Source organism: Streptomyces sp. NPDC005408, from assembly GCF_040606445.1.
Lineage (GTDB): Bacteria > Actinomycetota > Actinomycetes > Streptomycetales > Streptomycetaceae > Streptomyces.
Window position 1 is genome coordinate 1 of the sequence record NZ_JBEXEX010000050.1, and the last position, 54,457, is coordinate 54,457.

Annotated in this window: 47 protein-coding genes and 5 pseudogenes; 19 read left to right on the plus strand and 33 right to left on the minus strand. The window is 67.8% G+C overall.

Translation table 11 applies throughout. From position 1 onward, the window contains the following. Positions 1-228 precede the first annotated feature (228 nt). The 14 genes from ABZS64_RS31630 to ABZS64_RS31695 all read right to left on the minus strand — a co-directional run bounded on the left by ABZS64_RS31630 (position 229) and on the right by ABZS64_RS31695 (position 10,484). A complete protein-coding gene (locus ABZS64_RS31630) occupies positions 229-570 on the minus strand; it encodes a hypothetical protein (protein ID WP_355837151.1) in 342 nt (113 codons plus the stop codon). A 172-nt stretch (positions 571-742) separates the two neighbouring features. Next, a complete protein-coding gene (locus tag ABZS64_RS31635; protein ID WP_355837153.1) occupies positions 743-1,945 on the minus strand; it encodes a site-specific integrase in 1,203 nt (400 codons plus the stop codon). A gap of 73 nt (positions 1,946-2,018) precedes the next feature. Next, on the minus strand, positions 2,019-2,228 hold the full coding sequence (locus ABZS64_RS31640; RefSeq protein ID WP_355837155.1) for a helix-turn-helix domain-containing protein: 210 nt from the start codon (positions 2,226-2,228) through the stop codon (positions 2,019-2,021). Positions 2,229-2,453: 225 nt separating this feature from the next. Then, on the minus strand, positions 2,454-3,629 hold the full coding sequence (locus ABZS64_RS31645; protein ID WP_355837157.1) for a DUF3631 domain-containing protein: 1,176 nt from the start codon (positions 3,627-3,629) through the stop codon (positions 2,454-2,456). Then, positions 3,626-3,979, minus strand: a complete 354-nt coding sequence (locus tag ABZS64_RS31650; RefSeq protein WP_355837158.1) for a hypothetical protein — start codon at positions 3,977-3,979, stop codon at positions 3,626-3,628. The genes ABZS64_RS31645 and ABZS64_RS31650 overlap by 4 nt, the downstream gene beginning before the upstream one ends. After that, positions 3,976-4,890, minus strand: a complete 915-nt coding sequence (locus ABZS64_RS31655; protein ID WP_355837160.1) for a bifunctional DNA primase/polymerase — start codon at positions 4,888-4,890, stop codon at positions 3,976-3,978. Before ABZS64_RS31655 ends, ABZS64_RS31650 begins: the two co-directional genes overlap by 4 nt. 89 nt (positions 4,891-4,979) lie before the next feature. Beyond that, entirely contained in the window at positions 4,980-5,579 is a 600-nt protein-coding gene (locus tag ABZS64_RS31660; RefSeq protein WP_355837161.1) for a hypothetical protein, read from the minus strand. A gap of 12 nt (positions 5,580-5,591) precedes the next feature. Continuing rightward, a complete protein-coding gene (locus ABZS64_RS31665) occupies positions 5,592-5,780 on the minus strand; it encodes a hypothetical protein (RefSeq protein WP_355837163.1) in 189 nt (62 codons plus the stop codon). A 15-nt stretch (positions 5,781-5,795) separates the two neighbouring features. Beyond that, a complete protein-coding gene (locus ABZS64_RS31670) occupies positions 5,796-6,047 on the minus strand; it encodes a hypothetical protein (RefSeq protein ID WP_355837165.1) in 252 nt (83 codons plus the stop codon). 140 nt (positions 6,048-6,187) lie between these two features. Further along, positions 6,188-8,473 carry a cell division protein FtsK gene (locus tag ABZS64_RS31675; protein ID WP_355837167.1) on the minus strand — a complete coding sequence of 762 codons (2,286 nt, stop codon included), beginning with the start codon at positions 8,471-8,473 and terminating at the stop codon, positions 6,188-6,190. Positions 8,474-8,567: 94 nt separating this feature from the next. Then, positions 8,568-8,801 carry a hypothetical protein gene (locus tag ABZS64_RS31680; RefSeq protein ID WP_355837169.1) on the minus strand — a complete coding sequence of 78 codons (234 nt, stop codon included), beginning with the start codon at positions 8,799-8,801 and terminating at the stop codon, positions 8,568-8,570. Between the two features lie 29 nt (positions 8,802-8,830). Then, complete coding sequence (locus ABZS64_RS31685) at positions 8,831-9,214, minus strand: RRQRL motif-containing zinc-binding protein (RefSeq protein ID WP_355837170.1); 384 nt, start codon at positions 9,212-9,214, stop codon at positions 8,831-8,833. Continuing rightward, a complete protein-coding gene (locus ABZS64_RS31690; RefSeq protein WP_355837172.1) occupies positions 9,214-10,194 on the minus strand; it encodes a DUF2637 domain-containing protein in 981 nt (326 codons plus the stop codon). Before ABZS64_RS31690 ends, ABZS64_RS31685 begins: the two co-directional genes overlap by 1 nt. Beyond that, positions 10,191-10,484, minus strand: coding sequence for a hypothetical protein (locus ABZS64_RS31695; protein WP_355837174.1), 294 nt, complete (start codon positions 10,482-10,484; stop codon positions 10,191-10,193). Before ABZS64_RS31695 ends, ABZS64_RS31690 begins: the two co-directional genes overlap by 4 nt. 411 nt (positions 10,485-10,895) lie before the next feature. On the opposite strand from ABZS64_RS31695, the gene ABZS64_RS31700 reads away from it, so the two are divergent. Both ABZS64_RS31700 and ABZS64_RS31705 read left to right on the plus strand, forming a co-directional pair. Beyond that, complete coding sequence (locus tag ABZS64_RS31700; protein WP_355837176.1) at positions 10,896-11,231, plus strand: winged helix-turn-helix domain-containing protein; 336 nt, start codon at positions 10,896-10,898, stop codon at positions 11,229-11,231. 158 nt (positions 11,232-11,389) lie between these two features. Beyond that, positions 11,390-12,637, plus strand: a complete 1,248-nt coding sequence (locus ABZS64_RS31705; RefSeq protein ID WP_355837178.1) for a tetratricopeptide repeat protein — start codon at positions 11,390-11,392, stop codon at positions 12,635-12,637. A 69-nt stretch (positions 12,638-12,706) separates the two neighbouring features. Here ABZS64_RS31705 and ABZS64_RS31710 read toward each other — a convergent pair whose 3' ends face one another. The 3 genes from ABZS64_RS31710 to ABZS64_RS31720 form a co-directional block, all read right to left on the minus strand. Beyond that, positions 12,707-13,207: a DUF4411 family protein gene (locus ABZS64_RS31710; protein ID WP_355837180.1), complete on the minus strand. Its 501-nt coding sequence runs from the start codon at positions 13,205-13,207 to the stop codon at positions 12,707-12,709. After that, positions 13,207-14,361, minus strand: a complete 1,155-nt coding sequence (locus tag ABZS64_RS31715; protein ID WP_355837182.1) for an ImmA/IrrE family metallo-endopeptidase — start codon at positions 14,359-14,361, stop codon at positions 13,207-13,209. The genes ABZS64_RS31710 and ABZS64_RS31715 overlap by 1 nt, the downstream gene beginning before the upstream one ends. 1,203 nt (positions 14,362-15,564) lie before the next feature. Then, on the minus strand, positions 15,565-15,813 hold the full coding sequence (locus ABZS64_RS31720) for an SCO4226 family nickel-binding protein (protein WP_355837184.1): 249 nt from the start codon (positions 15,811-15,813) through the stop codon (positions 15,565-15,567). Positions 15,814-16,458: 645 nt separating this feature from the next. On the opposite strand from ABZS64_RS31720, the gene ABZS64_RS31725 reads away from it, so the two are divergent. Further along, entirely contained in the window at positions 16,459-17,061 is a 603-nt protein-coding gene (locus tag ABZS64_RS31725) for a GNAT family N-acetyltransferase (protein WP_355837186.1), read from the plus strand. A gap of 430 nt (positions 17,062-17,491) precedes the next feature. Here the strand turns inward: ABZS64_RS31725 and ABZS64_RS31730 are convergent. From ABZS64_RS31730 to ABZS64_RS31740, 3 genes and pseudogenes are all read right to left on the minus strand, one after another. Further along, positions 17,492-18,683 (minus strand): annotated as a pseudogene (locus ABZS64_RS31730) (LacI family DNA-binding transcriptional regulator). Between the two features lie 108 nt (positions 18,684-18,791). Next, positions 18,792-19,391, minus strand: coding sequence for a hypothetical protein (locus ABZS64_RS31735; protein WP_355837188.1), 600 nt, complete (start codon positions 19,389-19,391; stop codon positions 18,792-18,794). Positions 19,392-19,402: 11 nt separating this feature from the next. Then, the gene (locus ABZS64_RS31740; protein ID WP_355837190.1) at positions 19,403-25,645 is read right to left on the minus strand and encodes a DNRLRE domain-containing protein; all 6,243 of its coding nucleotides are present in this window, start codon (positions 25,643-25,645) and stop codon (positions 19,403-19,405) included. 901 nt (positions 25,646-26,546) lie between these two features. On the opposite strand from ABZS64_RS31740, the pseudogene ABZS64_RS31745 reads away from it, so the two are divergent. After that, positions 26,547-27,014: pseudogene (locus tag ABZS64_RS31745) on the plus strand (IS3 family transposase); the annotation flags it as partial. An 86-nt stretch (positions 27,015-27,100) separates the two neighbouring features. Next, a complete protein-coding gene (locus ABZS64_RS31750) occupies positions 27,101-27,496 on the plus strand; it encodes a hypothetical protein (protein ID WP_355837192.1) in 396 nt (131 codons plus the stop codon). A 434-nt stretch (positions 27,497-27,930) separates the two neighbouring features. Here ABZS64_RS31750 and ABZS64_RS31755 read toward each other — a convergent pair whose 3' ends face one another. Then, complete coding sequence (locus ABZS64_RS31755) at positions 27,931-28,953, minus strand: serine hydrolase domain-containing protein (RefSeq protein WP_355837194.1); 1,023 nt, start codon at positions 28,951-28,953, stop codon at positions 27,931-27,933. A 1,056-nt stretch (positions 28,954-30,009) separates the two neighbouring features. Here ABZS64_RS31755 and ABZS64_RS31760 point away from each other — a divergent pair. The 8 genes and pseudogenes from ABZS64_RS31760 to ABZS64_RS31795 all read left to right on the plus strand — a co-directional run. After that, positions 30,010-30,149, plus strand: a pseudogene (locus ABZS64_RS31760) (FAD binding domain-containing protein); the annotation flags it as partial. Between the two features lie 34 nt (positions 30,150-30,183). Beyond that, positions 30,184-31,149, plus strand: a complete 966-nt coding sequence (locus ABZS64_RS31765; protein ID WP_355837196.1) for a hypothetical protein — start codon at positions 30,184-30,186, stop codon at positions 31,147-31,149. Continuing rightward, positions 31,146-32,192, plus strand: a complete 1,047-nt coding sequence (locus tag ABZS64_RS31770) for an FAD-dependent oxidoreductase (RefSeq protein WP_355837198.1) — start codon at positions 31,146-31,148, stop codon at positions 32,190-32,192. Before ABZS64_RS31765 ends, ABZS64_RS31770 begins: the two co-directional genes overlap by 4 nt. A gap of 107 nt (positions 32,193-32,299) precedes the next feature. Beyond that, positions 32,300-34,099 (plus strand): carbamoyltransferase C-terminal domain-containing protein, encoded by a 1,800-nt coding sequence (locus ABZS64_RS31775; protein ID WP_355837200.1) that lies wholly within the window; start codon positions 32,300-32,302, stop codon positions 34,097-34,099. Beyond that, positions 34,096-36,414: a xanthine dehydrogenase subunit D gene (pucD, locus tag ABZS64_RS31780; RefSeq protein ID WP_355837202.1), complete on the plus strand. Its 2,319-nt coding sequence runs from the start codon at positions 34,096-34,098 to the stop codon at positions 36,412-36,414. Before ABZS64_RS31775 ends, pucD begins: the two co-directional genes overlap by 4 nt. Before the next feature lie 318 nt (positions 36,415-36,732). Continuing rightward, positions 36,733-37,236 (plus strand): nucleoside deaminase, encoded by a 504-nt coding sequence (locus ABZS64_RS31785; RefSeq protein WP_355837204.1) that lies wholly within the window; start codon positions 36,733-36,735, stop codon positions 37,234-37,236. Between the two features lie 27 nt (positions 37,237-37,263). Beyond that, positions 37,264-37,734, plus strand: a complete 471-nt coding sequence (locus ABZS64_RS31790) for an SRPBCC family protein (RefSeq protein ID WP_355837206.1) — start codon at positions 37,264-37,266, stop codon at positions 37,732-37,734. Between the two features lie 178 nt (positions 37,735-37,912). Further along, positions 37,913-38,518, plus strand: a pseudogene (locus tag ABZS64_RS31795) (histidine phosphatase family protein); the annotation flags it as partial. Positions 38,519-38,694: 176 nt separating this feature from the next. Here the strand turns inward: ABZS64_RS31795 and ABZS64_RS31800 are convergent. Beyond that, positions 38,695-39,402: an RraA family protein gene (locus ABZS64_RS31800; RefSeq protein ID WP_355837207.1), complete on the minus strand. Its 708-nt coding sequence runs from the start codon at positions 39,400-39,402 to the stop codon at positions 38,695-38,697. A gap of 24 nt (positions 39,403-39,426) precedes the next feature. After that, complete coding sequence (locus tag ABZS64_RS31805; RefSeq protein WP_355837209.1) at positions 39,427-40,317, minus strand: sigma-70 family RNA polymerase sigma factor; 891 nt, start codon at positions 40,315-40,317, stop codon at positions 39,427-39,429. A 255-nt stretch (positions 40,318-40,572) separates the two neighbouring features. On the opposite strand from ABZS64_RS31805, the gene ABZS64_RS31810 reads away from it, so the two are divergent. After that, positions 40,573-41,859 carry a chloride channel protein gene (locus tag ABZS64_RS31810; protein WP_355837235.1) on the plus strand — a complete coding sequence of 429 codons (1,287 nt, stop codon included), beginning with the start codon at positions 40,573-40,575 and terminating at the stop codon, positions 41,857-41,859. A 38-nt stretch (positions 41,860-41,897) separates the two neighbouring features. Here the strand turns inward: ABZS64_RS31810 and ABZS64_RS31815 are convergent, their stop codons facing one another. Continuing rightward, a complete protein-coding gene (locus tag ABZS64_RS31815) occupies positions 41,898-42,350 on the minus strand; it encodes a hypothetical protein (protein ID WP_355837211.1) in 453 nt (150 codons plus the stop codon). A gap of 247 nt (positions 42,351-42,597) precedes the next feature. Here ABZS64_RS31815 and ABZS64_RS31820 point away from each other — a divergent pair, with 247 nt between their 5' ends. Both ABZS64_RS31820 and ABZS64_RS31825 read left to right on the plus strand, forming a co-directional pair. Beyond that, the gene (locus ABZS64_RS31820; RefSeq protein WP_355837213.1) at positions 42,598-43,173 is read left to right on the plus strand and encodes a TerD family protein; all 576 of its coding nucleotides are present in this window, start codon (positions 42,598-42,600) and stop codon (positions 43,171-43,173) included. A gap of 119 nt (positions 43,174-43,292) precedes the next feature. After that, positions 43,293-43,985, plus strand: a complete 693-nt coding sequence (locus ABZS64_RS31825; protein ID WP_355837214.1) for a 4'-phosphopantetheinyl transferase superfamily protein — start codon at positions 43,293-43,295, stop codon at positions 43,983-43,985. On the opposite strand, the gene ABZS64_RS31830 is transcribed toward ABZS64_RS31825, so the two are convergent. Both ABZS64_RS31830 and ABZS64_RS31835 read right to left on the minus strand, forming a co-directional pair. Further along, complete coding sequence (locus ABZS64_RS31830; RefSeq protein ID WP_355837216.1) at positions 43,979-44,371, minus strand: nuclear transport factor 2 family protein; 393 nt, start codon at positions 44,369-44,371, stop codon at positions 43,979-43,981. The two genes, ABZS64_RS31825 and ABZS64_RS31830, sit on opposite strands and share 7 nt — an antisense overlap. Before the next feature lie 71 nt (positions 44,372-44,442). Beyond that, complete coding sequence (locus tag ABZS64_RS31835) at positions 44,443-45,270, minus strand: class I SAM-dependent methyltransferase (protein WP_355837217.1); 828 nt, start codon at positions 45,268-45,270, stop codon at positions 44,443-44,445. Between the two features lie 70 nt (positions 45,271-45,340). On the opposite strand from ABZS64_RS31835, the gene ABZS64_RS31840 reads away from it, so the two are divergent. Beyond that, positions 45,341-47,164 carry a prolyl oligopeptidase family serine peptidase gene (locus ABZS64_RS31840; RefSeq protein ID WP_355837219.1) on the plus strand — a complete coding sequence of 608 codons (1,824 nt, stop codon included), beginning with the start codon at positions 45,341-45,343 and terminating at the stop codon, positions 47,162-47,164. A 72-nt stretch (positions 47,165-47,236) separates the two neighbouring features. Next, positions 47,237-47,992 (plus strand): SURF1 family protein, encoded by a 756-nt coding sequence (locus tag ABZS64_RS31845; RefSeq protein ID WP_355837221.1) that lies wholly within the window; start codon positions 47,237-47,239, stop codon positions 47,990-47,992. Positions 47,993-48,145: 153 nt separating this feature from the next. On the opposite strand, the gene ABZS64_RS31850 is transcribed toward ABZS64_RS31845, so the two are convergent. The 4 genes from ABZS64_RS31850 to ABZS64_RS31865 form a co-directional block, all read right to left on the minus strand. After that, positions 48,146-49,192, minus strand: coding sequence for a hypothetical protein (locus ABZS64_RS31850; protein WP_355837223.1), 1,047 nt, complete (start codon positions 49,190-49,192; stop codon positions 48,146-48,148). A 71-nt stretch (positions 49,193-49,263) separates the two neighbouring features. Further along, positions 49,264-49,839: a SigE family RNA polymerase sigma factor gene (locus ABZS64_RS31855; protein WP_355837237.1), complete on the minus strand. Its 576-nt coding sequence runs from the start codon at positions 49,837-49,839 to the stop codon at positions 49,264-49,266. 399 nt (positions 49,840-50,238) lie between these two features. Further along, positions 50,239-51,309, minus strand: a complete 1,071-nt coding sequence (locus ABZS64_RS31860; protein WP_355837225.1) for an aspartate-semialdehyde dehydrogenase — start codon at positions 51,307-51,309, stop codon at positions 50,239-50,241. Continuing rightward, positions 51,306-52,577: an aspartate kinase gene (locus ABZS64_RS31865; RefSeq protein ID WP_355837227.1), complete on the minus strand. Its 1,272-nt coding sequence runs from the start codon at positions 52,575-52,577 to the stop codon at positions 51,306-51,308. Before ABZS64_RS31865 ends, ABZS64_RS31860 begins: the two co-directional genes overlap by 4 nt. A gap of 248 nt (positions 52,578-52,825) precedes the next feature. Between ABZS64_RS31865 and ABZS64_RS31870 the strand changes: the two genes are divergently transcribed. Further along, positions 52,826-52,999 (plus strand): hypothetical protein, encoded by a 174-nt coding sequence (locus tag ABZS64_RS31870; RefSeq protein ID WP_355837229.1) that lies wholly within the window; start codon positions 52,826-52,828, stop codon positions 52,997-52,999. Positions 53,000-53,067: 68 nt separating this feature from the next. Here the strand turns inward: ABZS64_RS31870 and ABZS64_RS31875 are convergent, their stop codons facing one another. The 3 genes and pseudogenes from ABZS64_RS31875 to ABZS64_RS31885 form a co-directional block, all read right to left on the minus strand. Next, complete coding sequence (locus tag ABZS64_RS31875; protein ID WP_355837231.1) at positions 53,068-53,487, minus strand: PIN domain nuclease; 420 nt, start codon at positions 53,485-53,487, stop codon at positions 53,068-53,070. Beyond that, positions 53,484-53,699, minus strand: a complete 216-nt coding sequence (locus ABZS64_RS31880) for a type II toxin-antitoxin system VapB family antitoxin (RefSeq protein ID WP_355837233.1) — start codon at positions 53,697-53,699, stop codon at positions 53,484-53,486. The genes ABZS64_RS31875 and ABZS64_RS31880 overlap by 4 nt, the downstream gene beginning before the upstream one ends. A 79-nt stretch (positions 53,700-53,778) precedes the next feature. Beyond that, positions 53,779-54,457 (minus strand): annotated as a pseudogene (locus tag ABZS64_RS31885) (hypothetical protein); the annotation flags it as partial.

A 54,457-nucleotide genomic window follows, 5' to 3' on the forward strand; every position in this document is an offset into this window, starting at 1 on the left:
CCCGCGCCCACTGACAACGCCCGCAGTGACCCATTGGCACCCAGGACAGGAACGGCTTAGGGCCTGCGGCGACTTCAGTTACGGGACAACCCTTAAGTAGCACGTCAGAGGGCCAATCGCATGATCGCGATTGGCCCTCTGACGTGCTCGGGGGGCCAAACAGGGGGCCAAACGAATTTGGGTGTGGCTCTTCTTCAGGAAGCGCTGAGCTTGAACCCCACGCTGCAGCTACTTGATCACCTGCTTTCCGCTGAGAATCTTGGTGACGTAGCTGTTGGCCTCCGACTGTGCCAGCCGTACGGAGAACTGGTAGCCGCTCTTCTGAATCCGACCGGTGACGGTGTCCGTGATCGTGTACCGGTACTTGAGGGCGCGGGTGGTGCCGAAGCCAGCTGTGTCAATGTTCTCCGCGACGAGCACCTGAAAGCGCTCACGGGTGACCGGTGCGTCGGGTAGCTCAATGTCCAGACCCTCGCCCAGCCTGCGGGCTGCTGCGAGCCTCTCCCGGAAGGGGAGCTTCTTGAGCTGCTGACGCTGCTCCTTCTTCGCCTGCCGGGACTCCTTTGACATGGCAGACCTCCTGCCGCTCCGTGCAGTACCAGCCTACGACGCCACGGACGCCCCGCAGGCGCCTGCCCGGCACGGGTGCGGGCGCACACGGAGGTCATGGGAGCAGAGATGTGCCTCCTGACGAATCGCCGTCACTGTGTCCCTCCAGAAGAGCCGCACCCAACGATTTTGATCAGGCCACCGCGTCGCCCTCTCCGTCGTCCTCCGTGTCCTTGCCTTCCTGGTCTTCGGCGAAGATGACATCCATCGCTTCGGCACCCTGGGTGATCACAGGTCGGAGCTGCTTGCGGTAGACCGCCTCTGTGGTCGCCTGACTGCTGTGACCGACCAACAGTGCGATCCGCTCCAGAGGGATGCCATGGTCGGAGAGGAGTGACACGAAGCTGTGCCGGAGCTCCCGCGGCGTCCACTCAGGCTTCAGTCCCGCCTTCTTCACGATGGCTTTGAAGTCTCGCCGGACGTTGGCCGCGTCGAGCGGCTCGCCGCTCCGGGTGGTGAAGACGCGGCCGGTCGGGCTCCACTCCATCCCTCGCGATGCCCGCTCCTGCTTCTGCCATCGCATGTGCTCTTCGAGTACGTCGACCACCTGCTTTGGCAGAGCGATGGTCCGGCGGCTTCTTCTGGTCTTCGTCTCGCCGTGCTTGCGGACCGAGCGCCACACTGCGACGTGGGGCGGGATTCCGCCCTTCGTCTCCAGGAAGACGTGATCCCAGGTGAGGGGCCGTGCCTCTTCCGTGCGAACACCACTGAGCAGCGAGAGCACGAGGTAGGCGTATAGCCGCGACGGGCGTGCGGCGGTGAGCACGGCTTTCGCCTGCTCCAGGTTGAGCGCCTTGCTCGGACGGCCGGGGCGACCTTCCGGTGCAGTGACGAGTAGGGCGACGTTCCGCGCGGCCTTGTCTCGGCGCTGAGCGTGGGCGATGGAGCGGCGCAGGATGGCGAGCAGGTCGCGCAGACTTCGCGTCGCGAGAAATTCGGCCCTATCGTCCAACCAGTCGTCGACATCATCCGCGCTGAGTTCCTTCAGCTTTGCCTTGCCGACGAACGGGATCAGGTGCTTGTTCGCCATCGAGCGGTTCTTGCCTACGGTCTGGTCGTCACGTCCCTTCAGGCCGCGCTCCAAGAAGTCGTTCACCGCGTCGGCCACGGTGTAGTTGGCCGGCGCCTTGACGCCGGTCTGCACCTCTTTCTTCAAGTCACGGATCTTCTGGCGCACCTCGGTCTTCGTCTTGCCGTACACCTTCGGTCGACGGCGCTTGCCGTTCGGGCCGTGTCCCAGGGAGACGGCCCCCACGAAACTCTTCTTGGCCGGGTCCCAATAGATGGTGTCCGCACCATGGCCAGCCCTTTGGGCGCGCTTCGGGGTGTCGGTCATGCTCTGTCATGCCTCCATAGGACAGGGCCGCGCCCTGAAGGGCGCGGCCCTGTGGAACTTGGGTGATGGAAGTTCAGGCGGTGGCTTCTGCCTCGCGCTTGAGGAGTTCGACGTACCGCTCGATGTACTCCGGCGGCACGAGTCGGCGACGGCCGATGCGGACGGTCTGGAGTCGTCCGAGGCGTATCTCCTCGTAGACCATCGAACGTCCGATCCTGAGAGCCTTGGCCGCCTCTTCGGGGCGGTAGAGAAGCTGTTCGGCAGGTTCAGCAACGGCGGTCATACGGCGGTGCCTCCTCGGCAGGTCCCGGCGGCGGTGGCCCCCCTTCCTGTCAGGTCCGCTACTTCCGCTACCTCCGCTACCTGCCTGGTCAGGGGCATGATCGAGGTAGCAGATAGGCGCTGCGGTAGCGGATAAGTCCGCTACCGGCCCCCGGTTGGTGTCCGTGGGCCGGTAGCGGATAGGGCGGTGAGGTAGCGGATAGATTCCGGCTATCCGCTACCTTTTTCAGGCGTCTGACCTGCGCGGTAGCGGAGGTAGCGGAAGTAGCGGACTCTCAGGGGTAGGGGGGCAGTACCGCGCCCACGCATCGTGGAGATCCGCCGCGTAATAGCCCTTCATCACGCTGGTGCCGGTCTTGATGTTCCGGGCCGCGATGGGCTTGTTGTCCGCGGTCATGTACTCCCGCAGCATCCGCGACAACCCGCGCGCGTCCAGCGGCTTGCCGCTCATGTCCGCCCACGGTGCCTCATCGAGGCTGTGCAGCCGGTCCAGGACGGCGACGGTAGGCAGGCGGTCGATGCCGTTGAACACGTAGTCCCGCAGGTCAGTGAGCAGCCGGATACCGATGCTGCCCTTGTCCCCGACCTTGGCCGCGTTGACCAGCTCGACACACGCGGCACGAGCCCGGGTCGGCCACTCGCCCCCTGCCGCATCCGCAATCGCGATGAGCGGTTCCCACACATCTGCCGGCCGATCCGTCACCTCCGGCGGCAGGGCAGGAAACACCCCGTCCACCAGGTGACTGACGCTCTGGGCCCAGTTCGCGAGCCGGTCGCGCAGCTCGTTGCCTTCCTTCTCGTGGATGCGTTGCCGGTAGGGCTCGACGTGTTCGTTCCTGGCGCGGCGGCGCATGCGGATGATGACGGATCGGGTCAGGATCGTGTCGGGCAGCGAGCCGAGTCCGGCCATGGCCACGGCGCAGTAGGAGGGGAATTCCTGCACCTGCTGATTGGCTCCGTCGCCGACGCACCGCCACATGCCCACCCCGCGGCGGTGCCCGGCGTTCAGGAATCCTCGCAAGGGTTCGTTGTCTCCTGCCTTGGGGCCAAAGACGGTGTCAATTTCGTCGAACAGGACCGTCGGGCGCGTCTCCAGCGTGGACACGGCGCGGAAGAGCACCGAGGCGGACGCGTTCGCCGCAACGAGCGGCTTGGGCACGAGGGTTTCCACGATTTCCAGAGCCCGGCTCTTCCCACTGCCCGGCTCGGGGGAGAGGAACGCGATGCGCGGGGTGGCGTCGAAGCAGTCCAGCAGGTGCGCGTGCGCGTCCCACAACGTCACCGCGACGTACGCGGCATCGAGGGGGAACACGTTGAAGCGCCGGTGAAAGGCTTCGACCTGGTCCAGCAGCGCGGCCCCGTCGGTCGATGCCGCCGGTTCCTGCAGCGGGGTGTCGCTCATGCCGCCTCCCTCTCTTCGGTGGTGCTGCGGAGCGGGCAGTTCTCGCGGTGCATGTCGTGCTCGTGGACGAGGTCGCGTACGTTGTCGCGGCCAACGGCGCTGCGGTCCCGGCCACACGCGCACTTGGACGTGGCGGTCGGCGTCCCACCGCGGGGTGCGACGACGTGCAGCCACGCCACGAAGTACCGGCCGTCTACCGGCTGCGGCTCAGGGCGAACAGCAGTGGGGACGCCTTCGGCGACGCCTTTCGGCTCGCCCACCCCCGCCGGAACCGCGGCCAGTTGCGCGACGCGCGGGCCGGTCGCGGCTGAGACGAGGCTCTTTGGGCGTGGAGGATGCGGGGTGCTCATGCCGTCCTCCGCTGCGGGTTGTGGGCAATGGACCAGTTCAGCCCGTCACGCACGGTCGCCCGGCAGCGGCGGGAGGACAGTCCGGCCGCCTCCCCCGCTCCCCAAAGAGCCTCCTCGACCACATCGCGCGGGAGGTCGCCCCACGCGATGAACCGCCCCAGGGCTCGCGCCCCGGCCAGCAATGTGGCGTTGCGCTCGCCCTGCGGGGCGTCCCGCACGGTCGCCGTTTCGGCGCGCAAGGCCGCTGCGGCGTAGCGTGCGGCCCGGGACGACGACGGGACAGCCATCAGTCCCCGCGAGGCCTGACGGGGCGTCAGAAGGGCGTGCAGCCAATCCGGCAGCGGTATGGGCGGGGTGGGGTCGACAGGGGTGTAGGGGCCGGTCGGGGTGATGCTGCCCGCCGCGACGACGTAGCCGCCCCATCCGCGGGTGTCGATGAGCCTGCCGAGCCTGCCCGCCGAATTGGCGAGCCGCACCCCGGGCGGGACGGTGAAGTACAGATGCGCTCCACCACTCGCAGTCCGCACCGTGTGCGTGGTCGGCATGACCTGCCCGGCGCGCTCGCAGAGCGCCTTGAAGGTCGTCACGCCGGAAGGCGTGTCCGCACTGCCCTTGCTCGTGTTCTTGGTCTTGGGCACGTCGAGGTCGACGACCAGCAGCCCGGAAGGGCCGGTGGCGATACCAACGTTGAAGGGCAGCGAGGCCCACGCGCGGCGGATGCGGTCGGGGTCGATGGTGGCGCGCTCTTCCCACTTGCGGTGACCGCCCGCGCAGTCCCCGATGCCGGGGCAGACAGTTTCCCCGTGCAGGGCGGGGCGCTTGTCGAGGGGGCGGAGGGGGAAGACGTGCCAGCCGCGTTCAGCGGCGTTCAGGGCCGCAGTGAGCGGCGCTGACGGCGGTACATGCGTCATGCTGGATGTCTCCAGTTCTCTACGGATGGGCTGGGTTGCCGGGGTGACCGCGCTTCTTTGGCGAGATGGAGCGGTCACCCCGGGCGTAGCTAGGAGTGCTGGTCGGTGGAGAGTTCGGGCAGGCCCGCGGACTCCAGGGCCTTGGGGTCGAAGCCGGGCAGTGCCGCGCGGGTGACGAGCGCGGTGGCGAGGGCTTCGGCGTATGCGGCACCGGAGCGGGCCACCTCGATCTGTGCTCCAGCGCGCAGGGCCTCGACGCGTTCGACATGGGCGTGTTCCTCGCGCCGTTCGCTGGTGTGCCGCTGGTGGGCGATGGTGTCGCGGCGGTCGGTGCGCCAGTAGCGGGCCGCGAGCCCGTACGCGACGGCGGTCGCGAGCGCCCACAGCAGCAGCGGCAGTGACCAGCCGTCTGCGTATCCGGCGACCCCTGCGAGGGCGAGGCCACCGGATGCGGCGAACGCGGTTCCAGCAATCACGCTGTCACCGCGGCGACCGGCCGAGGCGAATCCGCCGGCCGCCGCGGCCCCGGTCGCGAGGACGACCATCAACGCGGCGTTGCCGAGACTGTGTTCTGCCCCGTTGGCGTTCCAGATCCGGCCGAGGATGAGCACCGTGGACGTCGCGAGCGCGGGTGCTGCCTTCGGCGCGAGGATCGCGAGCCAGTGGCGGGCGACGATCGGTTCATTCATGGCGGGGCTCCTCTACCGGTCCGGGAGCGCAGTGATGACCGCGCCCATGAGGTCGTTGACGCTGGTGCGCGCTTCGGTGTCGGCGAGGTAGAAGCCGAAGAGCACGGCGACGATCGCGGCTCCGGCACCGAGGGACTTGAACTTGAGCAGCACCGCGAGGGCGATGCCGAAGATGAAGACGAGCGAGACGGTGATGACCATGAGGTCTCCAGTCGGTTAGCGGGTGCCGTCGCGGTGGATGCGCGCGGCGCGGTTGTAGATCCAGCGGCCGATGCGTATGCGGATGCCGTGGCCGTTGCAGCGGCGGCAGTCCTTGCCGCGCTTCATGCGGCCCTTGCGGTCGTGCTTGATCGCGTGGCCCATGCCGGAGCACTTGCGGCACGGGCCGAACGGGCTGAGCCAGCACCGGACGCCGTAACTGAACGTGAGCAGCAGTAGGCATGCGGCAGCGAGGGCTTGGAGAGTCATCAGAGGGCTCCAGGGCGGGTTTTGAGGGTTTTCGCAGGTGGGCCGCTATCTGCTAGCGGCCTGATCAGGGGCGGTTTGGGTCGCTAGCAGGGTTGCTACCGGTAGCAGCGTCTGCCGCTACCGGTAGCAGCCTGTGAGACCTATCCGGCGTCCCGCTTCTTGTTGCGCTCCGTAATCGCGGTGGCGAGGTCGTCGCGCTTGATGCCGCGCTTGTTGACCTGCCGTCCGTCGATGCGGCGGCTGATCTGGTCGGTGGCGATGCCGAACGGCTTGAGCGCGGAGCCGAGCGCTTCCGCCTTGGGCTTGGGCTCCAGGGCGGCCCACGGCCCGTACGCCTCGGGGCGCAGGTCGGCGAGGCGGTCGACGATGGTCTCGGACCACACCTTGGCCTCGCCCTTGCCGAGCACCGCGGCCACGTCGTCCAGGATCGTCGCGGACGTCTCAGGCGCGGGTGCCTCGCCCACGGCGTCGCCGGACAGGGTGCCTTCGGCCTCGCGCAGCGCTGCGGCGCGGGTCAGGATGCGTTCGGCGTCCTGGCCGTTGGCGAGGTAGGTGCGGACGATGCCGGAGTCGTCGGACATGCCCTTGAGCAGGCCAACTCCCTTGTGGGACTTCAGCAGCTTGGACGCATCCAACCCCTCGCTGTACGAGCCTGCACCCAGGATCGTGTCCGAGACCTGGTACGCACCCACCCGCAGCGCGAACCGCGCCTGATGCTGGTCACGCAGCTCCGAGGGGCACGCCTTGTCGTCCGGCTTCTGCGTCGACGTCATCACCGAGACGCCGACCGCCGGAGCGACCCGGGCGAGGTAGACGAGCAGGGACAGGATTTCCTTGCCGTGCTCGGGGTGGGTCAAGTACTCCTGCACCTCATCCACCACGAACAGCGTGAGGGGCATGTTCAGCTTCTTGTCCCGGCTGATCTCCGGGGTGAGCTTGCCTTCCGGGCAGATGTGCAGCGGCAGTTCCGACAGCCGGTGGTAGCGGTCCTCCACGTCCGCCTTCAACTCACGCAGCGAGGTCAGCAGGTGCACCACCGGGTCCAACCCGTTCTTCGGGACGATGCCGAAGCCGATGCGGTGCGCGACCTTGGCGAACTTGCGCCAGTCCGGCGACGCCTTCCCGTCGAACACGTACAACCGCACGTACGGGTCCAGCGCCGCAGCCAGCGCGATGGTGCGCGCACTGAACGTCTTGCCCTGCCGCGGGACCGCGCCGACCAGCAGAGACAGCCACAGCATCGTGGCCATCATCGGGTTGCCCCGCTCATCCACGCCCCACGGGAACGGCTTCCAGAAGTCCACCCGAGTCGCCCCCAACAGCGGGGACTTGCCGGACGGAACCGCGAGCGGGTCACGGTCGGCGATCCAGTACGACACCCGCCGGCCACTCGTCTCGTCCTTGTCGAGGAACAGCTGAGTAGGCGCGATGTCCATACCGGACGCGAGCCGCGCGTGCGCCTTGAGCGCGTCCTCGAAGGTCTTGCCGTACGGCAGGTCGACGACCACGCGCCAGCCGTCCCCGTCCCGGCCGATCGGCCTCGGGAACGCGATCGACTGATCCTTGCTGGTCAGTCCGGCTGCCTCGTGGGCGCGGATGACGATATCCGAGGACAGCTTGCGCTTGCGGAAGGTCACCTTGGCCATATCGATCAGCGGCCGGTCGGCCGGAGCACCGACCACACCCAGCGTGGTGGTCAGCGTCGCGATGGACAGCAGGAGCAGCCACGACGGGGCCATCACCCACAGGGTCAGGACTGCCGCTAGGCCGATGAATCCGGCGAGAGCGGCGACGATGCCGCGCAGCCGCACGCGGTCGTTGCGCTGCCGCGACAGCTTCAGGTACTCGCCCGCATCCTCCGCAGCCACAGCCGCCAGCCGCAGCCCCTTTCCCTCAGCGTCGAACACCCACCGTCCGACGGAGGTCGACCAGCGCCACGCACCGCGCGGCGAGTAGGCCAGCACCTTCGGGGTGTAGATGCACGGCAGGCGAACCGCGTGATAGCCGACCACGGTCGAGTAGTGCCGTATCGCCCACTTGCGCACGGCCCGGCGCTGGTCGGGCAGCTTCACCCAGTCCGGCAAGACCGCGAGCCGTGCCTTGTCCTTGGCCTCCATCCACTCAGCCACGGACGGCGGGTAGACCTCGCGCGGCGGGTCGACCGGCGCACCTTCGCTGAGCCCTTCGGCTTCAGGGTCGTCGGCGTCGGGGAGTTCGGCCTCCCACTCACCCGGCTTCACCGCACCCGGCATTGACGAGTCGGCCGACCGGCCACGGTCGGAGTCGGGTGCACGGGGGCCAACCGAGTCGGCCGACCCGATACGGGCGGATCGGGCCTTGCCCAAGTCGACTACCTCCGCACCCGAGTCGGGTGCCATGTCGGCTTCGAGTCGGTTGAAGAGTTCGTTCTCGTCGTCGTGATTCACTGAACGTCCCTCCCTGGGACACGGGGTTGGAAGGGACCCGGACGGCGCTTTCGACGGCCGACCGTCCGGGCCCCGGTGAACAAAGCCGTACGGGTCACGCGGTGGGGCGGGGCAGTGCGCGGCAGGTCTCCGAGTGCGCCTGCGCCCAGCCCTTGAGCTCGCGCACCACGCACGCCGGGTTGTCGTACGTCTCGCCGCAGCCGCCGCAGACGGCCGCATGACGGCCCGGGTAGTTCGCACTCGGCTGCGGGATCACATCGACGGTGGCCCCGACGATGGTCAGGAACCGGAACAGCACGTTGGCGGGCCAAGCGATCTTGCCGATCACAACGAATCTCCTTGCGTCAGATGAGGTGTTCAGGCGACGCGCTGTTCAGGAAAGGCACAGGTCACGCACATGCCGAGCGAGGGCGGAATGCAGTACCCCGCGTCCAACTGGCAGACCGGGCAGGTGCGGCGGGCGAGCATCGCCAGCGCGAGCGCACCCCACTTCCGCGACGTCATCGGCCGAACCGGCTTCGCGCGGTCGATGCGATACAGGTAGGCGACCAGGACCCCGGACTTGCGGCCCCGGCAGCGGCGCATGACCTGCGCGGCAATCGGCTGCCCACCGGGCCGTAGGCCACGGGCCCGGAGCTGACGCCGGGTAGCGTGCCCGACCGGCGCGTACTGCCACGGGTACGTCGGGATGCCGTACGTGGTGCCGGTCGGATCGAAGCACTTGCCGAACGTCGGCGACATCAGGCCGCCACCGCCTCAGCGGCTACGTCAATCTGACGAGAATCGGTAACGGCGTTCCCCGCGGCCCGCTCGGTCTTGAGCGTGTCGCGGATCATCCGCGCGTTTGCCGCAGACACCCGCACCGTGGTGCGGATCCGGTCCGCCGTCAGCTCCGCATCCGACCAACCCGCGGTGAGCTCACGCGCCACCGTCAGCATCTCGGCCGGAGTACGCGTGGCCTTGCCCTTCGCCTTGGCTTGACGGGGCCGCCGCGGCTTCGGCTTCGGGTCGCCCGCCGGGTCCGGCTCCGGCTCCGGCTCCGGATCGGCCGGCACACCCGCGGGGGCCATTTCTCCGAGCTTGAGCAGGACCCGTGTGCGCTGCGGGGTGTGCTTGCGCCACCGCCGCCCGTACTGCTCGCGCAGCTCGGCACGCGCCAACTGCCGTTCCTTCTCCCGCTCCAACGCCACCGCGTAGGAGGTGATCTCCCACAGCGTCATCCGACGCCAGAGAGCGAAAGTGGAGGGGAAGGCCAGCAGCCAGCGGCCGAACCGGATCTTGTCCATCCGGCGGCCGGTCACGGCACCGATGCGGACGGCGTAGATGTGGGCTCCGATCTCGGAGAACACCACCCACAGCAGTGGCATCGTGCCGTGGGCCACCTTCGCCCACATCCCGTGCCCGGCCGCGACGTTCAGCCCGCACGTGATCAGCGTCAGCACCCAGGGAACGAACCGCACCCAGGCCAGCGCCATATCCATGCGGATCAACAGCAGGTTGGCGACGGTGAATACCGGGATCGCCACATCGATGCCGACCGGCAGCATCCACGGAGCGGAGAAACCCCATTCCAGAGCGGCGGCCGAAACGGCATCGAACGAGGCCACCAGGCCCAGCGCGCCGACTCCGGCGGCGGAAACCGCGCCCAGACCGGCCAGACCCTGTTCCGGGCGACTCAGCGGCGGCACCGTGGGGCGCGCCGTCTCGGATGCGGTGGTCATGCCGCCACCGCCCTGCGGCGCGGCCGACGAGGACCGGCGGACCGCGGCAGCGTGATCACGTTGAACAGTTCCGGGGCGAACGCCTCGATCGCTTCCGCAGCAACCCGGCTGACGTCGTCGGGGAGCTCCGGGTAGTCGGTGAGGATGTCCCGCGCAGCATCAAGACGAGCCGCGCGCTCTTGCTCGGTTTCGCCCTCTACACCCAGCCACAGATCCAGCGGGGTACCGAGCGCGAGCTCAACGAACTCTGTGGCGGTAACAGCCACATGACCAGCAACGATGTTCTTCATGGGTCGTACTCCTCTCAAGGCGGAACGGCCCGAACAGCGGCCCCGGTGTTCGAGCACCGGGGCCGCCCGCCGTTGAAGCAGGGAAGAACTCCCAACGCTCCCCACCACCCCCGAACCGACTGGCTCAGGGATGCCTGGGCAGCACAGGGCTGCGTACTTGCACTGCGCGCGGACCAGAGCCGCGCCGACCGCCTTTCTGAGGAGGCGGTGACCTCGCTGTTGAGTTGTCAAGGAACAGACGCTTCCTTCAGACCCGTTTCACGGGGCCATCCGGGCGCTTTACACAGGTCAAGCGGCTACCGCCCGAGGATCCGGACGCCCGCTCATTAACTAGCTTGCACTAGTCTGCTGTGGCGCACAACCCTCATGGGGTGATGCGCTCTAGTTCGCTGTGGTGGGTAGGCTCAGAGCATGACTGTCACAGGAGGACCCAAGCCGAAAGCGGTGCAGGTCGCGGACGCCCTTCGCGAGGACATCAAGAAGATGAAGCCGGGGGAGAAGCTCCCGTCACAGCGCGAGTTGATCGACCGGTTCGGATTTGCGAGCCAGACCATCCAAAACGGCTTGGCCGCACTCCGAGCCGACGGGCTGATCGTGTCGGCCGGGAACCTCGGTAACTTCGTCAGTGACGGGTCTGCTCCCACCAGCGACATGCACGACGACATCAAGGAAATTCGCTCCCAGATTCAGGCGTTGGCTGAACGGGTCGCAGCGCTCGAAGAACGTTCCGTCCCGGGTGGTGCGTGATCTGCAACCAGCATGCAAGGAACGGGAGTTGTGACGTAAGTGACAGCCAGGGGACGGCGAGGCAGAGGTAGGGACATGTCCAGTGACACCCCCGTGTCCCCTTCCCTGTCCCCCTGGCCCGCGGGTGAGACTCGGAGTAGGCACTCGGAGGAGGGCACATGAGCGACGACAGGGCCGCATGGGCGCGGCGCATCGCTGCTGAACGAGCGGCTCGTGACTGGTCGCAGCGTGACGCTGTAAGGGCACTGCGGGCGCACGCTCCCACGGAGCTGCCCGCGGAAGACAGCATGATTCGCCAGTGGAAGCGCTGGGAGTCAGGCCAGATGCCGAACGACTTCTACCAACCGATCATCGCGGCCCTCTTCGGCACCGTGACGCACGCGCTCTTCCCCGCGCCCTCGCGGCGAGACGGGGACCACGAGATCTTGGCAGCATCCGGCATGGAGACGCTGGAGATCGTGAGTCGTCTCAACCGGTCTGACGTCGACAACGCCACGCTCGATGCTCTGCGGATCACAGCAGACCGGCTCAGCTCGGAGTATCCGTTCATGCCGAGCGAACAGCTTCTCATCGAGGGGCGCCAGTGGCTCCGTCGTGTCGTTGACCTCCACAAGAAGAGCCTCACGCTCGCGCAGCACCGGGAAGTGCTCACGCTGTCCGGTTGGCTCGCGCTACTGGTCGGCTGTGTCGAGTACGACACGGGCGACCGCCACGCGGCCGAGTCCACACGACAGGCCGCGCTCTCGCTCGCGATCGAGGCTGACCACGCGGAGGTCGCTGGGTGGGCGCACGAAATGCGGGCATGGTTCGCTCTCACGACCGGCGACTACCGCGGCGTCATCGCAGCAGCGCAGGCCGGAGCCGAGACGGCGGCGCACCACGGCGTGGCCGTGCAGCTCGCCGCCCAGGAAGCCAAGGCATGGGCGCGGCTCGGAGACCGCCGGCAAGTCGAGGTCGCCTTGGACAAGGGGCGGCGAATGCTCGAAGGGATGCCGCACCCCGAGAACCTGGACAACCACTTCGTGGTGGACCCCTCCAAGTTCGACTTCTACGCGATGGACTGCTACCGCCTGGTCGGTGAGGACAAGCTCGCACGCACGCTCGCGGAAGAGGTGCTGAGGGTAGGAACAGACTTCGACGGCACCGACCGCTCGCCGATGCGTAACGCTGAAGCTCGCGTCACGCTGGGCGTCACGGCGGCACGTGAGGGCGACTTGGAGCAGGCACTCATCATGGGGGAGCGAGCCCTCGAAGGGGACCGTAAGTCGGTGCCTTCGCTGATCATGACCAGCCGTGAGCTTGCTGCCGAGATGCGCCGCCGATACAGCTCCGAGCCGGGGGCGCAGGACTACCTCGCGCGGCTTCACTCGCTCGCCGAACAGAAGCCCGGGTTTATGCCTCGCTGACTTCTCTCGGAAAAGCGACCTGGGTTCACATGGACCCAGGTCGTATCACGCCATTTGAGCGTACGTCGATCAGGCAGCCGTCGGCGTTTGAAAGTCGAGCCGCGCTCTCGAATTGCGCAACATTACGAACGTATTCGCGTAGGTAACCGCCAGCGCCTCGCAGGCGTCAGGAATAAGAATACGCCTCTTAGAGTCCGGACGGGGTTGTTCGTGGGTGACGAGCGTGTGATTGTGCGCTATCGCATATGCCACCAGGAAGAAATCGGCCGTGTTGTTCAAAAATTCCGTGACTGCAGCAGTCGTATAGCTGCGAGAATTCGCCCAGCGCGTTAGCGACGGAAAGTGTGTGGTAGTGACTTCGTCAATGGGACGAAAGAAGTCAGGATGACCGCTTGCCCAGTCTGCTAGCTCGTCGCCACCGTGAATCAACTCATCCCGTACGGGCTCAATGCTGCATGCCACGAAGTTGGTGTGGGCGTAATCGAGCCACGCCCAGAATCCAGGCGCTATATCGAAGGCATAGTAGCGATTCTTCGCCTCGATTAGCACGTTGGAGTCGACCAGATACATTAGGCGGCCCCGATTTTCTCAACGAGATTCTCAAACGTCTGATGCTTTTTCGTGCCCAGAAGATGATAAGCATCCCTGAAGGGCGTCCCTCCTTCAAAGGTGTCTGCGATCACTGCGCGTGCGAACCGTCGGCCTAGACGTAGGGGCTGTGTGTTGTAGAAGCTACCGCCAGACTCGCCATCCCGCCCTGCCATAGCAGAGATAACACGTTGGCGTTCAGAAGCGTACCGCGCCTGATAGTCATCCCAGTTGAGGAACCCGGCATCATAGAGCCGTTTCAAAATCACTAGGGTACTTACGCGGTATCGACGCGCAAGACGCTCCAACTCGGCAACTGTAACCTCGCCGCCGTACTCACCGCGAATTTCGACCAATGGAACAAGCACTTCCGCTGCCACACGATTGCACCATAGCTCCGCCTCATTGTCGCTCTTCTTTGCCATTGCAGCATCAGAGAGTGCACTTTCACCGAGCCAGATATGGCAAAGCTCATGAACCATGGTGAATATTTGGGCAGCTTTAGTGTCCGCACCGTTTACAAAAATCAACGGGGCAATAGGATCAGACAAGGCAAACCCGCGAAACTCCTCCGGCTTCAGCTTACGGTGAGTGTCAGCCCCCACTACCCCATTGACCATAACGAGAACACCAATACTCTCGATGCGGTCGATGAGCTGGCGCAACGCTTCCTTCCAAGATGCAAAAGCCGTCCGCTCGGAAACACCGAAGCGCAACTCTTCCCTGATCTCGTCGGCTACTTCCCGGGCGTTACTAGAGGTGTTCACAGAGCCGACGAATTCGAGGTCTGGGTAGCCGTGGGTGTTCGCGTAATCGCGGTACCAGTCCTGCCGAGACTGGCAAGAATAGATGGTGTCAAGTAGGTCGACGGAGGGGCGAACAATCGCGCGATTGCCCAGCGTTCGCATGTCGGGGATCGGTACAGGCTCCTCCGGCGGCTCAGGGAGGAACAACAGTCCGAGCGGTGCGTGAGTGGCGTGAGCGAAACGCTCCAACTGCTTCAGCGTGGGGCGAGTTCTCCCAGCAAGCCACTCCTCAAGCTTCGGGACACGTTGGGCGGCAGCCTCCTCCGACCATCCGGCCCGCTCAACCGCCCACTCCAACAGAGCCGGTTCTACCCGGACACGGACAGACATGCCACTCACCTCCCCCTCGACCTTAGGTTAGGGACCAAAGTGACGCTTGCGAACTCTACGTTCTGTCACGGATCGGACACTGCCGTAGGTGTGTCTCTGCCCAATTGCGTTGCGGAGCATGCTTGGGCCGTCTGTACACCAAGCTCATGCGGCAGCAGCGGAGCACACATACGGGCGAGCGGACACAACCAGAGGCCACGGGACCAGGCACAATCCGTCCACGAGACGTCGTCGGAGGCGTCCGGGCAGGGGGCCAAACGGGGGGCCAAACGAGACAGCCGCGCCAGTACCGTCCTGGACAGCTATGGACGGTTGCGGAGTGGCACGTGCAGCTCAGCGCCTTGTGGACAAGGTCCCAAAGGGTCTGATCGCGTTCGGGACGAAGAGGTCGTGGGTTCAAATCCCGCCACCCCGACAGCTGAAACACCAGGTCAGGGGCATGATCCACTCAGTGGATCATGCCCCTGAGTGGTTTCTTGGGCCTCTTGGGAGAAATCTGGGAGAAGATCTTGGAATTCCGCCCCCCAGACGGCATCTACTGACGCGCCTTCAGCCGCTCCTGTTGAAGGACGTTCAGGCCTGCCGCAGGCGACGTGGGGGCAACCGGGCATCGAGCGCCGCCTCCCATCCTGCAGTGAGCGCCGCAATCAGCTCCGCCCGCATCTCCCGCGTGATGTGCGAGTAGCTCGCCTGCACCGATCTCTCGACATCATGCGTGCTGACAACGGTCCCCAGCGCTCGCAGCGCAGTAGAACTTTCTCTACTCCCATCAAGGCCCGCGCACAGCGCGAGCGCGCGCCGCCTCTGCGGCGCGGCCTGCCTCGTGTCTGCGCCCCGGCTGGCCGCGCCAGGCGGCGCGCTACGTGCAGCGGGCAGAAGCGAGGACGTCACCCGCGGCCAAGACATGCCTCCGGCGGGGGCGCTCAGGCTCCGGGATGGCGGGGGCGCCGTTCGCGAGTGCCTGGCCCGTTGGTGGCGTGTGCGGGGAGCTCCCATCCCGTCTGCCATCGACCCAGGCAGAGCCGAGCAGGCGCGGCCCCTGGCGTCCAGGTCGTTCGTGCAGTGGCGCGCTCCACCTGGACGCCAGGAACCACGCCCGCTCCACGGTGTGTGGGTCGACGGCAGACGGGATGGGAGCTGGGCTGAGTGGTGGGTGAGGGAAGTACGTTCCCGACTGCGCTTCTCCGCGGGTGGGGGCTTTGTTCACACGGTGTGGGGGAGAGGGTGGATCTCGTCGGTCAGGTGACCTGTGCGTTCGTGAATGCGTTTGACCGCTTCGGCCGAGGGAGCCTCGGAGAGGCAGTAGACCGTGCCGGCCTCCGGGTCCGCCCAGGCCCTCTCGAAGTGGACGCCTTCTTCCCCTTCGATGGCCCGGTTATCCTGGATGGCCTCCCTCAGTTGGTCGGCCGTGATGTCCTTCATCCCGTGGTGGACGTCCATGAACTGGGGCATGGCGTCGCACCTCCTTCCGACTTCTGCGTCCCGGCGTTGCGAATGGCCAACCCGCTTGCCAGCCATCATCTCCATCCTGTGCCCGTACGACCGTGACGGCGACCGCACGGGCTGGCACGCATCAGGCCCGCAGTGGCGGGCTGCCTCCGCTGTTTGACGTCGGCTGTGAGCTTCACGGCCGGGCCGTCTCTGGGCCGTCCGAGGCCCCACAAGGTCGACCAACGACGACCGCCAGTGACAGTCGAGCTACAGCCTCCAACAGTGAAACACCAGGTCAGCGGCCCCCGACCATACGGGTTTCCTCCCAGGGGTAGCCGTCGGGCAAGATGGGGTGTTTCTCGCCGTGCGGAGGTAGGCACTGCTGCAGCACGTGTGCCAGATGCATGCCAGATCGAGCGGTAAACCACGGTAACTCGGAGCCTCTGACAGCGCGGAAGCCTGCCAGCAGACTCCGCACCGCCGTGCGCAGGGCGACCAGCGAGAACGCGTCGGTGAGCGGCGCCAGGCTTACAAAGCAGCGCTCCCCAAGATGGCGCCCCACCGGTGGTGTAGGCCGTGAAGATCCACGCAGGGGCTGGTGGTGGCGAGCACCGTAGGCGACATAACCGATCGACACCCTGAGCGTGATGGCGTTGGCTGGGCGGCATGCCAGAACTGCGTACTGATCGTCTCCTGCTCCGCCGGTGGCGGGAGTCCGACCTCGATCCGTGGGCGGCGATGAACGCCGATCCCGAAGTTCGGGAACACCTGGGGGAACTGCTGACACGGGAGCAGAGTGATGCCGCAGTGGCACTCATGCAGGCCGAGTTCGACGAGCGAGGTTTTGGGTGGTGGGCGCTCGAAGCACGGGAGACCGGTGAGTTCATCGGCCGCGCTGGCTTGGACGAAGTGGGCGAGGACATGCCGTACGCGGGGGTGGACGTCGGGTGGCGGTTGAAGCGTTCGGCGTGGGGTCACGGCTACGCCACCGAGGCCGCCCTGGCCTGCCTGGCCTTTGGTTTCGAGGCCCTCGGGCTGCCGGAGGTCGTTGCGTCGACGACCATCAACAACCATCGTTCCCAGGCGGTGATGCGCCGGATCGGCATGACCCGGGACCCGGCTGACGACTTCGAGGATCCGAGCGTTCCCGAAGGGCCGCTTCGCCAGTGTGTGCTGTACCGGACCCCCAGCAGAGATGCTCACGGGCTACACCAGGTGGCGGGACACGACCCTCAAGGTCACAGACGAGCAGTACCGGGTGCCGTATGACGGCAGCGCCGACGGCAACGAGGACGGACGACGGCAGCACTCGCAGCACGCCACGGCGTTGGCGCAGGCCGGGCAGGGCCCGCAACAAGGGTGTGCCCGCATCTTCTAAGCGCTTGGTCGCGTCCCTTGTCGTCCAAGTGGGTGAGTGTCTAACTGCGTGACAACGCCGACGCACAACGGCGGACGAACGCGGACGCCTGCGGACCATCGCAGCAGCCGAGATGCACCGCGCCCCAAGACTGAGGGCTCACCCAAGTTGGTTCGGGACGAAGAGGTCGTGGGTTCAAATCCCGCCACCCCGACAGAGAAGTACCAGGTCAGGGCCGGTCCTCCGCTGAGGAGACTGGCCCTGACCTGTTCCTTGGGGGCTCTCTGGAGAAATCCTGGAGAAGATCTTGGGATTCGTCTCCAGGACAGGGCGAACGGAGCCCTACTGGCGGGCCTTCAGCAGCGCGTCCAGAGCGGCCACCGGCGAACCGGGACTCATCGCCCGGCGCGCGTCCAACGCTTCCCCCCACATCTCGGTCAGCGCAGCCATCAGGGCCCGCCGCATCCCGGGCGTAATGTGGTCGTAGCGGGACTGCACCGAGCCGTCCTCGTGGCCCATGCGTTCGTCCATGAGCTTTGGTGGGGTGCCCACTTCTCTCATGAGCGTCTTGTGGGTGTGGCGCAGCCCGTGCGGTGTCAGCCCTGGCGCGATCGGCACCCAGCACGCCTCAGCACGTTTGGAGGCTCCGCGCCCGCGTGCCGGAATCCCCGGCCACGGCTCCGCGACCACGGGCACCGGGTGCTCCTCCTGACTGCCGCGCTTGGGGTACACCCCCGTGGCCGCCGGCTGGACAGCCAGGTGCCGAATCCGGAGCGCCGCCAGTGCGCGGCCGGCTCCCCCGATGCTGCGTTACGTACGTAACCAAGTTCGGCGACGGCTTCCAGCACCTTCAACCGGGTCAGCCCTGCTACCGCTTCCGGGCGGTTGAGAACGTTGGACACGGTGCCAGTCGAAACGCCGGCACGACGAGCCACGTCGACCAGCTTCGCTCCCGGACGGCTCGCAGCACCATTGGCGGTGCCGTGACCACTGAAGACGTAGGTCAACCCGTGGCACCCGCAAGGCTTCAGTTTCGTCCGGGCGATGTGGCGGGACAGGAGCGCGGTAAGGAAGTCGGGGGCGTCGATGTCGCGATAGGAGTCGTCCTTCGGCGGGCAGCGGTGCAGTTCGCCCGTGTCCAACTCGTAGAGCTGCCACTCCACGCGGATGCTCTTCGGCCGGACGAACTCGGGCTCAAGGCCGACGAGCTCGCCCCACCGCGTGCCCGTGAAGCCCTTGAGGATGACGCCAACAAACTCGTCGTCGCGGCCGGACAGCAGCGCGGTCCGCTCGGCGAGCAGCAGAATGCCGGATGCCGTCGTGACCACCTTCTCCGGCCCACGGTTGCGTGAGCGGCCGGCACGCTTCCCTCGTCCGCGCCTCTTGGTTGCCGGGTTGGAATCGCGCAGCCCCTCGTCAACGGCATCCGCCAGGATCAAGTGCAGCGTCGCCCGCCATGTCTCTCTCGCTTCTCCCAAGCGGCAATGTCGGTGTTCAGGATGTCGGCGATGGCGAAGTCTTCGAACGCGGGGATGACCTCCGGTCATGGTCGGTCGCACCACAACCGCACCGGAATCACGCGGAGAACAGCGGGAAATCATGGTGAAATGGTGGCTAACCCAGCGAAAGGGCCCGCAGTGATCTACGGCTGAACGGCGGGATCAATCGCTCTCACCACGTGACCATCCGTGGTCCCGCCCGCGCATTTCCAGACCGCGGTCTCATGGAAGTAACCCACATGCAGACCGCGGTCGTGCTCGCCGCAGACGGGCCAGGTCACGCGATGGTGGCTCATGACGAATTCCTGCACTCCTTCCGCCACAGCACCCAGAACCTCTGCCGAATCGGGTGTGGACACCTCCGCCGACTTGATATGGACCACGCCGACCGGTCCCAGGTCCGGGTCGCGCACGTAGTCGATGTAGCAGAAGTCGTCGCCGGTGGCCGCTTTCCCGGTGTCCTGCTCCGCCGACCTGGTGACCGTCTCGAAGGCCGATCTCGCCATGGAGAAGGTTCGCGCGGTCCAGGATTCACAGAACTCCGATTCCGGAATTTCTCCACGCTCGCCGTACAGCTCGGCCATCCACGTCAGTACCTCCTCGGGGAGCTGCTCCCCGTGCCGCCAGACCGCTCGCAGCATCCGGTCCTGCCAGTCCGAGAAATTCGACATCATCGCTGCCTTCCGATGGCAATGAAAGCCGGGGGAGAAGTGGCTGCCCACTTCTCCCCCGGCGGTGATCAACCCGAAGGGTCTCAGGTGAAGAGGCCGTAGACGTTCAGGGTCGGGTTCCTGACGCAGATGTTCATGACGGTGAACTTCCCGCTGAATTCAACGTTGTCCGTCCAGTCGAACCAGAAGGTCATGCCCATGGCCCTGTACTTCCCCCGGTCCGACTCCGGTCTTCCTCTCCCGTTCGGGACACCCCAGGAGCCGTGGAAGACGTAGGTGCCCGGCTCCAGGTGGCCGTAGCTCTGATTCTTCTTGGCGTTGTACAGCGGAAGGACGATGGTGTACACGAACTTCAGAGCGCCGTACTTCTTCCAGATGCTCTTCAGCTTCACGTACCAGGTCAAGCTGCACTTGGACTTCCCGGTGCAGTTCCTGCTGATGCCGATGGTGTAGTTCTTCGTCTTCTTCGTCTGAGTGCGGTAGTTCAGCTCACCGCTGGTGTCCGACTGACCGATCGGGTCGGCGGGGTAGATGTAGGCGCTGGTGTTGCCGCCATAGACCGGGTCGCTCTGGAGGAAGCGGCCGGTGGTCGGATCGTAGACGCGGACGCCCATGAGGGTGTATCCGGCCAGGCCGTCGGTGGCTTTCTGGTAGGCGCCCAGGGACCCGTACTTCGCCGCGGCGGCCGTGGCGTCCAGCGGGTTGCCGTACTCGTCGTAGCGCTGGACCGTGGCGGCGGAGGTCGCCAGGTCCAGCCGGACGGAGATGTCACCATGCAGGTTGGCCAGTTGGAGGACCGCGCCGCCGGTGGCACCGGTGGTGGCGGCCAGGCCGCCGGAGAGGTCGGGGACATTCCGGCTGACAGTGGAGGCGGAACCCGCGGTGGTGACCGTCCAGGACGGAGTGTCGCAGCCACAGTTGTAGTGGTTCACCGTGGTGCTCGTGGTCGACCAGGTCGCGCCGCTGTCGCTGGTGGTCGCGGTGGCCGAGGACGCCAGGCGGCCGGAACCGTCCAGGCCCCAGGTGGTACGGGTGGAGCCCACGGTCTCACTGGCCACCAGGTCGTTGGTGTAGTAGGCCAGGGTCTTGCCCGCCACCTGGGTGGTGCGCCCGAAGGCGTCGTAGGTGTAGCCCCCGGCGATGAGGCGACCCGCGGTGTCGTGCGCGTACGCCGTGCTGGAGGTGGTGGGGGTGGAGCCCGCGGCCGTGACCGTGGTGGTCAGCGAGGTGCGGTTGTCATCCGTGTCGAAGGCGTAGGCGCGCGAGGTCGTCGTCGTGCCGTCGTCGTCGGTGGCCAGGGCCAGGCGCCCGGAGGCGTCGTAGCCGTAGGCGGTGGACAGGGTTCCGCCATCGGTCTGGGTGTGACCGGTCTGCTTGCCGTGGATGGTGTAGGTCGCGGAGTCGGAGAGCACGGTGGTGCCTGAGGAGTCCGCGTAGGTCACCGACGTCTGGTTGCCCGTCGTGTCGTAGGTCGTGGCCAGGGTGTAGCCACCGGGGAGGGTCTCACCGGTGAGAGCGCCGTCGGCGTCGTGGGCACCGGCCGTGAACGTCCCGGCGACCGAGTCGGTGATGGACCGGGCCTGGCCGGTGGTGGCGTCGTAGGTGTAGGTGGTGGTGGACGGCACCGAGTCGGACGCCGTCACCGGGCGGTCGAGGATGTCGTAGGTGAAGGAGCTGGTGCTGCCCGACCCGTCGCTGTAGGTGAGTGTCCGGCCCAGGGCGTCGTAGGTCGAGGTGGACGTCCTGCCGTTGGCGGTGGTGCTGGCGACCTGGCCGGTGGCCCCGTCGTAGGTGATGGTGGTGGCCGGAGTGCCTGTTCCGGTGCCGCCGGTGACGGTCGTGCCGGTCGGACGGCCCGCCGCGTCGGGCGCGGTGGTGGTCGTACGGGTCACGCCGTTGGCGGTCTCGGCCTTGGTGACGACCTGGCCCCACCGACCGTAGGTGTAGACGGTGGTGACGGCCTCGGCGGGGTTGGTCCCGCCACCCGAGATGGCCGCGGCCGGGGCGGTCCTGCAGAGCAGGCCGTCCCACTCGGTCGAGGCGCAGGCGCCGGTGGCGTGCGCGTCGTAGTAGGTGTACACCAGCGTGCCCGCGTCCGAGCCGGACGATTTCGGGGTGCGGGTGGTGGCCACACGGCCCGCGCTGTCGTAGCTGGTCACCTGGCCCGCGGACTCGCCGCCGCCGGTGGTGGCCAGTTCGGAGCCCGTGGACCAGTCGTAGGTGGTGGTCGTGGTCTTGGTCTCCGCGTCGGTGGCGTAGCCGGCTATGGCCGCGCCCGTGGTGGAGGAGGTGACCAGGTCGGAGACCGCCGCGTTTGCCGGGGCTCCCTCGTCGTAGGCGTAGGAGGTGTGGGCACGGGCCGGGATCATCGTGCCGGCGGCCAGGGTGGACTCGGGGGTGGTGCCGGTGAGTTCCGCGGCCAGGGTGATCTGGTGCAGCGGACCGTACTCGTCCGTCACACGGGTGCCGTCGGCGGAGTACTCCAGCACGGTGACCAGCTGCTGGGCGCGCTCGGCGGGGGACAGATCGGTCAGGCCCAGGGCGGCCAGTTCTGTCGCCGCGTTGGCGGAGGTGCCCAGGGCGAGTTCCCGGTTGCCGGCGGTCAGGTCGGAGGACTCGTTGCCGAGCAGGTCGTACTCGGTGGTGGTGATCGCACCACCCGGGCTCACGGTGTTGGTCTCCGCTCCGTTCGCGTTGATGTAGCTGATCGTGGCCCGGGCATAGGCGCCAGCTGTCAGGTCGCCACCGGTGCTGGAGGCCGGAACGCTGTCGGCGGGGAAGAACGCGGTGGCGTCGGTGGGCGCCTCGTCCTGTCCCCAGGTGGCGACCGTCGCGGTGTCCATCTGGTACGGGGCGGCGGTGCCGGAGACCGGGACGTCGTAGACGACGGTGGTGGCCGCCGTGCCGGACGTGGTGCTCGCGGAGCCCGCGGCGAGCGCGGCACGCGAAACCTTGAGGAGCATGCCGGCCCCCGAGGTCAGGGCCGAGCCGGCCGTGCCGTAGGTGAAGGTCCAGGGCAGCTCGCCCGGCTTGGTGTACGTGGCTACGCGGCCGTCGGTGCCGTAGGTGTACTCCGTCTTCAGCGAGGGGCTGATGCGCGGGTCCCACACCTGGCGCAGCTGGCCGGAGGCGTTGTAGGCGTACGAGGCGAGCGTCTCGGAGGTCGAGGCGGAGGCACCGGGGGTGGTGGCCCACAGCTTGACGGCCGAGACCTGGTTCAGATAGTCGCCCAGTGTGCTGGAAGTGGCCGTGGTGGCCGGAGCGTAGACGTACTCCAGTACCCGGCAGCCCTTCGTGGACGGCGTCGTCTGGCAGGTCGTCGCAGTCGCCGCGCTCGTCGGCGAGACCACGTACCTCGGACGGGCCAGCTTCTTGCCGCCCACGTCCACCGTCGTCGAGAAGACCGTGACCGTCGAGTCGTCGACCGCCGAGGCCGACGAGAACACCGTCCACGTCGTCGAGGCCGGGTCCGCCTTCGCGAACACGACCGTGTTGGCGTCGCTGTCGGTCAGTGTGAACATGTTCGTGGTGGTCGAGTAGGTCAGCGTCAGAGACTCGGCACCGATCTCCGGCTGCCAGCCGCCGCTGCTCGTCTCGGTGAACGCGATCGCGCTGCCGTCACCGGCCAGTACCTCGACAGAGGAGCCGGAGGTCTCGCGGATCTGCGTGTAGTCGCTCGACTCGGCGGAGACGGCCGACGTCCAGCCGGGGCCGAAGATCTGCGCCTGGCCCTCGGTGTCGGTGCTGTTGGTACGCGAGGAGAACGTACGGTCCACGCTCGCGGCGAACGCGGAGGCGTCGGTGGCCGACAGGGTGAAGTCACCGGTGAGTTCGTTGACCTGGCCCGGGCCGATCTGATTGGTGAGGGCGGTGCCCGCGTCCCGGTCGAGGGTGACCTCGGCGGTCTGCGAGTAGCCGGTGGTGGTGCCGTCGGTGAACGCGGCCCGCAGCTGGATCACGCCGTCCTCGGCGAGGGTGGAGACGGTGTTCCACACCAGCTTGGTCGCGGTGCCGCCGCTGACGGCGACGGGCCAGGCGGAGACGGCGGAGCCGGAGGCGGTCACGGCACCGACGGGCACGGTGTGCCAGATGTCGGTCTCGCCGCGCCGGTACTGCCAGGTCACGCCGGTGTAGGTGGTGAGGCCCTTGGCCGCCAGGGTGACCCGGCGGGCGGTGGTGTCGCCGTCCTGCGGGGAGAGGATCGCCGCGCCGTCGGCGCCGACGCCGAAGCTGTAGGCGGTGCTGGCGGTCGAGAGGTTGCCGCCGGAGTCGATGGTGCGCGCGTACAGCGTGTGCCAGCCGCCCGCCGGGTTGATGCTGATGGTCTGCGCGTCGCCGCCGGTGCCGTTGGTGGTGTCCAGCTTCGTGTTCAGCAGGGACGCGTCGTCCAGGCCCCACTGGTAGCCGGCACCGTCCGTGGAGGAGGTGTCGAGGGTGCAGTTCACGGCGGCGGAGGCCTTGGCGGTCCAGCCGTTCTGGGTGTACGTGTCACAGGTGACGGTCGGTGCGACCGGCTTGGCCGTGTTCAGCACGAACGTCGTGTAGCCCGACCACGACCCGAAGTCCGTAACGTCGTACGCCCGCGCCCGGTAGCGAAGATGGCTGCCGGAGGGGAAGGCGGAGGCGGAGGGGATGGCCAGGGTCGAGGTGGAGCCGGAGGCCACGGTCTTGCCGTACGCCGTGAGGGAGTACGTGGTGTCCGCGTACGCCGGGTCGGCGGTGATCTCGTACTGCGCCTGGACGTTGGCCCCGTCCGGGTCGGTCACCTTCGACGACAGGGTCGGGGTGAGCGAGGTGACGTAGCGCTTGCCGTTGTAGGCGTTGACCTGCGAGGGCGCGATCGCCGTCGAACTGGGCACCGCCGGGTAGGAGTTGTACGTCACGGTCAGGTGCGGCTCGGTGGAGCCGTCGCCGGAGACGTAGTTGGCGGAGCGGTAGCGGCGCCAGGTGGTGGAGTCGGTCTCCGAGGCACCCGCGATACGGACACCGTAGTTGGTGGAGCCGCCGGCCCAGGCCTGCACGATGGCGTCGATGTCGAAGTTGACGGTGCCGGCCGGGCAGGAGTCGTTGTAGCCCTTGGCCGCCGTGCTGGTGACCGCGCCGGTCGTGGTGGTGGCGGGCTGGTCGCCCCAGGTGATGTCCGAGGTGGTCCAGGCCCCGGTGATCCGCCGCACCTGCGTGCCCGCGCCGGTGGTGGCACAGGTCGAGGAGTAGTACGAGTACAGGGCGAGGTTGGTGTCGGTGATGTGCTTGCCCGTGAACGCCGACACGTCGAACTTCAGGTAGGCGCGGGCCTTGGTGGTCCCCGCGTCGTACGTACCCGACTTCAGCTCCTCCGAGGAGACCTGGGAGTCGGGGTAGTTGGTGGCGACCCAGGTGTCCGCGGAGGCTGCGAGCGTGCTGGTGGGGTCGACGGTGACCGGGTAGGTCAGCTTGTTGTCGGTGAAGTAGCTCGCGTCCGGGGTGAGGACCAGGGTCTGCGACCCGTCCTCGGCCGTCTCCACCTTCGTGGCGACGGGGGCCTGGTGCTTCGACTCGCCGGACTTATGGTCCTTGGAGGAGTCCCACATCATCGGCGCGGGCGCCTCGGCGACCAGCTTCCCTGCGCCGTCCTTCAGTAGCAGGTGACCGGATTCGGCCACCGACAGCTCAAGTCCCTTGAGCCGCATGGGTATCCGGTACTCCAGCGGACCCTCGGGCGCCTTGTCCAGGACAACGTTCTGGCTGAACCCCTGCGACAGCGCGGTGACCGTCAGGGTCTCGCCGTCACCGAGATCGTAGGAGGCGGTGTCGTCCTTCACCGAAGGCGTCGGAAGCTTCGACTCCCAGCCCATCCCGAACGACTTCGCGCCCTTGGTGACCGAGGCGAGCGCGGTGTCCCCGCCATCGGAGACCGCGATGTCGGCGGCGGCCACCTCCGGCTCCAGCGCACTGCCCTCGTCGGCCAGAGCGGTGTCGATGTTGTGCCAGACGCCGTCGACCTTCTGCCGGATCGGCGCCGCGTACGTGGATGTCTGCAACTGCCCGTTGGGCAGCGCGTACGTCGTCGAGCTGGCGGAACGTTTCGCCAACACCTCGATCCTGCGGCCCTGCAACCGGGCCATCAGCAACGCGGCGGCCGTCGAATCGGCCGAAGACGCCGCCGACTTGGCGGACTTGCCCGCGGCCGTCGCCCGCGTGGTGGCGGAGTCCGCGGCGGCGAAGGCCTGCCCGCTCCCCAGCGACACCAACGCCGCCTCGGCAACCAGTACGGCGGCGACGGCGAGCGCGGTGCGTCTTGGCGATATGCCCGCGACTCGCGCCCTTCCCCGTTGTCTGAATCTCAACACGACTCCTGTTATCACGCCATGACGCCTGATACGCCATGGGCTGCGTGATCTTAAATGTAGGGAAGCGGTGAAGAAAACCAACGATGCGGTCACTCCGGGCGGAGCCCTCGAAATCGTTACGTCATCTTGCCTGTCAGTCGCTTGACCTGCACAGGTATGGGTTACATAAGCGCCGGGACGGCGGCGGACTTCGCGCGATGGTCGCGCTGCCCACGTGCGCATGTGGGGCGATTTCCGGCAAAGGGCCGACGGTCTTCGGTGTCGGACTTGACCGCGAGCTGCCGGGTGCGTCGGTATGGAAAAGTGATGTGGAGTTGGTGCTCTTGTCCTGATGCGGACGACGGCTCCCGCCACTCGCGCCCGCGCGGAAGGCCATGCTGATCTCGGTTCCGTGATGGAACAGGGGCGGTCCTCCTTTTGCTAACCCGAGAGGACACGGAGCGGCCATTCGCCCAGGCCAGCACCCAAACAGCCCGCGAATGACCGCAGCTTTCCAAACCTATAGCCCCATCCGTCGTCACAGACCAGCTGTCGCTGCTCGCTCTGGTAGACAACACAGCGCAATATCGTGGCTGATGCCGGTGGGGGTGCAGCGAGGCATACGCGTGTGTGGTCGGCTGGCGCACCCGCCGTCGTGGCTGACTGTCGTCTGCTGAGGTTCAGAAGGGGCGCATCCGGGGTGCCAGCCGTCAGCCGAGTGCGGCTGGGCCGTCCCTGGGCCGTCCAACGTTGCTCGACAGTGGTCAATGGCGACCAACAACAACCACGAAGCGCATGAGCTCACCGCGCCTGACCAGGAAAAGCGCAGGTCACCAAGACTCCCGGCAAGACCAAGGGCAAGAAGACAGATCTTGACTCGCCCATTGAAACTCCGCCGACCGCTTCCAATCCCCTGACTGATGGTCGAGTCTGGGTGTACTGCGCGGCGGTCCTGGACGCGTTCAGCCGCAAGATCGTGGGCTGGTCGATCGACTCCCGACAGGACTCCACCCTCGTGGTCAACGCGTTGGACATGGCCATTCGCAACCGCCGCCCCGGACCAGGCGGGATAGTTCACGCCGATCACGGCGCCCAGTTCACCTCCTGGGTCTTCGGGGAAAGGGTCCGCTCCGCCGGGCTCCTGCCATCGTTCGGCACCGTCGGGGACGGCCTGGACAACGCGATGATGGAGTCGTTCTGGTCCTCGATGCAGATCGAGCTGTTGAATCGCAGACGGTGGAAGACCCGCGTCGAGTTGGCGAACGCGATCTTCGAGTACATCGAGGTCTTTCACAACCGACAGCGGCGCCACTCAGCACTGGGCTACCGCACCCCGATCGAGTACGAACTACTCTTCGAGCAAGACACCATCCCCGCCGCCAGTTAGCCACTGCGGCTGGAACCCAAACCGTGGGGCACGTCAACCTGTCACCCAAACCTGCAGCAGACCTGGCCGCTCATCGAGATGAGCTCATGACCTCATTCCGTCAAACCCTTATGCCACTGGGGACGTTGAACGAATACCAGCTCAACGGCCTGTTCGCAGCCTGGTGGGAAGGCTGGCAGGAGGAACTCCGGAGCTTGGGCGACCACGGGTTCCTCGGGGTGCTCAGGCATTGGGCCGCAGAGCAAGACACCGAGGCCAGCCACGTGTCCGAGCTAGAAGCACGCGGGTTCGTACTCAAGAAGTTCCAACGTGACTTGCTCTCCCGCGAGAGGCGGGTCCTGGCCACCCAGCGTCAGAAGCTGGTCGATACGTACCTCGCCTGGGGCGAAAGGTACGCGACGTCGCTATCGGATCTGGAGAGACAACGCGCAACCGGCGCGGCTCGACTGGCTGCCCTTTGGGGAGAGCGCGACTCCGAGTGACGGAGCCACATGCAAACTTGCTCGAGTAATGACACAGCAAGCCCAACATCTCACCCCAAGAGCGACCCGGCCTGGGAGAAATCTGGGAGATGATCTTCTGCCGGAGCGCCACCCAGACCATGCGAGACCATCTCACGCCGAGCGTCTGACCAGCACAGATATCCTTCCGGCCCGGTCGCGATCATGCCCGACCCTCATTCGGGACAACGTGCTGACCCGCATGTCTGCCAGGAGTCACAGCTCGGTGATCTCCCAGGGCCTCAATGCAAGGCAGGAATCGTCCAGGTCCGACAGCACACCGCACTGTCGGACCATCGAAAGTTGAAGCGAGTCATCCGTCTTGAGGGCCGGCACGCACACTGTTGCGCGAGCGCCTGAGGATTTCGGGGAGCGAATCTCCAGCATGTCCTCGCCCGCGTCACCTTGGGCGTGTGTCAGTTCTGGTCGGACGCGTCGCCGTAGACGTTGCCGGGGCTGACCACCTGGGTGATGGCCCGGCCGAGCAGGGTGCTGGGATTCTCGCCGTTCGAGGGGATGTCGGTGTTGAGCAGGATCACCATCGTCGCCTTCTGGGCGGGCAGGTAGACCGTCAGGCTCTGGTAGCCGGGCAGGGAGCCCGCGTGGCCGATCCACCCGTGGTTGATGTCGATGCCCAGCCCGTAGGCGTCACCCGGCGCGCCGGTGGGCTGCGCGTCGAGGCGCTCCGCCTGGGTCTGCGGGGTCAGCAGTCCGCCTGTCGCGACGTTCTTCGCCCAGGAGCGCATGTCGTCGAGGTCCGAGATCATCGCGCCGGCTGCCCAGCCCCAGCTGGGGTTGAAGTGCGTGGCGTCCGCCACCGTGCCGTCCGGCGTCACGTCGGTGTAGCCGTGGGCGTGCGGCAGCGGGAACTCCGCCGCCTTTGGCAGGAACGTGTGGTCCAGGCCGCTCGGCCGCGTGATCAGGTTCCGGATCACGTTCCTCAAGGGACGGTGGGTGACCTTCTCGACGACCAGGCCGAGCAGCACGGTGTTGGTGTTGGAGTAGTCGAACTGCGTGCCGGGGGGGAACTGGTTGGGGTGCTTGAAGGCGATGCTGAGCAGCTCATTCGGCGACCACTGGCGATGCGGCTCGGTCGTCAGCAGGTGCTGGAAGCCCGCGTCCTTGCTGTAGGCGAACAGGCCGCTGCGCATATCCGCGAGCTGACGCAGCGTGATGTGCTCTCCGTCGGGCACTCCGTCGACGTACGCGGAGATCGGGTCGTCCAGGCCGACCTTGCCGCGGTCGACGAGCTGGAGCAGCGCGGTGACGGTGAAGGTCTTGGTCTCGCTGCCGATCCGCATGTTCAGGTCGGTTCGCATCGGGGCGCAGTCGCTCGTGTCCCGGACGCCGAAAGCCCGCACGTAGCGCGGCTGTCCGGGCTTCCAGACGCCCACGATCACTCCAGGGACACCGGCGTCGGTGGCCGCCTTCTGGATCACCCGGTCTAGTTTCGCCGCGGTCGCTTTCCAGAGCTGTGACGCGGCGGCCGATTCCCTGGGAACCGGAACGGCCGCTGCGGCAACCGGGGGCAGGGAGGCCGCCGCGCAGGCAGAGACGACCATCGCGATGCTAAGCAGGGCAGTTCGGCCCGTCCGGATGAACATGCGTCCTAAGTAAGTCCGTCCAGGTCTTTGCCCGCAGCGCCACGCCGCCCCCCAGCGCGCATTCATCCGAACGCCTCGGGCTCGCTCCGCAAAGAACTCTCACAGGGCCCTGGCTGATGTACGTCGGACGGCTCTGGAGGATTCCTGGAGATGATCTTTGGATCGAAGCCCTCGGGCCCCGATGCAGACCAACGCATAGCAGCGCTCTGAGCTGCACCTTTGACACAGGACGCAGGTCGGCGATCTCCCAGGGCCTACTTCGGGACGAAGAGGTCGTGGGTTCAAATCCCGCCACCCCGACAGAGAAACACCAGGTCAAGGGCCTGATCCTCACTGAGGATCAGGCCCTTCCTGCGTCTCCGGTGATCGTTTGGGAGAAATCCGGGAGAAGATCTTGGTCGGTGTCTTCCGAGCGGCGGCCCGGCGCCTCGTCCTGAGACGCGCCATGGGCCGGCTCGCGGCCTACGCGTCCGCGAATCCGAGGCGGCGCGCAGCCGGAGCCTCGACCTCAGCAAGACCGCAGACCAGTGAGCCTGCAACCGGCGGCCTCGCCTCACGTGTCGCGGTGCTCTGCTTTGAGAAAGACGAGGAGCAGTGCCACCGCCAGTTCGTCAGCCATGACGCTGCCCTCCGTGTCGTTCGCCTGTTGGTCGACGCCCGCGATGTTCATGGTGCCGGCGCAACCCCAGCCAGCCTGATCACGAACTACGGCTGGAATAGGAGGAGTTGACCAACGCCGCGGGTCCGACCGGCTCTTGTAGAAGTCTACGAAGAGCCTACGGACGGTTTCATGTCTTCAACTCCTAGCTGACTCCACTCGGTTGGCGTTGTACTCCTCACACAAGTTGCAACGAAGCACGGCAAGTTGCAACGAAGCAAGGGATGAGTGCCGTGGACTTCCTCCGACCTGCCACATGGGGGAAGCGCTGGCCGCAAAGGCCCAGCATCCGGACGCGACGCCGATCGCGGGCGGTACCGACGTAATGGCCGAGATCAACATGGACCACCGTCGGCCGACCACTCTGCTCAATCCTCCTGACATCTCGCCGAACGAAGGGGAATGCCTTGACTGGCACGTTATCCGGTCGGAATGTTGAGATTGCCTGGCCTGATCTGGGTATCACCGTTACCGCAGAACTCGACGATCGCAACGCTGTGCTGGCCGATGCGCTGTGGGAGTCGTTGCCCTACCAGAGTCTGCAAGGGCACGCGCTGGTGGCGGGAGAGCACCTGTACCACGCGGCACCGATCCCCTCGCTGCTGCATCTGCACGGATCTCACCGGTTCGACCGACGCGAGGCGCCCGACGGGACCGTGTTCTGTTCCGCGCTCCAGCATCTGGGAATCAAGTACGGCACGCTGACCGAACCGATGCCGGCATCCCCTGTAGGTCAGATCCGGCAGCAGGACATGCCGGCTCTGACCGAGGCCGGGCGCGCGATTTGGGATGCGGTCTACTCGACGAAGAAGCCGATCCTGGCGGAGGTCCGCAGGGCAGGCACGGCAGGCGGCCACCGCATCCCCCACCTCAACGCCGCCAACCCCGACGCGAAGCAACTGATCCACGACGTCTACACCGAGACCGACCGGATCTGGCTGGCTGAACCCGCCGAACTTGGCGACATGCACCGGGGGTTCATCCCGTCCGGGGCCGGGAGTTTTGAGACCGTTCTGCCCACCCTCTTGTTCGTCAACGGCGAGACCCGCCCGCTGGGGTATGCCACCTACGGTGGCCTGGTCCGGGCCGCCGTCGCGGACATGCCGATGGAATCCCTGCGCCAGATGGCACGCCTGCTGGTCGGTATCCCGGCCGAGTTCCTGGGCTACTGCGGTCTGGAGAAGCTGTGGGCCTTCACCCAGCGCTTCCTGGCCTGCCTCGACCACCTCGACCGCGATGACTTCCTGGCCGTGGTGAACCAGATGGCCCTCTACATCAACTGCCTGGGCGGCTGGAACCTGCACCTGTTTCCGTGGGACGCATCAGACCACCTGCGCCAGCAGCGCTCCGCTGCAGTGAGTCAGCCGTCATGAGCGCTCTTCCCGAACGCACGGACGTCCTCGTCATCGGCGGAGGAGTGGTCGGCACGTCGATTGCGTGTCATCTCGCCGAGGCCGGTGTCGGCACCGTCCTGCTGGAGCGCGGCGCGCTCGGATCGGGAGCGTCCGCGGCCACCGCGGGCGTTGTGCGTACCTACTTTCCCGGCGACCCATACACCGGCGGCCTTGCCGTGCGGAGCATGGCGGCCTATCACGCCTTCGCCGAGCGCACCGGAACTCCCCTCGGTCTGGAGCGTGTTGGCTTCCTGGTGCTGTTCACCGAAGAGCAGCAGGTGGAGGAGTTCCGGCGCACCCAAGCTGCCCAGCAGGCCGCAGGGGTGGGCGTCGAGCTGGTGACGGCGTCCGAAGCGGCGCGGATCAACCCGCTGCTCAACGAGCGCACCATCCTGGCGGCGGCCTGGTCGCCCGAGGCGTACTCCTGCGACCCCGTCGCGATCGTGCGCGGCTATGCCGCCGCCGCCGAGGAGGCCGGTGCCGTCCTGTGCACGGAAACACCCGTCACCGGCATCGACCCTGACGGGCGGGTCCACACCCCCACGGGCAGCATCCTCGCCGACGCCATCGTCTGCGCGGCCGGACCCTGGTCGAGGACGGTCGCCTCCATGGCCGACGTCGACCTCCCCGTGGACACGTATCCCATCGAACTGCTTCTCGGCTATGAGCCCGGCTCTCCCTTCGCCGACCTGCCGATGACGCTGCACGCTTCCTCCGGCCTGCGGATCCGGGCCTGGAAGGACAGCCTCCTCATCGGGATGGGCCGCCCAGGACCGGGCGAGTCCCGGCAGGACTGGTTCCAGCGGCTGTCGCGCCGGCTCAGCGCCACCTACCCGGCCCTCGACGGCATCCGCCTTCATCGCGGGTGGAGCGGATCCTTCGACGGCAGCCCGAACGGGACGGCCTTCATCGGCCGGCATCCCGACCGCCGCTTCCTCTACGCGGCAGGTTTCTCCGGCCAGGGACTGTGCCAGGCACCCGCAGCCGGAGAGATCATCCGCGACCTCGTGGCCGACACGTAGCCCTGGACCGACACGGCCTGTCTCTTTGCCGACCGCTGCCCAGCGGTCGGCGGAGGCGCCGATGCCTTCGTGATGACGAAGGCCGCGCAACAGAGAAGGAAACTGTCATGATCGTCTTGGGGTGCAACGGTTTCACTCGCGTCTCGGAGATCTTCGCCGAGCACTTTGGCGCGGTCGGCACCGAAAGGCACTACCTCCTCGGCCACGACGCGGGCGCGTCGCTGCTGGTGGACGGCGAACTGGTCGCGGCCGTGGAGGAAGAGCGGCTCAACCGGGAGAAGAAGACCTCCGATTTCCCGATCAACTCGGTGAAATGGTGCCTTGACCACGCAGGACTTCAATTCTCCGATGTCGACCTTATCGCCATCCCTTGGGACTTTTCCGCCGAGGTCTTGGACGGGATGCTGTCCGACATCACGTCCGCACCGATGGAGCCGGCGGCGAAGCAGGATCTCCTGAGGAACATCAGCGAGCTGTTCGCCGGAGCCGTCAGCCACGACGCCATACTCGCCGACTTCGCCGCACGCACCGGCTTCACACCCGACCCGGACAAGGTGGTGTTCGTACCCCACCACCTCGCCCACGCGATGACCGGCTACTACATGGCGGGCATGAAGGACTCCGCGTTCCTCGTCAGCGACGGACGCGCTGAACGGTTCTCGTCGATGATCGGCGAGATCCGCGACGGACGGATCCGCGTCTTCGACGAGTCGACCATAGGCGCGGAGTACTCGATGGGCCTCCTGTTCGCCGCGATCACGAGATACCTGGGCTTCGTGCCCAACAACGACGAATACAAGATCATGGGCCTGTCCGGATTCGCCGAGCCCCCAGCACCGAACCCGTTCCTTGAGCACATCGTCGAACTGCACGAGGACGGGCGATACACCTTCTGCCGTCCCCTTGAGACGGACAACCCCCGCAGCTTCGAACCCCTCTTCGAGCAGTACTTCGGTCCTGTGCAGGACACCCTTGAGTACAAGGCCCGTGTGGCTTCCGCAGCACAGGAGATGCTGACCGTCGTCACGAGCCACCAGCTCCGCGCGCTGGAAGCCAAGACGGACCTGAACCACCTGTTGTTCGAAGGCGGCGTGGCGCTGAACTGCCTCAACAACACCCCGCTGTTCGAGGGGTCGCGGTTCGACGACATGGACGTGAGCTTCGGCGCCAGCGACACGGGCATCGTCATCGGCGCCGCGGTCCACGCCTGGTCCAATCACCCGGGCAGCGCCGGCGAGGAGAAGTCCGTACCGCCGGTCACTCCGTACCTCGGACCGGAATACGACGACCTGACGATCCAGCAGGCCCTCAGGGAGCTCGGCGACCGAGTGGCATGGAGCTGCCTGAGCGATGACGAGGTCATCGACCAGGCGGCGGAACTGCTCACCGAGAAGGTCGTCATCGGCTGGTACGAGGGCCGCATCGAGCACGGCCCCCGGGCGCTGGGCCACCGCAGCATCCTCGCGAACCCGAAGTTCCCGGACATCAAGGACATCATCAACACCAAGGTCAAACACCGGGAACCGTTCCGCCCGTTCGCACCGCTCGTCCTTGAGTCCGACGCACCGAAGATCTTCGACATGGGCCGCAAAACCCGCTCGCCGTTCATGACATTCGTCTTCCCGGTACGGCCGGAGTTCCACGACCTCATCCCCGGCGCGACCCACGTGGACGGCACCTCCAGGGTCCAGACGATCACCGACCAGGACACCCCCCGACTGGCAGCCCTGTTACGCCGGTTCACCGCGCTGACCGACGTCCCCTGCCTGATCAACACCTCGTTCAACGTGGCAGGCGAGCCGATCGTATGCACCCCGGACGACGCGCTGAACTGCTTCCTCGGAACGGAGATCGACTACCTGATGCTCGGCAACTACCTCGTCACAAAGGTGAAGGCTTCCCGATGACCAACACGACTTCTCACGCCCCGGCCCCGCAGGACCTCAACGAGGAGATCAGCGGCGGAATCGGCGACAGCCCGCTTCGCCCGGACGGAATTCTCAAGGTACGCGGGGAGTACGCCTACTCCTCGGACCTGCAGGCGGAGGACATGCTCTGGGGCGCGACACTGCGCAGCCCGCACCCCTATGCGCGGATCAACTCGATCGACATAGCCCCCGCGCTCAAACACCCCGGCGTGTACGCGGTGCTCACCCACAAGGACGTCCCCGGCGAGAACATCTACGGCCTGAAGGTCTCCGATACGCCGGTGCTCGCCGAGGACATCGTGCGCTACCAGGGCGAGCCGATCGCCCTGGTCGCCGCCGATCACCCCGAGACGGCCCGGCGCGCGCTGGCAAAGATCGTGGTCGACTACGAGGTACTCGAGCCGATCACCGACCCGGAGCGGGCCGCGCACGACGACACGCTTCCCAAGCTGCACCCCGAAGGCAACGTGGTGCGCTACCAGCCGATCATCAAGGGCGACCCGGAAGCCAAGGCCGACGTCGTGGTGTCCGACGTGTACACCATGGGCATGCAGGACCAGGCCTTCCTCGGACCCGAATCCGGCCTGGCCATCCCCGCCGAGGACGGCGGCATCGACCTGTTCCTCGCCACCCAGTGGCTGCACGTGGACCAGAAGCAGACGGCGCGCGCGCTCGGCCTTCCGGTCGAGAAGGTCCGCTTCACCATGTCCGGCGTCGGCGGCGCCTTCGGTGGCCGCGAAGACCTCTCCATGCAGATCCACTCCTGCATGCTGGCCCTGCACACCGGCAAGCCGGTGAAGATGGTCTACAACCGGCACGAGTCCTTCTACGGCCACGTGCACCGCCACCCGGCGAAGATGTACTACGAGCACGGCGCGACCAAGGACGGCAAGCTCGTCTACGTCAAGGCGAAGATGTACTTCGACGGCGGCGCGTACGCCTCCAAGACCCCCGTCGTGGTCAGCAACGCCACGTCGCTGGGCGTCGGCCCGTACGTGGCACCCAACGTCCATATCGAGGGCTGGGGCCTGTACACGAACAACCCGCCGTGCGGCGCGATGCGCGGCCTCGGCGCCGTCCAGCCGGCATTCGCCTACGAGCTGCAAATGGACAAGCTCGCCAAGGCGTTGGACATGGACCCGGTACGGGTGCGCCGGCTCAACACCGTCGAAGAGGGCTCGACCATGCACACCGGGCAGGTGCTGGATTCCCCCGCACCGGTCGCCGAGCTGCTGGAACGGCTCGAAACGCTCCCGATGCCGCCGGAGAACCGGACCGAACCGGGGGACGTCCGGGGCCTGCCGGGCGGTCTGTCCAACACCACCCACGGCGAAGGCGTAGTCCGGGGCATCGGCTACGCCGTGATCATCAAGAACGTCTCCTACGCGGAAGGCGTCGACGACTACTCCACGGCGCGGGTGCGGTTGCAGGCCATCGGCGGCGAACCGGTCGCCCTGGTGCACACCGCGGCGGCCGAGGTCGGCCAGGGCCTGATCACCGTCCAGCAGCAGATCGCCCGCAGCGAACTCGGGGTGGAGCGGGTGACCATCCCCCCGGCCGACACCAACGTGGGCGATGCGGGGTCGAGTTCGGCTTCCCGGCAGACCTACATCACCGGCGGCGCCGTCAAGAACGCGTGTGAAGCCGTCCGCGAGGTGGTCTTCGAACGGGTCGCCCAGCGTTTCGGCGAGGACCCCGCACACCTGTCGCTCACCGGCGGCAAGATCGTTTCCGAAGCCACCGGCTTCGTCGCCGATCTCGTCGATGTGCTCGGCGACGACGTGATCGAGGAAACCAGGGAATACCACCACCTCCAGACATACGCGATGGACCCGAAGACCGGACAGAGCCGACGAGTGCACGTCCAGCACGCCTTCGCCGCCCACCGGGCGGTGGTGGACGTGGACACCAATTTGGGTCTGGTCAAGGTCGTGCAGTTGGACTGCGCGCAGGACGTCGGCAAGGCCATCAACCCGGACGCCGTCGTCGGGCAGATCCACGGCGGTTCCACACAGGGACTCGGCCTTGCCGTGATGGAAGAGATCAAGGTCAAGGACGGCAAGATCCGCAACCCGTCGTTCACCGACTACCTCCTCCCGACCATTTTGGACACGCCGCCGATGACGGTGCAGGTGATGGAGATGGCTGACCCGAACTCGCCGTACGGCGTGCGCGGTGTCGGCGAACCGCCCACCATCTCCGCCACCCCGGCGGTCGTGAACGCCATCCGCAACGCGACGGGGCTGAACCTGACCCACACCCCGGTCGCGCCGGAGCACATCGTCGGCGTCTAGGGCGTGTTTGAGAAGTCCCGCCCCGCGACGCGTGGTACGCACACTCGCGGTGTTGTCGGAGTCGCCCAAGTACGTCCAGTACGAGGGCGATCCTCCGCCTTGCGATTACCCGCACCAGACGCCGCGGGGCCCGCCCTCCGGGCGGACGACGCCACTTCTAAAACACGCCCTAGCCGCACTGATCTCCCGCTGGTGCCGGCGGTAGCAGTGCGCCGCTCTCAAGGCGGCACCAGCGGGCCCTGCGTGTCGCCCCGGGTGCCCTGTTCCGCGCGGGCAGAGCACCCGGGCAGTCCCCACCCTCTCCGAAAGGAAACGACCATGACCACGCACACCCAGGAAATCAACACCCGGGAGTTCGAGCGCGCCTGGATGGAAAAGGCGATCAAGCTGGCCACGAACAGCGCGACGAGCGGCGGCGGCCCGTTCGGCGCACTGATCGCCAAGGACGGCGAGGTCATCGCGACGGGGAACAACCAGGTCACCGCGACCCTGGACCCGACGGCGCACGCCGAGGTGAGCGCGATACGCGCCGCCTGCAAGAAGCTGGGCACCTTCTCCCTTGAGGGCTACACCCTGATCACCTCGTGTGAGCCGTGCCCGATGTGCCTTTCCTCTGCACTGTGGGCGCGAGTCGACCGGCTCGTCTTCTCCGCCGACCGGCACGACGCCGCGGTGGGCGGCTTCGACGACCGCAAGTTCTACGACCTGTTCGACAAGAAGCCCCAGTCGATGTGGCCGATGTCGGTCGAGCAACTGGACCTGCCCAACCGCACGGCGCCCTTCGACGCGTGGCTGGCCAAGCCCGACCGCATCGACTACTGAAACCCTTCCCTCTGACAAGGAGTCCTCGTGGCGTTACAGCGGAAGCACACGATGCACCATTCGACGATCCTCGACGCCGATCCGGACACCGTCTGGACCGAGGTCCGCGACCCCATGAAAGTCGTGAAGATCGTGTCCGGGCCTGCGGCGAAGAACGTGGGATGGACCGAAGGCGGCGCGCTCGAACGAGTACCGGCGCGCTATGACTTCACGCTGGTGTTCAACGAAGGACTCGTCCAGCAGGAGATCGCCGGACGCAACGAGGTGGACCGGTCCTCCACCTACCGAGCCGTCGCCCCGACGATGGGCGTCGCCAACTACGCCGCCACCATCCGCGTCCGGCCGATCACCAACGACCCTGGCCGCAGCTACTTCGAGTGGTCACGCGAGCTGGAGATCACCGACGACGCCGATCCCGAAGTCGTTGAAGCGATCATCGCCATGATGGAGAAGCAGACCAACTCCGTGCGGGACCATTTCGCACCGCCGAAGAAGTAGCCGGCTGGTGAACGAAGCGATGGCCCCGGGGCTCCCGGAGCGTGAGCGGGAGCCCTCGGGGTCTGCGGCGCAGTTCGATGCCGGGGCCGCAGGCGGGTCGGGGGCCGAGCCGGGGGTCGAGGAGGCTGCTCCGGCCGCCCCCGGCCTGCCGACCGGCAGGGGCACGCCGACGACACTCCTACTGCTGCGGCACGGTGAGACGCCGCTGACGCCTCAGAAGCGGTTCTCCGGCAGCGGTGGCTCGGATCTGTCGCTGTCGGAGGCCGGGCGGCGGCAGGCCGAGGCGACCGCGGCGCTGCTGGCCGCCCGCGGCAGCGTGCAGGCGATCGTCGCCTCACCGCTGCGGCGCTGCCGGGAGACGGCGCAGCCGGTTGCCGCGCGGCTGGGCCTGGACGTACACGTCGAAGAGGGCCTGCGGGAGGCGGACTTCGGCGCCTGGGAGGGGCTGACCTTCGCAGAGGTGCGCGAGCGCTACGCGGATGACCTGACGGCGTGGCTGAAGTCCCCGGCGGCGGCGCCCTCGGGCGGCGGTGAGCCGTTCGAGGCGGTGGCGCGGCGGGTGGCGGTGGCGCGGGATGTGCTGCTGGCGCGGCATGCGGGCCAGACGGTGCTGGTCGTCTCGCACGTCGTCCCGCTGAGGACGCTGGTGCGGATGGCGCTGGGTGCGCCGGCGCAGTCGCTGTTCCGGATGGAGCTGGCGGCGGCGTCGCTGTCGGCGGTGGCGTACTACGCGGATGGGAACGCGTCGGTGCGGCTGCTCAATGACACGGGGCACCTTCGGTAGGCGGGGGCCTTTCGCGGGGTTCGCGGCCGTGGCCGGCCGCGACTTCCCGGCTTTGCGCGGGGCATCATGCGCTTCGCGCGGAGTCCTCAAGCGCCGGACGGGCTGCACGCGCCTCATCAAGGAGCGCCCGCGGCAGTACGCGGCGCCGCTGCTCGCCGTGGCGGGCCTGACCGTGACTACTCCTCGATCGCCCCGCCCACCGCTCGCAGATGCTCTCGGAAGGTCAGGGAAGGGTTCTCCCGGCGACGGGCAAGATACGTGCCGAACTGCACCTGGCTGCGCAGGGATTCACCGGTACGGATCCGTTCGGCCTGGCGGCGCTCGGTGTCGCGGATCGTCTCTGCCAGCGTGAACAGGTCCCCGGCACCGGCGGCAGGCACAAAGAGCACGCCGTCGTCGTCGCCCAGGACCAGGTCCTCACGGCCCACCGTCCATTCCCCCACCGTGGCGGACTGCAACGCGTCCTGGGGACGAACATCCGGGCGCAGCGGGCCGGTTGGGATCGACCCCAGGCTGAAGACCGGAAGCCCGATCGCACGGATGTCGGCCGTGTCGCGATGCAGTCCCCAGATCACGATCCCCTCAATCCCGGCCCCCTGGGCCTCCAGAACCACCAGGTCGCCGACGCACGCTTCGTCGAGGCGTGCGAGGTTGTCGACCACCAACACGTCGCCGGGTGCTGACTCTTCGAACGCCTCCAGGAAGATGTCGACGCTGCCGACATGCCGGGCGGGAGACACCCGCCCGACGAGGCGGCTGCCGGGCACGACGGCCTGCATTTGGGCAGGCGCACAGCGCACCGGGATCTGGGCGCGAATGCACGCGTCCGCCACATGGGCAGTGGTCAGCGCCGAAAACCGCCGCCGAAGCTCTTCGTGATCCATACCGTCTCCCTCTCCCGCTACCGCTCAGAGTTGCTCGTCCACGGCCCGCAGGTCGAGCCGGCGCAGCCGCTCCGGGTCCGCCAGCAGGTTGATCTCGACGATCTTTCCACCCACCACCGTGAAGTCCATGACCGACAACGGCTGTCCGTCGGGAGCCGTGAAGATTCCGGGGGCGCCGTTCACCAGTACCACGCGGGCGAAATGCGCGAAGCTCTTGAAGGTGAACGCCTGACCGGCCACCGCCCGGGCACCGCGAACCAGTCGTGAGGTGCCGACCAGGCCGGCGCCGACATCGGCGCGGAGCAGAACGTCCGGGTCGAGCAGCGCGAGCAGGGCCTCGAAGTCGCCGCCGCGCGAGGCGCTGAGAAAGGCGTCGACGACCTCCCGACGGCGTACGGGATCGGACTCCTCGGCCGGGGCCGCTCCCTGCACCCGGCGGCGGGCCCGGCTCGCCAGTTGGCGCGTCGCCGCCGGGGTGCGCTCCACGATGGGGGCGATGTCGTCGAAGGGCATGCCGAACATGTCGTGCAGGACGAAGGCGAGCCGTTCGGCGGGGCCCAGTGTGTCCAGTACGACGAGCATGGCGAGCCCGACCGAGTCCGCCAGCAGCGCCTCCTGCTCGGGCTGGACGTCGTCCGCGCGGCTGACGACCGGGTCGGGCACGTGTACGTCGAGGGGATCCTCACGCAGCGCGGTCCGCGAGCGCAGCATGTCCAGGCACACCCGGCCGACGACCTTCGTCAGCCAGCCGCCCAGGTTGTCGATGGCACCGGCATCGGAACGGCTCAGCCTGAGCCAGACCTCCTGGACCGCGTCGTCCGCTTCGCTCAGCGAGCCGAGCATCCGGTAGGCCACTGCGCGCAGATGCCCCCGGTGCTCCTCGAACCGCTCCGCAAGAAACTCGCTGCCGTCCATCGGTCACGCTCCCTCGTCGCCTTCCGTCACAGCAGTGACGAACGAAACCACAGCTGATGTGACGGGGGGAGACCAGTCACCCCACCGCCGTCCCCGGAGTGCGCCGGTGGCGCCGTCGGCGTTGACTGAGCCCACCAGCAGCTGGGCCCGCCGGAGATCGAGGAGAACCACACCTCCATGTCCGCAACCCCCGCGCCCGATGGCCCAACCCCCACCCCCGCAGACCGGGCGCCGGAGGGCCGCGATCCCGGCCCGATGGCACTGCGGCAGACGCTGCTCAGCCCCGGTTACGTACGCCTGTTGCTGCTCTCCGTCGTTCTGGGTGTGCCCATCGCGCTGGCCTGTTTCTTCTTCGTGAGCCTGCAGCACGAATTGCAGCATTGGGTGTGGGAGTCCCTGCCGGAGACGGCCGGATACGACCGGGCGCCCTGGTGGTGGCCGTTGCCCGCCATGCTGCTGGCGGGGCTGCTGCTCGCGCCCGTCGTCACGCGCGTGCCGGGCCATGGCGGGCATGTGCCCGTCAACGGTCTGGGCGGTCCGCTCCTCGGGCCGAAGGAGCTGCCTGGCGTGGCCTTCGCCGCTCTGGCGACGCTGCCTCTGGGAGTGGTGCTGGGGCCGGAAGCTCCCCTGATGGCGGTGGGCAGCGGCCTCGCTCTTCTCGCCCTGCGGTCGGTGAAACGGAACGCGGACCCCAAGACCGTGCTGATTTTGGGCACCGCCGGTTCCACCACAGCGATCTCCACCATCCTCGGCGGCCCCCTGGTGGCCGCCGTGCTGGTGGTCGAGGCCGCCGGGCTCGCCGGTCCGCAGTTGGTGCTCCTGCTCCTGCCCTGCCTGCTGGCCAGCGGTGTGGGGGCGCTGATCTTCACCGGTTTCGGGAAGTGGACCGGGCTGTCGATCGGGGCGCTCACCCTGCCCGAAGTGCCGCCGGACGCGAACCCGGACGCGTGGGACTTCCTCTGGGGGATTCCCGTCGCGGTGCTGATCGCGGTGATCGTCACGACCGGGCACCGCCTCGGTTATCTGACGGCGGCCTGGACGCGACGGCACACCGTGGTCCGCACGGTCGTCTGCGCCACGGCCGTCGGCAGCTGCATCTCGGCGTACGCCCTGATCACCGACCGTTCGCCGGAGGAGGCCGCGCTGTCCGGCCAGGCGGCCCTCGGCGCCCTGGCCGCGCATCCCCACTCCTGGTCCATCGGCGCCCTGGCCGCTCTCGTCCTGTGCAAGGGCCTCGCCTGGGGCATCTGTCTGGGCAGCCTCCGCGGCGGTCCGATCTTCCCGTCGGCGCTGCTCGGTGCGGCGATCGGCATTGCCTGCTCGGGGCTGCCGGGGCTCGGTACGGCGCCGGGCCTCGCGCTCGGGCTGGCCACCGCCACCGCGGTCGTCACCCGGCTCCCGGTCACCAGCGCCGTGCTCGCGGTCCTGCTGCTCAGCCATGACGCTGCCAGCCAGATGCCGCTGGTCGTCGTCTGCTCGGTCGTCGGCTTCGTCACCTCGCAACTCCTCGAAGGCGAGCGGAAGTCGGGGGCGTCGAGCTGATCAGGCGACGGACGGGAACGCGGCCTCGAGCGCGGCCTTCAGAGGGATGCCGGACTCGGCGCATCGCTGCGGTACACCGCAAGCGCCCAGATGATGAACACGTCGATCGCGATCATGATCACCGACCAGATCGGCGAGTACGGCAGGAACATGAACTCGGCGATGAGGCTGAGCGAGGCCAGGAAGATACCCGTGACCCGTGCCCAGGTGGCGGCCTTGAACAGCCCCGCCGCGGTGATGACGAGGCAGGCGCCGATGACCAGGTGGATCCAGCCCCAGCCGGTCAGGTTGATGCGGTACACGTAGTTGCCGACCCGGCCGTACACATCGTCCTCGATGACCGCGGCTATGCCTTGGAGCACGCCGAGCACACCGATGCACAGCATCAGCACGGCGGCGAAGGCGAGACCGCCGGTCACCCACGCGCTGTTCGGTTCCCCGGGCGACGGTCCCTTGTACGCCGGTGTTCCCGCCGGTTGGTCCTGGCTCATGGCGTGGTCCTCTGCTCGTCCCGTACGCCGGACGCGTACGGGGATTCGAGCGTCGGCCCGGGCGCGCCCCACTGCCATACGGGTACGCCCGTTCGGGTGATTCGGGTGCGTGATTCTCCTGCTCGGGTGCGACGTCTGTGACGACATTGGGTGTCCGGGGAACCAGACAGACCGACCGCTCGTTGCCCCGTTGGGCAAAGGAATCGTCAAGAGGCGCGGCCCGCGCCGGATTGCGCAGGGGATTTCCATGGGTGTCAGCCTTTCCAAGGGCGGCAATGTCTCGCTGACCAAGGAGGCCCCGGGCCTGACCGCGGTCATCGTGGGCCTCGGCTGGGACGTACGAAGCACGACCGGCACGGACTTCGACCTCGACGCCAGCGCCCTGCTGGTCGATGTCAACGGCAAGGTCGTGTCCGACCAGCACTTCGTGTTCTTCAACAACCTCAAGAGCCCGGACGGCTCCGTCGAGCACACCGGTGACAACCTCACGGGTGAGGGCGAGGGCGACGACGAGCAGATCAAGGTCAACCTCGCGGGCGTGCTGCCCGAGGTCGACAAGATCGTGTTCCCGGTCTCGATCCACGAGGGCGAGAGCCGCCAGCAGTCCTTCGGCCAGGTGCGGAATGCGTTCATCCGCGTCGTCAACCAGGCCGGCGGCGCCGAGCTCGCCCGCTACGACCTGAGCGAGGACGCCTCGACCGAGACCGCGATGGTCTTCGGTGAGCTGTACCGCAATGGCGCGGAGTGGAAGTTCCGCGCGGTTGGCCAGGGTTACGCCTCGGGGCTGCGCGGCATCGCGCAGGACTTCGGCGTCAACATCTGAGCCGCGTAAGCCTGTTCAAGGGCCCGGCCCTCGAGGGTCGGGCCCTTGGCTCCCGCTCCCGTACGGTCGACTCTGAAGCCGGCCACCTGGCGGCGTCGACGACAGGCGGAGGCCACAGCATGCCGACCGACACACCCATCGGCCGCGAGGCCAGGACACTGCCGGGCGTGGAACTGCTGTGGTCCGGCCGGGTCTCCGAGCACATCGACGACGCCGTCGCCGAACGCCACATCCTCGATGCCGAGGAGTCCACGCGCCTGGCCGCCTTTGTGCGGGACGCCGACCGCGACTCCTACGCCGTCGCGCATGTGATGCTGCGCCGACTGCTCGGCGAGCAGCTGGGACAGGCCCCTGAAGCGGTCACCCTGACGCGTGAGCCGTGCACCAGCTGCGGCGGCCCGCACGGGCGCCCCGTTGTCCCCGGCAGCCCCGTGCACTTCTCGCTCTCGCACACCAGCGGCCTGGTGATGATCGCCCTGGCCACGGCACAGGTCGGCATCGACGTCGAACGCGTCCCGGACGACCCCGGCGTCGTCGCCGATGTCGCGGCCCAGTTGCACCCGAGGGAGCGTACGGAACTGGCGGCGCTGTCCGCGGCAGACCACGCCACCGCCTTCGCACGCTGCTGGACCCGTAAGGAGGCCCTGCTGAAGGCGACCGGCGTCGGCCTGAACGAGGACGTCGCCCTCACGTACGTGGGAGCCGGGCCCCAACCGGCTGTGACCGCCGACTGGTTGCTGGCCGACCTGCCCGCGGATCGCGGATACACGGCAGCCGTCGCCGTACGTCTCACGACGCCCGTGGCTCAGTAGCGCTCGACCAGGTGCTCGCGGCCCGGCGGAGGTTCGTACGCCTCGGGCCAGAAGTCCGTGACGGTCGCGATCCGGCCCTCCTCGTCCGCGGTGAAGAAGGTGACCGCGTACATCTCCTCAAGGCCCACGGTGAAGTGGATCCAGGTCACGGCCTGGTCTGAGTCGGCCACGATCCGCTCGATACGCAGGTGCCAGTCGCCCGGATACTCGCGGTTGAACCGGACGTACGCCTCCTTGCCGCGGATCCGCTCACGGGTCTGCGGCAGGTCGTAGACCACGTCCTCGGCCAGGGTCGCCGCGAAGCCCGTCCAGTCGCGGACTTCGGCCGAGGACCAGTACGTCTCAACTGTCTTGTGCAGCTCCGTCGCTGAGGTCGATTGGGTCATACGGCGAGTGTGCACCCGGACACTGACAATCGGCCTCGGCCGGCCGCGCCCCGGCCGGCCGCCTCCCGAGATCAGGCCCGGGAAGCCTTCAGCGAGTACATCAGCGGGACACGGGCGCGTTCGGCCGGGAAGCGGTAGTAGCCGTCGGCGTGCCTCGTCAGCGAGCCGAAGCGCTCGAACAGCGAGACATCGTGCTCGTGCAGGAATTCCAGGCGCAGGCCCGCGGCGCACAGGGCGGAGACGACCTCGCCCACCGGGTGCTGCCACTCCACGCTGCGGTTGTGGACGGTGGGTGCGTCGAAGTCGGCGTACGTGCCGGGCGTCTGATCGATCCAGGCATCGCGCGCGAAGTAGTCGTTGACGACGCGAGAGCCCGTCTCGTCGTCCAGGACGTCGGTCAGCGGATGGAACTCGGCGAGATAGAGGAAGCCGCCGGGCGCGACGAGGGACGCGGCGGTCTCGGCCCAGCGGGTGATGTCGGGAAGCCAGTTCAGCGCACCGACGCCGGTGTAGACGATGTCGTACGAGGAGTCGGGGACGGCTTCGGCTGCGTCGTAGACATCGGCGGCGACGAACGCCGCGCGGTCCGGGCCGAGTCCGAGGTCCGCGGCGAGGCCGCGTGCCGTCTCGACTGCGGGCTCCGAGAAGTCCAGGCCGACGACGTGACTGGCGCCGCGGCGTGCCCAGCACAGGGTGTCGAGGCCGATGTGGCACTGGAGGTGCAGGAGCGTACGGCCGGTGACGTCGCCGACCTCGGCGGCCTCGAACTCGCGCAGGACGTTCTTGCCCGAGCGGAAGGCGTCGAGGTCGTAGAAGTCGCTCGCCACATGTATCGGCACGCGTTCGTTCCAGCGGGAGCGGTTGGCTTCGCGCCAGTCCGAGGGGGTCGGGGAGTACATGCCGTCGAAGTTATCCACAGGCTGCGGACGACGCGAACGGATTGTCGGGGGTCCGGCGCAGAATGGGGTCATGACTGAGATCACTGACTCCACGCCGGAGCTGTCCGGCATGCCGGACTGGGAGAAGCGCTTCCGCGCGCCGCGCGTTTCCCTGCCCGACTGGGCGGAGGACGCCCCGCACCGCTCGCTCTTCGTGTCGAACGCCACGGGGACGTACGAGCTGTACGCCTGGGACCGGGCGACGGGCGAGCAGCGGCAGGCGACGGACCGGCCGAACGGCACGACGGACGGGGTCCTCTCCCCCGACGGCGCGTCGATCTGGTGGTTCTCGGACACCGACGGCGACGAGTTCGGCGTCTGGATGCGCCAGCCCTTCGGCGGTGGGGACGACGAGCCCGCGGCACCGGGCCTGGAGCCCTCGTACCCGGCGGGGCTGGCGATCGGCCGGGACGGCACCTCGGTGGTCGGCCGGTCGACCGACGAGGACGGCACGACGATCCATGTCGTACGGACGGACGCGAAGCCGTCCGAGATCTACCGGCACCGGGAGTCGGCCGGGGCCGGCGATCTGTCGCACGACGGGACGCTGATCGCGATCGAGCACACCGAGCACGGGGACGCGATGCACTCGGCGCTGCGCGTGGTGCGCCTCGACGGCACCTCCGTCGCCGAGCTGGACGACACGAAGGGGGGCACGGAAGAACTGGGTCTCGAGGTCCTCGGCTTCGCTCCGGTGGACGGGGACACCCGGCTGCTCATCGGGCATCAGCGGCGCGGCCGCTGGGAGCCGATGATCTGGGACGTCGCATCGGGCGAAGAGACCGATCTCGCGATCGACCTGCCGGGCGATGTGAACGCCGAGTGGTACCCGGACGGCTCCGGGCTGCTGGTCGCGCACAGCTTCGAGGCGCGCAGCGAGCTGTGGCGGTACGACCTGACGACGCGGGAGCTGGTGCGGATCGAGACGCCGACCGGTTCGGTCTCGGGTGCGACGGCCCGGCCGGACGGGGAGGTGGAGTATCTGTGGTCGTCGGCCGCCCTGCCGCCGCAGGTGCGCTCGACGTCGGGCGGCGTCGTTCTCGATCCTCCGGGCATGAAGGCGCCGGAGTCGGTGCCGGTGGAAGACGCCTGGGTGGAGGGACCGGGCGGCCGCATCCACGCGCTGGTGCAGAAGCCGGCGGGCGCGACGGGTCCGCTGCCGACCGTTTTCGAGATCCACGGCGGCCCGACCTGGCACGACAGCGACGCCTTCGCGGCGGGCCCGGCGGCCTGGATCGACCACGGCTACGCGGTCGTACGGGTCAACTACCGCGGCTCGACGGGGTACGGCAGGGAGTGGACGGACGCCCTCAAGCACCGGGTCGGGCTGATTGAGCTGGAGGACATCGCGGCGGTCCGGGAGTGGGCGGTGACGTCCGGGCTCGCGGATCCGGCGAAGCTGATCCTGGCGGGCGGATCGTGGGGCGGCTATCTGACCCTGCTCGGTCTCGGCACCGAGCCCGAGGCCTGGGCGCTGGGCCTGGCGGCGGTGCCGGTCGCGGACTACGTCACGGCGTACCACGACGAGATGGAGGCCCTGAAGGCGATGGACCGCACCCTGCTGGGCGGCACCCCGGAGGAGGTCCCGGAGCGGTTCGAGGCCTCGTCGCCGCTGACGTATGTGGACGCGGTGCGGGCTCCGGTCTACATCTCGGCCGGCGTCAACGACCCTCGCTGCCCGATCCGCCAGGTCGAGAACTATGTGGACCGGCTTGCGGGGCGCGGCGCGGTGCACGAGGTGTACCGGTACGACGCGGGGCACGGCTCGCTCGTGGTGGAGGAGCGGATCAAGCAGGTGGGGCTGGAGATCGCCTTCGCGGCCGAGCACCTGGGGCAGGGGGTGGACCTGGGTTAGCGGAGGGGGAACGGGCTCCGGGGACGGGGGGGCGGGCCGAGGGGCGGTCGGCACGTTCCGTACCGTGGGGGTGTGTACCGGTTCCTGCTGACGCCCCGCTGGTGGGGGATCAATATCTTCGTCGTGCTGGCGATCCCCTTCTGTGTCTTCATGGGCTCGTGGCAGCTCGGCAAGTTCGAGGACCGCGTCAACACGCATCAGCAGGCCAAGCAGAAGCCCGCGCCGGGCGAGCAGAAGGCCGCGCCCCTCGACGAGCTGCTGCCCGTCGACCAGGAGACGTCGGGGCGGCAGGCGACGGCCGGCGGGCAGTACGGCAAGCAGTTCCTGGTGCCGGACCGGGAGTTGGACGGCGCGCGCGGCTCGTATGTGCTGACGCTGCTCAAGACCGACGGCGGCCGGACACTGCCGGTGGTTCGCGGCTGGCTCCGGCAGGGCGCCCCCGCCCCTGCGGCACCGGGCGGCCATGTCACCGTGGCCGGTGCGCTGCAGGCCTCGGAGACCCCGAGTACGGACGGGGTGCACGCGGCGGGCGGACTGCCGAGCGGGCAGCTGGGGATGATCAGCGCGGCGTCGCTGGTGAACCTTGTGCCGGACGATGTGTACGACGCGTGGGTCACGCTCACGGAGGCGGACAGCGGGCTCAAGCCGGTGCCGGCGTCCGTGCCGGAGGGCAGCGGTCTTGACCTGAAGGCCTTCCAGAACCTGGGCTACACCGGGGAGTGGTTCGTGTTCGCGGGGTTCGTGCTGTTCATGTGGTTCCGCCTGCTGCGACGCGAGGCGGAGGCGGCACGTGACCGCACACTGGGCCTGGACCCGGAGCCGGTCTAACCAAGCCCCTGCGGCCCGGCACACCCGGACTCCGCGGGCACCGTCCGACTCGGCCCCGAGGCGCCGTCCGCCTCGCGGCACCGTCCGCCCCGGTCGCCCAGTCTGACCCGGGCCCCGTGGCACCGCCCGACCCGCGGCGCCGCCCCGCGCCCCTCACTGACCGCTCAGCACACCCGTGCGGTAGATCGTGCCCGAGCACGCGTTCGGGATCGTCGTCTCCGCACTCGGCGCGCCCGGCTCAGCCGTGTGGCTGACCGCGACGCTGCCGTCCGCCGTGCCCCCGCCGTCCGCGGCGACGAGCTGGGGCTCGGTGTTCGACGAGGTCGTGCCCGTACCGGTGCCGGCGCTCGTGCCCGACGAGCCGCCGTCCGACGGCGTGGGCGAGGGCGAGGCACCGGTCGCCGGGCAGCTGTCCTTCGGCACCCAGGCGAACTTCACCTCGTACGCCGTGTCCGGCTTCAGCAGCAGCGAGGCCGTCTCCTTCGAGGGGTCCGGCAGTCCGCTCGCCGCGTCTCCCGCCGTGTGCGCAACCACGGTGATCTTGGCGGCGTCGGCCGCTCCGAGCGCCTGGAAGTTGATCGTTCCGTCACCGCTGACCGCGCAGTCGGTCTTGGAGACATTGGCGATGCGGAAGGTGCCGTACACCTTGCCCTCGGCGTCCGGCTTGGCCGCCTGCGCCGAGGTGACACCCAACTGCTTGGCGTCGCAGGCCGGTGAGCTCGCGGCCACGGTGCCTGGCGGGTTGACGACGTCACCCGTCGCGCCGTCCGTGGAGCCGGAGGGCTGCTGCCCGGGCGTCTGGGTCGCGCCGCCCTGGTTCTGCCCGGTGCCCTGGCCGCCGGAGCCGGGACTGTCCGTCCCCTGCTCGCCGCCGTCGGCACCTGCCTCGGACCCGGTGCCGCCCTGTGCCTGTTCGCCGTGTCCGGCGTTGACGGGGTTGGCGCTGTCGCTGCCGCTGGAGTTCGCCACATGGACGAAGGCGGGGACTGCGGCGCCGATCAGCAGCGCCGCTGCCGCCGCACCGACCAGCGCCTGCCTTTTGCGGGCGCGCCGCGCGGGTACCGCCCTTCGCAGATGGTCCAGGGCGCCTTCCGAGGGCTCAAGGTCCTGCACGGCCCCTTGCAGCAGCCGTCGCAGGGCTACTTCGTCGCCACCGAGGGCTCCGAGGCCGCCCAGCTCATTTTCCGGCCCGTTGTTCACAATTCCGTTCCCAGTCCGGTCGTCAAACGGCTCGTCCGGCCCATACCGCTCAAACCTGCGCCTGTGCCCGCTCATGCCGTGGCCTCCATGGCGACGCGCAGCGCCGCGATGCCCCGCGAGCCGTACGCCTTCACCGAGCCCAGGGATACTCCCAGCGTCTCGGCGACCTGAGCCTCTGTCATATCGGCGAAGTACCTCAGCACCAGCACCTCGCGCTGGCGCCGCTGGAGTCCGCGCATCGCCTTGATCAGCGCGTCCCGCTCCAGCTGGTCGTACGCCCCTTCCTCGGCGCTCGCCATGTCCGGCATCGGCTTGGAGAGCAGTTTCAGTCCGAGGATGCGGCGGCGCAGCGCCGACCGCGACAGATTCACCACGGTCTGGCGCAGATACGCCAGGGTCTTGTCCGGGTCCCGCACCCGGTTGCGCGCCGAGTGGACGCGTATGAACGCTTCCTGGACGACGTCCTCGCAGGAGGCCGTGTCGTCGAGAAGCAGGGCAGCGAGACCGAGCAGCGACCGGTAGTGGGCGCGGTAGGTCTCGGTGAGGTGATCGACTGTGGTGCCCGCAGTCATAGTGTCCTCAGCGCCCTCGCGCTGGGACGGGATGCGGGTGGTGCGGGGCGCGGGCATGGGGGCGATCACCGGCATGCCGCCGGACGGGCGGGGTCTGCGGAGCGGGCGCACTGTTGCGCCGCGTACCGGGACCACCCTGGTGAAGTCGAGAACCTCTGCCACGCCTGTTGGACACGCTTCCCCCCGTCAGGGTTGTACGCGTACGCCACCGTTTTTGACGGTGAACCAAATGCGCTCATGCGTACACGCTCTTCCCCAATGCCCCTTTTCTTCGCGGCACCGTGAAGGGGCAACCGCAAAGACGCTCCCCGCCCAACTGCCGGTTGCAGTAAGGAGGGAAGCGAATCGTCGAACATCCTTGCACCCCAGATCAAGTGGTACAGACCTTCGACTTGCTCACAGGGTGTTCACATATCCTATAAAGCCCTCCGCTTCCGCCGCTCCGATTGAGCCAGAGGCGGATACGGAGATGGATCATGAGGAGGCGAGCCCGGGCCCGATCTCCGCCGCCACCGCCTCCGCGATCTGAGCGGAGTTGAGCGCGGCACCCTTACGGAGATTGTCCCCGCAGACGAAAAGCTCCAGCGCGCAGGGGTCGTCCAGTGCCCGTCGCACCCGCCCCACCCAGGTCGGATCCGTCCCCACCACATCGGCGGGGGTGGGGAAATCACCGACCGCCGGATTGTCGTAGAGCACCACCCCGGGCGAGGTCGCCAGGATCTCGTGGGCCCGCTCCACCGTGACCTCGCTCTCGAAGCGCGCGTGCACGGCGAGCGAGTGCGTGGTGAGCACCGGTACGCGGACGAACGTCGCCGCCACCCGCAGTCCCGGCAGATCAAGGATCTTGCGCGTCTCGGCCCGCAGCCCCAGCTCCTCCGACGACCAGCCGTCGTCCTGGAGGGTCCCGGACCAGGGCACCACGTTCAGCGCCAGCGGCGCCGCGAAGGGCCCGAGCTCGTCACCCACGGCCCTGCGTACGTCTCCGGGCCCGGCACCCAGCTCCGTACCTGCCACCAGCGACAGCTGGGCACGCAGCGCCGCGACGGCGTCACGTCCCGCGCCGCTGACGGCCTGGTAGGAGGAGACGACCAGTTCGCGCAGCCCGAACTCGGCGTGCAGCGCGCCCACTGCCGGAGCCATCGCGAGCGTGGTGTCGTGCGGACTCGCGACAATGCCGCGCGGGCGGACCCGTACGGCATGCGGATTGACCTCGGGAACGACGAGCGGCACATCCGGATCCAGCCGGAAAGCGCCCGAATTGTCCACCACGACCGCGCCCTTGGCCGCGGCGATCGGCGCCCACTGCGCGGACACCTCGTCCGGTACGAGGAAGAGCGCGACGTCGACGCCCGCGAGGGCCTCTTCGCCGAGCGGGACGACCTCAATCTCCTCGCCGCGCACGGCCAGCTTGCGGCCGGCCGAGCGCGGCGAGGCGACGAGTCGTATGTCGCCCCAGACATCCGCGTGCTGCGAAAGGATCTGGAGCATCACCTGGCCGACGGCCCCGGTCGCTCCGACGACCGCGAGCGCCGGCTTGCGGGTCATCGCCCGGTGCCTCCGTAGACGACGGCCTCGTCGGAGTCGGAGTCGAGACCGAAGGCGGTGTGCACGGCGCGCACGGCCTCGTTGACGTCGTCGGCGCGCGTGACCACCGAGATACGGATCTCCGAGGTGGAGATCAGCTCGATGTTCACGCCCGCGTCGGAGAGCGCCTCGAAGAAGGAGGCGGTGACGCCGGGGTTGGTCTTCATGCCGGCGCCGACGAGCGAGATCTTGCCGATCTGGTCGTCGTAGCGCAGTGAGTCGAAGCCGATCGCGCTCTTCGTCTTCTCCAGGGCGTCAATGGCCTTGCGGCCCTCGGTCTTGGGAAGGGTGAAGGAGATGTCCGTCAGCGCGGTGGTGGCCGCGGAGACGTTCTGCACGATCATGTCGATGTTGATCTCGGCGGCCGCGATGGCACGGAAGATCGCGGCGGCCTCGCCCGGCTTGTCCGGCACTCCGACGACCGTGATCTTGGCCTCGGAGATGTCGTGGGCGACCCCGGAGATAATTGCCTGCTCCACCTGCTGGTCCCCTTGCGGCTCGTTGCTGACCCAGGTTCCGCGCAGCCCGGAGAAGGACGAGCGGACATGGATCGGGATGTTGTATCGGCGTGCGTACTCGACGCAGCGGTGCAGCAGCACCTTGGAGCCGGAGGCGGCGAGCTCCAGCATGTCCTCGAAGGCGATCCAGTCGATCTTCTTCGCCTTCTTCACGACCCGGGGGTCGGCGGTGAAGACGCCGTCGACGTCGGTGTAGATCTCACAGACCTCGGCGTCCAGCGCGGCCGCCAGGGCTACGGCGGTGGTGTCCGACCCGCCGCGGCCGAGGGTGGTGATGTCCTTCTTGTCCTGGGACACACCCTGGAAGCCGGCGACGATGGCGATGTTGCCCTCGTCGAGCGCCGTACGGATCCGGCCCGGCGTCACATCGATGATGCGCGCTTTGTTGTGGACCGAGTCGGTGATGACGCCTGCCTGGCTGCCGGTGAACGACTGGGCCTCGTGGCCCAGGTTTTTGATCGCCATCGCCAGCAGGGCCATGGAGATCCGCTCTCCTGCGGTCAGCAGCATGTCGAATTCTCGCCCGGCAGGGATCGGGGATACCTGCTCGGCGAGATCGATCAGCTCGTCCGTCGTGTCGCCCATCGCGGATACCACGACGACCACCTGGTGGCCGTTCTTCTTGGCATCGACGATTCGCTTGGCGACGCGCTTGATGCCTTCGGCATCGGCAACGGAGGAGCCTCCGTACTTCTGCACGACAAGGCCCACGTGCGCTCCTCGCTCAGTCTGTTTCGTTCCGCACTACTGCGGTCGGCTCAGTCTAACGAGCGGCCGGACGCCGACCCGGTGCTGTCACATGGTGAGATGTCCCGCTCACTACGTGATCATCAGGAGGGGTCACGGCCGCTCGGTGGTGACCCCTGCCCCGGCTGATGCGGGGTACGCAGGGTGTGGCGCGGGTCACAGGGCGCCGCGCGTATTCAAGCCAGAGGCCCTCACGACTCGACATCACGTGGATGAAGGACCCGGCCCTCGACGACGCGGACAGCCTGCTGCCGCCCGAGGTGATTGCCCAGGAGATCGTCGAGGACCTTCAGGCAGCACTCGACGAGTTCGCGGCGATCGCAGAGGCACTGGGTGGCGAGGTCAAGCCGGACACTGACGCGGAGACGGCAGCCGTGGAGTCCTGACCCAGGCCTGGACGAGCTTGAACACGTCCACACCGGATGCCCCGGGCCACTGGCCTCGGGGCGTTCGCCTAAACGTCAGCCGTTCCCGGCTCAACGACCCACCGGCTCGGGTACCCGGCCAGCTCGGCGATCTGGTCGTAGTCCTGGTCGTAGTGCATGACTCTGATCCGGTGACGCTGAGCGGTGGCAGCGATCACCAAATCCGCTAGCGATAAGGCGCGGTGGTTGCCCTTCTCGATCGCCTTGTCCTGGGTCTCGATCGCCGAGTCCCATACGTCGTCGGGGCACGGCAGATGGTCGAACCCGAAGAACCAGCGCCGGAGCCGTTTGGCATCGGCAGCGCTGCGCGCGGAGTACATGGTCTCCACTCGCACGGCCGCTGTGACGCACAGGAGCCCGCGCTCCCGTAGGGGATCCAGCACCTCCGCAACTGCCGGCCGGTGCCAACGCGCCAAGGCGGACTTGTCCACGAGGAATCGCTCGTTCACGCTGCGGATGTCCCCTGACCTGGATCGTCGCGGACGTCGTACGTGAGATCGATTTCGCCGGACTTGATGGCGTCGCTGAACTCACGTCGCCGCAGCCGCTTCGCAGCATCCATGACGGCAGCTTCGACCGCTTCCTCGTCCGTCTCCACACCGAACTCCGTGCGGACGTCTGCCAGGAATTCGTCGTCGATCTCGACAGTGATGCGGGCCATGACCGGCCCCCTTTCCACACGGCGTCTCACGGGGTCTCCTCCACGATAGGTCTCCTCCGGTTCTCGGGTATTGATTCCGTCAGCCCCGGCCCCGTGGCGGGAGCCCCGCCGCGATGCGGGCCTCATCGGCTCGGAAGTGGTGGTTCACGACGTACTCGATCGGGGCCGCGCGGAAGGTGTCGGGCACGTAGCCGACGGGGGGGCAGGTGTCGTCGCACTCGGGCTCCCGGTCCAGCTCTTCGCGGCAGGCGGCGCAGAGGCCGTTCGTGAGCTTCGTCGTCGTCTCGTCGGCCTCGCAGCCGGCGCAGATCATCACGATCTTGTTGACCCGTGCGCGGGCGCGGCTGACGGTGGACTTGGGTGGCATCTTGTTCTCCAGTCGGGTTCGGGCGATGGCGGCCGGGCTGTGGACGGTCGGCGGCAGTCCGGCGGTCAACGCCTGGGTGAGGTGGTTGTGGGTTGCCCCACGCGCCAGCCACTCGGCGGCCAGCGGTTCGAGCGCGGCGCAGTCGGCGGCGGACAGGGTCATACGGGGTTCGGTGCGGCCGAGCCGGGCGAGTACGCCGTACGCCTCCGACGGGGAGGGCGTGGGGGCGGGTGCCGGTCCGTCTGCCTCGCCTGCGTCATCCACGCGGGCCAGGCCCGCCCGGCCCAGCAGAGTGACGTCGATCCCGTGCACGCGGCGGACGAACTCCGCCCACCACACGTCCGACCTGCGGATACGGGACCAGTACGTCCTCGTCACCCAGCGCATCGAG

Bases quoted from the DNA above. Each gene is read 5' to 3' on its own strand.
- ABZS64_RS31830 (WP_355837216.1), bottom strand. From the start codon at position 44,371: ATGACCCAATCGACCTCAGCGACGGAGCTGCACAAGACAGTTGAGACG.
- ABZS64_RS31695 (WP_355837174.1), bottom strand. From the start codon at position 10,484: ATGAAGAACATCGTTGCTGGTCATGTGGCTGTTACCGCCACAGAGTTC.
- ABZS64_RS31770 (WP_355837198.1), top strand. From the start codon at position 31,146: ATGAGCGCTCTTCCCGAACGCACGGACGTCCTCGTCATCGGCGGAGGA.
- ABZS64_RS31800 (WP_355837207.1), bottom strand. From the start codon at position 39,402: ATGGATCACGAAGAGCTTCGGCGGCGGTTTTCGGCGCTGACCACTGCC.
- ABZS64_RS31700 (WP_355837176.1), top strand. From the start codon at position 10,896: ATGACTGTCACAGGAGGACCCAAGCCGAAAGCGGTGCAGGTCGCGGAC.
- ABZS64_RS31860 (WP_355837225.1), bottom strand. From the start codon at position 51,309: ATGACCCGCAAGCCGGCGCTCGCGGTCGTCGGAGCGACCGGGGCCGTC.
- ABZS64_RS31690 (WP_355837172.1), bottom strand. From the start codon at position 10,194: ATGACCACCGCATCCGAGACGGCGCGCCCCACGGTGCCGCCGCTGAGT.
- ABZS64_RS31820 (WP_355837213.1), top strand. From the start codon at position 42,598: ATGGGTGTCAGCCTTTCCAAGGGCGGCAATGTCTCGCTGACCAAGGAG.
- ABZS64_RS31750 (WP_355837192.1), top strand. From the start codon at position 27,101: ATGACCTCATTCCGTCAAACCCTTATGCCACTGGGGACGTTGAACGAA.
- ABZS64_RS31655 (WP_355837160.1), bottom strand. From the start codon at position 4,890: ATGACGCATGTACCGCCGTCAGCGCCGCTCACTGCGGCCCTGAACGCC.
- ABZS64_RS31640 (WP_355837155.1), bottom strand. From the start codon at position 2,228: ATGACCGCCGTTGCTGAACCTGCCGAACAGCTTCTCTACCGCCCCGAA.
- ABZS64_RS31670 (WP_355837165.1), bottom strand. From the start codon at position 6,047: ATGACTCTCCAAGCCCTCGCTGCCGCATGCCTACTGCTGCTCACGTTC.
- ABZS64_RS31810 (WP_355837235.1), top strand. From the start codon at position 40,573: ATGGCACTGCGGCAGACGCTGCTCAGCCCCGGTTACGTACGCCTGTTG.
- ABZS64_RS31855 (WP_355837237.1), bottom strand. From the start codon at position 49,839: ATGCCGGTGATCGCCCCCATGCCCGCGCCCCGCACCACCCGCATCCCG.
- ABZS64_RS31725 (WP_355837186.1), top strand. From the start codon at position 16,459: ATGCCAGAACTGCGTACTGATCGTCTCCTGCTCCGCCGGTGGCGGGAG.
- ABZS64_RS31630 (WP_355837151.1), bottom strand. From the start codon at position 570: ATGTCAAAGGAGTCCCGGCAGGCGAAGAAGGAGCAGCGTCAGCAGCTC.
- ABZS64_RS31720 (WP_355837184.1), bottom strand. From the start codon at position 15,813: ATGCCCCAGTTCATGGACGTCCACCACGGGATGAAGGACATCACGGCC.
- ABZS64_RS31645 (WP_355837157.1), bottom strand. From the start codon at position 3,629: ATGAGCGACACCCCGCTGCAGGAACCGGCGGCATCGACCGACGGGGCC.
- ABZS64_RS31835 (WP_355837217.1), bottom strand. From the start codon at position 45,270: ATGTACTCCCCGACCCCCTCGGACTGGCGCGAAGCCAACCGCTCCCGC.
- ABZS64_RS31635 (WP_355837153.1), bottom strand. From the start codon at position 1,945: ATGACCGACACCCCGAAGCGCGCCCAAAGGGCTGGCCATGGTGCGGAC.
- ABZS64_RS31715 (WP_355837182.1), bottom strand. From the start codon at position 14,361: ATGTCTGTCCGTGTCCGGGTAGAACCGGCTCTGTTGGAGTGGGCGGTT.
- ABZS64_RS31685 (WP_355837170.1), bottom strand. From the start codon at position 9,214: ATGTCGCCGACGTTCGGCAAGTGCTTCGATCCGACCGGCACCACGTAC.
- ABZS64_RS31705 (WP_355837178.1), top strand. From the start codon at position 11,390: ATGAGCGACGACAGGGCCGCATGGGCGCGGCGCATCGCTGCTGAACGA.
- ABZS64_RS31710 (WP_355837180.1), bottom strand. From the start codon at position 13,207: ATGTATCTGGTCGACTCCAACGTGCTAATCGAGGCGAAGAATCGCTAC.
- ABZS64_RS31815 (WP_355837211.1), bottom strand. From the start codon at position 42,350: ATGAGCCAGGACCAACCGGCGGGAACACCGGCGTACAAGGGACCGTCG.
- ABZS64_RS31870 (WP_355837229.1), top strand. From the start codon at position 52,826: ATGAAGGACCCGGCCCTCGACGACGCGGACAGCCTGCTGCCGCCCGAG.
- pucD (WP_355837202.1), top strand. From the start codon at position 34,096: ATGACCAACACGACTTCTCACGCCCCGGCCCCGCAGGACCTCAACGAG.
- ABZS64_RS31825 (WP_355837214.1), top strand. From the start codon at position 43,293: ATGCCGACCGACACACCCATCGGCCGCGAGGCCAGGACACTGCCGGGC.
- ABZS64_RS31785 (WP_355837204.1), top strand. From the start codon at position 36,733: ATGACCACGCACACCCAGGAAATCAACACCCGGGAGTTCGAGCGCGCC.
- ABZS64_RS31775 (WP_355837200.1), top strand. From the start codon at position 32,300: ATGATCGTCTTGGGGTGCAACGGTTTCACTCGCGTCTCGGAGATCTTC.
- ABZS64_RS31650 (WP_355837158.1), bottom strand. From the start codon at position 3,979: ATGAGCACCCCGCATCCTCCACGCCCAAAGAGCCTCGTCTCAGCCGCG.
- ABZS64_RS31805 (WP_355837209.1), bottom strand. From the start codon at position 40,317: ATGGACGGCAGCGAGTTTCTTGCGGAGCGGTTCGAGGAGCACCGGGGG.
- ABZS64_RS31660 (WP_355837161.1), bottom strand. From the start codon at position 5,579: ATGAATGAACCGATCGTCGCCCGCCACTGGCTCGCGATCCTCGCGCCG.
- ABZS64_RS31880 (WP_355837233.1), bottom strand. From the start codon at position 53,699: ATGGCCCGCATCACTGTCGAGATCGACGACGAATTCCTGGCAGACGTC.
- ABZS64_RS31840 (WP_355837219.1), top strand. From the start codon at position 45,341: ATGACTGAGATCACTGACTCCACGCCGGAGCTGTCCGGCATGCCGGAC.
- ABZS64_RS31665 (WP_355837163.1), bottom strand. From the start codon at position 5,780: ATGGTCATCACCGTCTCGCTCGTCTTCATCTTCGGCATCGCCCTCGCG.